This window comes from Sphaerisporangium melleum (assembly GCF_014646695.1).
Classification (GTDB): Bacteria; Actinomycetota; Actinomycetes; order Streptosporangiales; family Streptosporangiaceae; genus Sphaerisporangium; species Sphaerisporangium melleum.
This window is the reverse complement of record NZ_BMNT01000013.1, coordinates 60,755-118,151: the sequence shown is the minus strand read 5'-3', so window position 1 is coordinate 118,151 and position 57,397 is coordinate 60,755. Positions and strand designations below refer to the sequence as shown.

Sequence of the window (57,397 nt, the reverse complement as noted above, 5' to 3'; positions counted from 1 at the left end):
GCCGCGCAGGCCGCCGACGTGCGCCGCCGGGTGGCGCGCAAGCTGGTGCGCGAGCCAATCGAAGATCTCCGGATCGACTTCGAGGACGGGTACGGGACGCGTACCGGACGCGAGGAGGACCGGCACGCCGACAGCGCCGCCCGATCCATCGCGCTGATGGACCACCTCGGCACGCTGCCGCGCCGCTGGGGACCGCGGGTGAAGTCGTTCGCCGACGGGGACCCCGCGCGCAGCATCCGCACGCTCGACATGTTCCTCACCGGTGTGGTGCAGCGGCGCGGCCGTCTTCCGGACGGCTTCACCGTGACCTTCCCCAAGGTGCTGATGGAGGAGTACCTCGGCCAGTTCGCCTCGGTGCTCTCCTCGCTGGAGGAAGGGCTCGGCCTGGTCTCCGGGACGCTGCGGTTCGAGATGCAGGTCGAGGCGCCGCAGACCGTCATGTTCCTCACGCGTTCCGCGAACCTGGTCCCCTTGCTCGGCGGTCGCCTGGCCGCGGCGCACTTCGGGGTGTTCGACTACACCGCCGCCTGCGGCCTGCCGCCCGCCGAGCAGCGTCTGGACCACCCGGTGTGCGACCACGCCCGTGAGGTGATGCGGGTCGCGCTGGCCGGCACCGGAGTCGAGCTGTCCGACGGCTCGCTGGCAGCCTCCCCGGCGTCGGACGCCACCGCCGACGTGCACCGGTTGTGGCGGGCGCACGCGGCCATGGTGCGCCACTCGCTGCGCCACGGGTTCTACCAGGGCTGGGACATGCACCCCTCGCACCTGGCCGCGCGGTACGCCACCGTGTACGCCTTCCACCTCGCGACTCGGGACGCCTACGCCGAGCGTGTGCGGGCCTGGGAGGAACGGCGTGCGGCGGCCGGCGGCGTCATGGACGAGCCGGCCACCGTCAAGACCCTCTCGGCCGCCCTGCACCGCGCGGCTCTCGCCCTCGACGGAACCGAAGCCCTCTCGGCGGACGATCGCTGAACGCGGCGCGCGTACGACCTGGCCGCTGCGCGACGGCCTCGCCGTCCACCTTCCGCCGGCCCGGCGCCGGTGGGGAGCGGGGTATCACAAGGGCGGGACGTGCCCGCTCGAGCCGCGGGCCGGGGCCGGAGGAGCGGGGGCTCAGGCGCCGGGATCGGCGGGGCGGCCGGCGGCGAGCATGGCGGCGCGGCCGACGAGCTTGACCTGCTCGCCGCGGCCGAGCGAGGCCGCCAGGGCCGCCTCCGCGGCCTCGATGCGCAGCCAATCCTCGTAGGTCACCGGTCGCACGCCGCGCGCGGCCAGAATGTCGTCCAGCCGGGTGCGCGGCTCCGCGCGGCCGGGCCGGGCGGCGAGATCGGCCAGCAGCGTGCGGACGGTCTCGGCGGCGTCGGACTTGTTGGTGCCGATGACGCCGGTCGGCCCGCGCTTGAGCCAGCCCGCGACGTACTGCCCTTCGCCCACCCGTCCGGCGACGTTCGGCACGGTCATCGTCGCGGTGTCGAAGGGCACGCCGGGCAGCGGGACGCTCTGGTAGCCGACCGAGCGCAGCACCATGCCGGCCGGGATGGTCTCGTACTCGCCGGTGCCCACCACCCGGCCGTCTTCCAGGCGGGTGCGCTCCAGCAGCAGCCCCTCGGCCCGGCCGGAGCCGAGGATCTCCAGCGGCCGCAGCCAGAACCGCACGGTCAGGCGGCGCGGACGGCCCGCCGGGGCGCACAGCGCCCACGAGCGCAGCACCTCGACATTGCCCCTGACCTGCCGGGACACCTCGCCGAGCTCGCCGGACCCGGCCTCCTCGGGGAGCACGTGCACGTCGCAGCCGGTCAGCTCGCCGAGCTCGCGCAGCTCCTTGAGGGTGAACTTGGCGTGCTCGGGGCCGCGCCGTCCGATCATGTGGATGCGGGTCACCTGGCTCTTGGCCAGCCGGTCGAGCACCTCCTGGGGCACGTCGGTGGTGCGCAGCTCCTCGGCGGTCTTGGCGAGGATGCGCACGACGTCGACGGCGACGTTGCCGACGCCGATGACCGCCACGTCGGTGCTGTCCAGGGTGAAGGTCTCCGGCGGCATGTCGGGGTGGCCGCAGTACCAGTTGACGAAGTCGGTGGCGGCCACGCTGCCGGGCAGGTCCTCGCCGGGGATGCCGAGGCGGCGGTCCACCATGGCGCCGGTGCAGTAGACGACGGCGTCGTAGCTCGCGGCGAGGTCCTCGGCGAAGACCTCGCCGCCCAGCTCGACGCCGCCGAGGAAGCGCACCGAGGGCGACTCCAGGACCCTGCGCAGGTAGCCGGCGATCGACTTGATCGAGGTGTGGTCGGGCGCCACGCCGTACCGCACGAGCCCGTACGGCGTCGGCAGCCGGTCGAGGATGTCGACCTCGACGGGCTCGCCCGCCTGCTTGGTCAGGGCCTCGGCCGTGTAGATCCCGGCGGGACCGGATCCCACGATCGCCACGCGCAACGACATACGCCCTCCTTAGCGGACCGTACCGGCCCGACGGGTGTCATGCGCATTCTTGCCCAGCCCGGTCGCCGCGGCCAGCCACGCGCCGGTGCCGATGGCAATGATCCGCCGGTTCCCCGGGCGGAGGCCACCCGCCATCTCGCGCCCGTACGCCGGGCGGGCCGGGCGCCGTGGTAATGCGGGGCGGCGGCCTTCCCGGAGTCGATAGCCTGTATACCTGTCATTCCCCGCGACCGAGGAGTAGCCGTGCTGCTGCGTATGTCCACCCTGTTCCTGCGCACCCTGCGTGAGGATCCGGCGGACGCGGAAGTGCCGAGCCACAAGCTGCTCGTCCGCGCCGGTTACGTCCGTCGCGTCGCCCCGGGCATCTACTCGTGGCTGCCCCTCGGGAAGATCCTTCTGGAGAACGTCGGGCGGGTGGTCCGCGAGGAGATGAACGCCATCGGCGGGCAGGAGGTCCTGTTCCCCGCCCTGCTGCCCCGGGAGTACTACGAGGCGACCGGCCGCTGGACCGAGTACGGCGACACGCTGTTCCGGCTGAAGGACCGCAAGGGCGGCGACTACCTGCTCGGGCCCACGCACGAAGAGATGTTCACCGACATGGTCAAGGGGGAGTACTCCTCCTATAAGGACTATCCGGTCATCCTCTATCAAGTCCAGACGAAGTACCGCGACGAGGCGCGTCCCCGGGCGGGCATCCTGCGCGGGCGCGAGTTCGTCATGAAGGACTCCTACTCCTTCGACCTGGACGACGACGGCCTCAAGCGCTCCTACGAGCTGCACCGCGAGGCGTACATCAAGCTGTTCGACCGGCTCGGCATCAGCTACAAGATCGTCTTCGCGATGTCCGGAGCGATGGGCGGCTCGGCCTCCGAGGAGTTCCTCGCGCCCACCCCCACCGGTGAGGACACCTTCGTGGCCTGCCACAACTGCGGGTACGCCGCCAACGCCGAGGCCGTGGTCACTCCCGCGCCCTCCGCGGTGACCGCCGAGCACCCGGCCCTGGAGGTGCTGGACACCCCCGGCACCCCGACGATCGAGTCGCTGGTCGCCCTGATGAACGACCGGTACGGGCTCGGCGTGACCGCCGCAGGCACGCTCAAGAACGTCGTGGTCAAGGTGCGCACGCCCGGCTCCGACAAGGTCGAGACGCTGATCGTCGGCGTGCCCGGCGACCGCGAGGTCGACTTCAAGCGCCTTGAGGCCGCGCTGTCCCCCGGAGTGCCCGAGATCTTCGAGGCCGCCGACTTCGACCGGCACCCCGGCCTGGTGCGCGGTTACATCGGCCCGCAGATCCTCAAGGAGCTCGGCATCCGCTACCTGGTGGACCCGCGCGTCGTCGCGGGCTCCGCGTGGATCACCGGCGCCAACGAGCCCGGCAAGCACGCGGTGAACGTCGTCGCGGGCCGCGACTTCGAGCCCGACGGCACGATCGAGGCCGCCGAGGTGCGCGCGGGCGACGCCTGCCCGGTGTGCGGCCACCCGCTGTCCATCGACCGCGGCATCGAGATCGGGCACATCTTCCAGCTCGGCCGCAAGTACGCCGACGCCGCGGGTCTGGACGCCCTCGGCCCCGACGGCAAGCCCATCCGCATCACCATGGGCTCCTATGGCGTGGGCGTCTCGCGCGCCGTGGCCGTGCTGGCCGAGCAGCACCACGACGAGCTGGGCCTGGTGTGGCCGCGCGAGGTCGCGCCGGCCGACGTCCACATCGTCGGCACCGGCAAGGACGACCAGGTCGAGGTGGCGCTGCGGCTGGCGGGTGAGCTGGAGGCCGCGGGGCTGCGCGTGCTGGTCGACGACCGAGCCGGGGTCTCGCCGGGCGTGAAGTTCAAGGACGCCGAGCTGCTGGGCGTCCCGACCATTCTGATCATCGGCCGTGGCCTCGCCCAGGGCGTCGTGGAGCTGCGCGACCGCGCCTCCGGTGTCAAGGAGGAGATCCCGCTCGCCGAGGCCGTCTCGCGCGTGCTCGCCGCCGCCACGAACGCCTGACGCCCGGCCGGCGGTGCCGGCATGTTCAAGGGCCCGCCGCCTTCGGCCCTAGGCGGCGGGCCCCTCGCACGCGCCGCGTCAGAGTCGAACTGCACGACGCGCGGTTCCGTGTCCGGTCCCGGGGGCCCGGGCCGGTCCGATTCAGCGGCGGGCGCTTCCGAGCGTCTTGCGCCAGTGGAAGCCGCCGGGCAGGTTCACGGTGATGGTGCGCCGCCCGTCGGCGGTCTTGGTGACACGGAAGCCACGTCCGCCATAGCTGTGCCCGACACCGCTGCGCGACAGGTTGAGCCTGAACGGCCCCATCTTGATCGACTTACGGTAACTCCAGCCCATCTGTTTCCTCCGTGCGTTGCGATGGCCGGGCAACTACCCCAGAGCCGGATGGCAAACGTGGAGAAAAGGGAGAGAAACGTCTTACCGTGGATCACTGCGGGAGGGAGACCGGCGGCGTGCCGCTCGCCGTGGCCGTGGGGGAGGCGGCCGGCGCCGGCCTCGGGTGGCCGGGCAGGGCCGGGATCACCGGCTGCCAGCCGAACCCGCGCACCGTGCTCTCCTGCATGGCCAGCGCCGCCAGGCGGCGCAGCGCGGAGTCGGGCACGGCGGTGAGCTCCAGGTAGGCCGCCGTGACGCGGTCTTCGATCAGCGCGGCCAGGCGGGCGGCGTCGCCCGCCGTGGCGACCGGGAACGGGAGCTGGTAGGCCGCCATGGGCTCCGAGGGCGTGCCGCCCCGGGCGATGACCAGCCCGCGGATCTGGTCGCGCCGGGCCCGGTGGGCGTCGAACCCCGCTCGCGCGAAGGAGCGCCTGCCGCCGGAGAGGCGCGCCCCGATCACGCCATAGGCGTACACCGCGGCATGCTCGGCGTCGAGCACCTTGTTCAGCTCGCGGGCGGCGTCGGTCACGGCGACCCCGCCAGTGCCGCGGCGTGCGCGGCCTCGCACGCGCCGATGGAGGCGAGCAACTGGGCCAGCGGGGGCGAGACCGTGCCGATCTGGCGGGGACGGGCGGCCGCCGCCGCCCGCTCCATGTCGCGCAGCCTGCCGATGGTGACCTTGGCCCCGGGCGGGGAGGAGCCCGGCGTGGCGGACGTCGCGGGCGTGGCGGCGGGCGTGGCCGGGGACGGCAGACGGCGCCGCAGCTCGGCCAGGTGCGCCTCATGGCGTTGCTGGAAGGGACGCAGCGTGGCGGCGATCTTGGCGTTGGCGAGCGCGGCCTGCCGGTAGAGGGCCACCATGCGCTCCTTGTCGGCGATCACCCTGGTGAGCAGCACGGTCTCGGGGTCGGGTGGCCGGGCGGGCGCCGCGGGCGCAGGCCGGTCGTGCCCGGAGCAGCCGGTGGCGGGCACGGCGAGCGCCGCGGCCGCGGTGCCGCGCAGCACCGCGCGCCGGGTCAGGGCACACTGACGCACGGTGCGGCCTCCCTGTGAATGACGGCATTTCCTGGCTTGGCACATAGCATCGTACGGCGCGTCACCCGGTGGGTAACCGAGTGACGCTCTTTCCGTGCCCGGGTGTCGATAGGCTGGAGAAACCGTGGGCGAGACAGGCCCTCGGCCGTCCCTTGGGACGGCCGATGAAACAACTGGGAGGTCAGCATGGGCGCCGACGCTCGACGTGACCGCCTGATGAAGCTTCTTGAGCCCATCGCGGCCGCCGAGGGACTCGACCTTGAAGGTGTCACGGTCACCCAGGTGGGCAGGCGCAGGCTGCTGCGGATCATCGTGGACGGCGACGGCGGGGTGAGCCTGGACAAGGTCGCCGACGTGAGCCGGTCGGCGTCCAAGGCGCTGGACGAGAGCGACGTGATGGGCGGCGGCGCGTACGTTCTGGAGGTCTCCTCGCCCGGGGTCGACCGCCCGCTGACCGAGCCGCGCCACTGGCGGCGCAACAAGGGCAGGCTGGTGAAGGCCGTCCTGCGCGACGGCACCACCGTGGAGGGCCGCATCCTGTCCGTCGGCGACGCCGGCGTCGAGCTCTCGGTCGGGGAGACCGTGCGCCCGCTGGCGTGGGACCTGCTGGCCAAGGGGCGGGTGCAAGTGGAGTTCCGCCGGCTCGACGATGACGTGGCGGACGATGAATACGGCGCCGGCGACGACGGCGACGAGGGCTAGGGGGGAGCCTTGTGGACATTGACATGAGCGTCCTGCGGAGCCTGGAGCGCGAGAAGGACATCTCCTTCGACCTGGTCGTCAAGGCCATCGAGGACGCACTGCTGATCGCGTACTTCCGCACCGAGGGAGCGGCGCCCAAGGCGCGTGCCGAGCTCGACCGCACCTCGGGCCATGTGACGATCTTGGCTGCCGAGCTCGACGAGGAGGGGCAGGTCGTCCGCGAGTACGACGACACCCCGGGAAACTTCAGCCGCATCGCCGCGACCACGGCCAAGCAGGTCATTCTGCAGCAGCTCAGGGACGCGGAAGACGAGATCAACTTCGGCGAGTTCGCCAGCCGCGAGGGCGAGCTGGTGGCGGGGATCATCCAGCAGGGCAAGGACCCCCGCGTGGTGCTGGTGGACCTCGGCAAGATCGAGGCCATCCTGCCGCACAACGAACAGGTCCCCAGCGAGGACTACGTCCACGGTGAGCGGCTGCGCTGCTATGTCGTGCAGGTGAAGAAGGGGCACAAGGGCCCGTCGGTCACCCTGTCGCGCACGCACCCGAACCTCGTGAAGAAGCTCTTCGCGCTGGAGGTCCCCGAGATCGCCGACGGCACGGTGGAGATCGCCGCCATCGCGCGCGAGGCCGGCCACCGCACCAAGATCGCGGTGCGCTCCCGCCGGGGTGGGGTCAACGCCAAGGGGGCGTGCATCGGGCCCATGGGGTCGCGGGTGCGCAACGTCATGACGGAGCTGCACGGCGAGAAGATCGATATCATCGACTGGTCGGACGATCCGGCCGAGTTCGTCGGGAATGCCCTGTCACCGGCGCGGGTTTCACATGTCGAGGTGATCGACCTCGACGGTCGTGTCGCCCGGGTGACCGTCCCCGACTACCAGCTCTCGCTGGCGATCGGCAAAGAGGGGCAGAACGCCCGTCTCGCCGCTCGTCTCACCGGATGGCGTATTGACATCCGGCCCGATACCCAAGCGGCCGCTGCGGGGGATGCGGTCGGCCCCGCCGATGCTTCCACAAGGTAAGCTTGAGAACGGTGGCCAGGCGGCCCCGCTACGCACGTGTGTGGGCTGCCGGGTTCGCACGGTAAAGTCCGAGCTGCTCCGCCTGGTGGTGGTCGGGAGCGAGATCGTTCCCGACCAGCGAGGACGGCTGCAGGGCCGTGGTGCATACCTGCACCGGGCGCTGAGCTGCCTGGAGCTCGCCGAACGTCGCCGGGCGTTTCCGCGCTCGTTCCGTGTCGCGGGAGTGCTCGACCTGGCGTGTCTGCGAGCTCATCTCGTGGGGCTTGACGCCGAGTAGGACCGGGTGGATGGTTACCAACTGTCATGTAGGACGCCGAGTCGATGGGCGGGTCAGATAGCGATGAGCGCCTGATGAGCATGCGGCGATGAGTACGTCCAGGTAGAGACGGTCCGGCGGCACAGCCTCCCGGGCCGAGTTAGGGAGTGCAGTGGCGAAGGTCCGAGTCTACGAGCTCGCCAAGGAGTTCGGAGTAGAGAGCAAGGTCGTCATGGCCAAGCTCCAGGAAATGGGCGAGTTCGTGCGATCGGCGTCTTCTACGATAGAGGCGCCGGTGGTCCGCAAGCTTACGGAGGCCCTCAAGGGGTCCTCCGATTCCAGAGGTGGCGACAGGTCGTCCCGGGCGCCGAAGCCGGCCCCGCGGCCGGGTCCGCCTCCGTCCGGCAACGGCGCGCCCGCGCCGGGCCAGTCCGTTCCTCGTCCGGGTCCCGGTCCTCGTCCGGGTCCTGTTCCGCGTCCAGGGCCGGCGCCGGCGAACGTCACCCCGCGTCCGCCCGTTCCGATGCCCCACGTCAACCAGCCTCCCCAGGAGGCCCCCCGCCCGGCCGCGCCGCGCCCCGAGGCACCTCGCCCCGCCGCGCCGCGCCCTGAGATGCCGCGCTCCGAGGCCCCCAGGTTCGAGGCTCCTCGCTCCGACGCCGCGCGTCCGGCCGCTTCCGGCCCGCGTCCCGGCCCGGCGCCCAAGCCCGGTCCGCGTCCCGGTCCGGCCCCGCGTCCCAACCCGCCCGGTGGCGGTGGCTCCGGCGGCCCCTCGGGTCCGCGTTCCGGTGCTCCCGCGCCCGGTGGCGCTCCGCGTCCGGGTGCGCCCAAGCCGGGCCCGCGTGGCCCGCGTCCCGGCAACAACCCGTTCTCCTCGACCGCGAGCGGCATGGGCCAGCGCCCGCCGCGTCCGGGTCGTGAGGGCGGTGGCCCTCCCGGCCGCGACGGTGCTCCCCGTGAGGGCGGTCCCCGCGAGCCGCGCCGCGACGGCGCCGGTCCGCGCGAGCCGCGTCGTGAGGGTCCCCGCGACGGCGCCATGCCGCGTCCCCCGGGCGCGCGTTCCGGCGCGCCGGGTGCGGGCGGCCCGCGTCCGGGTCCCGGTGGCCCCGGCGGCCCGCGTCCCGGTCCGGGTGCAGGTGGCCCGCGTCCCGGCGGTCCGCGTCCGAACCCGATGATGATGCCCTCGCGCCCGGCCGGCCCCGGCCAGGGTGGCGGCGGTGGCCGTCCCGGTGGCGGTGGCGGCGGTGGCCGGCCTGGTGGCGGCGGTGGCCGTCCCGGTGGCGGCGGCGGTCCGCGTCCCGGTGGCGGCGGCGGCTTCGGCGGTCCCCGCACGGGCACCGGCGGCCGTCCCGGCGGTGCCGGCGCGGGCGGTGGCGGTGGTGGCGGCGGCTTCGCCGGTCGCCCCGGTGGCGGCGGCGGTCGTGGCCGCGGTGGCACGGCGGGTGCCTTCGGGCGTCCCGGCGGCCGTCCGACCCGTGGCCGCAAGTCCAAGCGCCAGAGGCGTCAAGAGTTCGACAACATGCAGGCCCCCTCGATCGGTGGCGTGCAGGTCCCCCGTGGCACGGGGCAGACCCTGCGGCTGCCGCGCGGAGCCTCGCTGTCCGACTTCGCCGACAAGATCGGTGCGAACCCCGCGTCGCTGGTGCAGATCATGCTGCACCTCGGCGAGATGGTGACCGCCACCCAGTCGGTGAACGAGGAGACCCTGCAGCTGCTGGGCGCCGAGCTCAACTACGCCATCCAGGTCGTCAGCCCGGAGGAGGAGGACCGCGAGCTTCTCGAGGCCTTCGACATCGAGTTCGGCGAGGACGAGGGCGACGAGAGCGACCTCGCGGCACGCCCGCCGGTCGTGACCGTCATGGGTCACGTCGACCACGGTAAGACCAAGCTGCTCGACGCCATCCGCAACACCAACGTGGTGGCGCGCGAGGCCGGTGGCATCACCCAGCACATCGGTGCCTACCAGGTCTCCACCGAGCACGAGGGCCAGGACCGCAAGATCACCTTCATCGACACCCCGGGTCACGAGGCGTTCACCGCCATGCGTGCTCGTGGTGCCCAGGCGACCGACATCGCCGTGCTGGTGGTCGCCGCCGACGACGGTGTGAAGCCGCAGACCATCGAGGCCCTCAACCACGCCCACGCGGCCGAGGTGCCGATCGTGGTCGCGGTCAACAAGATCGACAAGGAGGGCGCCGACCCGACGAAGGTGCGCGCCCAGCTCACCGAGTACGGTCTGGTGGCCGAGGAGTACGGCGGCTCGACGATGTTCGTCGACATCAGCGCCAAGCAGGGCCTCGGCATCGACGACCTGCTCGAGGCGATCCTGCTGACCGCCGACGCCGAGCTGGACCTCCGGGCCAACCCGACGATGGACGCCCAGGGCATCGCCATCGAGGCCCACCTTGACAAGGGCCGCGGCCCCGTGGCGACCGTGCTCGTGCAGCGCGGCACGCTCCGGGTCGGCGACTCGATCGTCTGTGGCGAGGCGTTCGGCCGCGTCCGGGCGATGCTGGACGACAACGGCGAGAACGTCACAGAGGCCGACCCGTCGCGTCCGGTCCTGGTGCTCGGCCTCACGGCCGTGCCGAGCGCCGGTGACAACTTCATCGTGGTCACCGACGACCGCATGGCCCGGCAGATCGCCCAGCAGCGGGCGGCCCGGCAGCGCATCGCCGACATGGCGAGGTCCAGCCGCCGCCGCACCCTCGAAGAGCTGTTCAGCGACCTGGAGAAGGGCAAGGTCGACGAGCTCAAGCTCATCATCAAGGGTGACGTCTCCGGTTCCGTGGAGGCCCTGGAGGACGCGCTGCTCAAGATCGACGTCGGCGACGAGGTGCGCCTGCGGGTGCTCCACCGTGCGGTCGGCGCGATCACCGAGTACGACGTCAACCTGGCGATCGCGGACGACAACGCCGTCATCATCGGCTTCAACGTGCGACCCGAGGTCCGGGCGCGCGACCTGGCCGAGCGCGAGGGCGTCGACATCCGCTACTACTCGGTCATCTACCAGGCGATCGAGGAGATCGAGGCGGCCCTGAAGGGCATGCTGAAGCCGGAGTTCGAGGAGATCCAGACCGGCACCGCCGAGGTCCGCGAGGTCTTCCGGGTCCCGCGCATCGGCAACGTGGCGGGCTGCCTGGTCCGCTCCGGCACGATCACCCGCAACAGCAAGGCCCGGCTCATCCGCGACGGCGTCGTCGTGGCCGACAACCTCACCGTCTCGTCGCTGCGTCGCTTCAAGGACGACGCGACCGAAGTCCGCGAGGGCTTCGAGTGCGGCATCGGTGTCGGCTACAACGACATCAAGCTCGACGACGTCATCGAGACGTTCGAGATGCGGGAGAAGCCGCGCGTCTGACGGCTGACAGGAGTACGACGGAGGGTGTCCGCGGGCCTGGCCCGCGGACACCCCCCGCTCTCCGTGGCCGTCCGGCCGTGGCGACAGCCATGTACATAGGTGCTCTCACTCTGGACATCCTGCTCGGCGACGTGCGTTCGCTGAAGCAGAAGCGTTCTGTGGTACGTCCTCTGATCGCCGAGGTGCGCCGCCGGTTCCCTGCGGTCGCGGTGGCCGAGACGGGCCACCTCGACCTGCACCGGCGCGCGCAGATCGGCGTCGCCGTGGTCTCCGCCTCCGCCGGCAACTGCAGTGAGGTGATCGAGGCCTGCGAGCGGCTCGTGGCGTTCCGCCCGGAAATCGAGCTGCTGTCCGCGAGGAGGCGGCTGTACAACGAGGACGAAGATTAGGGGCCCGCGGGGAAGTCAGGATTCCCGCGGGCCGTTAACGAGGAAAAGCGACAAAGAGGGGGAGCGCGATCGTGGACGCAGCACGCGCCCGTAAACTTGCGGACCGCATTCAGCAGGTCGTCGCCGAGATGCTGGAGCGGCGGATCAAGGATCCGCGCCTCGGCTTCGTGACGGTGACCGACGCCCGCATCACCGCCGACCTCCGCGACGCGACGGTCTTCTACACCGTGTTCGGCTCCGAGGCCGAGCGGGCCGACACCGCCGCCGCCCTGGAGAGCGCGAAGGGCATCATCCGCGCCGAGGTGGGACGGCAGACCGGTGTGCGGCACACGCCGACCCTCACCTTCAGCCATGACCCGCTTCCCGACAGCGCCCGCCACCTGGACGAACTGCTCGCCGAGGCCCGGGCGCGGGACGAGGAGATCGCCAAGCGCGCGGCAGGCGCCGTCCACGCCGGTGACGCCGATCCCTACCGCAAGCCCGGTGAGGAGAGCCCCGACGGCGAGGAGGCCCCCGAGGAGTTCGAGGCGGGGCCGGCCGACCGGGCGGGGCGTTCGGCGCAGTGATGCCCGGCACGCACACAGGCCCGCTCGCGCCCGCCGTGCGGGAGGAAGACTGGCGCCGCGCGGTCGAGCTGCTCAAGGACGCGCGGGAGGTGGCGCTGATCTGCCACGTCGCCCCGGACGGCGACGCCCTGGGCTCCATGCTCGGCCTCGGCATGGCGCTGCGGCGGGCGGGCAAGCGGGTGGCGGCGTCCTTCGGTGACCGCAGGTTCGCCGTGCCGCGCCTGCTGCGCTTCCTGCCCGGGCAGGACCTTCTGGTCGAGCCGGCGGCCTACCCCGCGGAGCCCGAGCTGATGGTCAGCTTCGACGTGCCGACGATCGACCGGCTCGGCCTGCTCGCCCCCAACGCGGGCAAGGCGGCCGAGCTGATCGTCATCGACCACCATCCGTCCAACACCGGGTTCGGCACGGTGCCGATCGTGGACCCGTACGCCGCCTCGACGTCGATGCTGGTGGAGGAGCTGATCAACCGGCTCGGCCACCAGATCGACCGCGACATCGCGACCTGCCTGTACACCGGCCTGGTCACCGACACCGGGTCGTTCAAGCACTCCTCCACCGGCCCCGCGGCGCACGAGATGGCGGCCCGGCTGGTGGCGACCGGGCTGCGCACCGACGAGATCGCCCGCGAGCTGTGGGACCGCTCCCCGTTCTGCTACCTGCAACTCCTGGCGACGGTCCTCGGCCGCGCCCGGCTCGATCCGGGGGCGGCGGGCGGCGCCGGCCTGGTGTGGACGTATGTGACCCGCGTCGACCGGGCCGCGCACTGCCTGCCGTATGAGGAGGTGGAGGGCGTCATCGACGTGATCCGCCGTACCGACGAGCCGGACGTCGCGGTCGTGCTCAAGGAGGACGACGAGGGGGCCTGGCAGGTCTCCACCCGCTCCAAGGGCCGGGTGGACGTCGGCCGGGCCTGCACCCTCATGGGCGGCGGCGGCCACGTTCGCGCGGCCGGCTTCACCTCGCACGATTTGCCCGAGGAGACCATCGCCACGTTCACCGCGCTCCTCGGCCACCCCGAGTGAGTCCCTTCGCCGGCCGCGACGACACCGTGAGGATGTGCCCATGAGTACGGCGGGCAGTGAGCCCGGCGCCCCCGCGCAGGCGGGGGACGCCACGCGCGCGAGGCGGCCCGCGCCGCCCAGCGGGCTGATCATCGTGGACAAGCCGGCCGGCTGGACGTCCCACGACGTCGTGGGACGGCTGCGCCGCCTGGCCGGCACCCGGCGGGTGGGCCACGCCGGCACCCTGGACCCGATGGCGACCGGCGTGCTGGTGGTCGGCGTGGAGAAGGCCACCCGGCTGCTCGGCCACCTGGCGCTCACCGAGAAGGTCTACGACGCGACGATCAGGCTCGGCGTGACCACCACCACCGACGACGCCGAGGGCGAGGTGATCGCGGAAGTCCCGGCCGGCGGGGTGACCGAGGAGGCCCTGCACGCCGGGGTGGGCGCGCTGACCGGTCCGATCGAGCAGGTGCCGCCGCAGGTCAGCGCGATCAAGGTGAACGGCGAGCGCGCCTACAAGCGGGCCAGGGCCGGCGAGGAGGTCGAGTTGCGGGCCCGCACGGTGACCGTCCACGCCTTCCAGGTCACCGATGTGCGCCGCGCCGGCGACGCGGTCGAGGTCGACGCCGTGGTGCGCTGCTCCAGCGGCACCTACATCCGGTCGCTGGCCCGCGATCTCGGCGCCGCGCTCGGTGTCGGTGGCCACCTGACCCGCCTGCGCCGCACCCGCGTCGGCCCCTACGACCTGTCGATGGCCCGCACCCTGGACGAGCTCGCGCACGATTGCGTGATCCTGCCGATGGCGACCGCGGTGGCGGCGGCCTTCCCCCGCATGGACGTCTCGGCGGAGGAGGCCAAACTGATCGGGCACGGCGGACGCCTGGCCTCGGCCGGGCTGGGCGGCGGGCCGATCGGGGTCTTCGGCCCCGATGGCGCCCTGCTCGCCCTGGTCGAGGAGCGCGGGCGCACGGTCAGACCCCTGGCCGTCTTCGTCCCATGACCCCTGATGCGGCCGGGGCCCGCGCCCGGCGGGCCGTCCGCTGAGCTACTCTCGTCCCCGTGCGGGGAAACGGTCCCCGCGTGGCAGGCTTGGATGAACGCGACCAACACCACAAGGAACGAGGTCGAGGTGCACGGCTGGCACGGACTCGACGACGTGCCCGGAGACTGGGGCAGGTCCGTCGTCACGATCGGGGTGTTCGACGGTGTGCACCGAGGTCATCAGCGCATGGTCGAACGCGCGGTCGCCATGGCCCGCGAGCTGGGCGTGGCCGCCGTTGTGATCACGTTCGACCCGCATCCTGACGAGGTGGTCAGGCCGGGCACCCACCCTCCACGGCTGAGCACCACCCGGCACCGCATGAGGCTGCTCGGCGACCTCGGCGTCGATGCGGTGTGCGTGCTGCCGTTCACGCTGGAGTTCTCGCAGATGACGCCGGACGAGTTCGTCCAGGCGGTGCTCGTCGACCGGCTGCACGCGGCCGGTGTCGTGGTGGGGGAGAACTTCCGCTTCGGCCACAAGGCGGCGGGCAACCTCGAGACGCTGCGTGAGCTCGGCGAGAAGTACGACTTCGTGGCCGAGGGGGTCCCGCTGGTGAGCGATGGCGAGGCGATCTCCTCCAGCCTGGTCCGCGACCTGCTGACCTCGGGCGACGTCGAGGGTGCGTCCGGGGCGCTCGGCCGCCCGCACCGCATCGAGGGCGTGGTCGTGCGCGGTCACCAGCGGGGCAGGGCCCTGCTGGGCTTTCCGACGGCCAACGTCGAGTCCCAGGCGTTCACGTGCATCCCGGCCGACGGGGTCTACGCCGGCTGGCTCGAGTGCGTCCAGTCGCCTTCGCCCTACGAGGGCGAGCGGTGGCCGGCGGCGATCTCCATCGGGACCAATCCGACGTTCGAGGGCGTCGAGCGCACCGTCGAGGCGTACGCCCTCGACCGTGACGATCTCGACCTCTACGGGGCGCATGTGGTGGTCGACTTCGTCGCGCGGCTGCGTGGCATGCTCAAGTTCGACTCGGTCGACGCGCTCATCGAGCAGATGCGCCGCGACGTGGACGAGGCGCGCCGCCTGCTCACGCAGGGCTGACCGCGCGCGTTGGCCGCACCGGCCCGCAGGCGATGGTAGCCTGACGTGTCGGCTGGGTGCGGCTTCAGGCTGCCCGCCGGCCTGTTACGGCGACTGTAGGCACACACGGTCGTGCGTAAATCACCATCTCTTGTGTGCCCGCAGACAAGAAGGAGTGCCGTGTCGCTCGACACCGCCGCCAAGAAGCAGATCATCGACGAGTACGGGACCGGAGACGGTGACACCGGCTCCCCCGAGGTGCAGATCGCGCTGCTGAGCAAGCGCATCAGCGAGCTCACCGAGCACCTCAAGACCCACAAGCACGACCACCACAGCCGCCGCGGGCTGCTGCTGCTGGTCGGCCGCCGCCGCCGCCTGCTCAAGTACCTCATGAGCAAGGACATCACGCGTTATCGCACCCTGATCGAGCGGCTCGGCCTGCGCCGATAGTCTAGGAGGGAGCGGCCTCGGTGCCGCTCCCTCTCTCATATCAGGGCAAAGGTCACCTGATATGGAGAAACGGGATCGGCGCGTCCCGTGCGGCGCGCCCCGTTTCGGAGCAGACTGGCCTTCGAGACAACTGAACAGCCGAGAAAGTGCCCCGCGTCCGCACAGCACAGCAACGCGCGTCCCGTGACGCCTGCGGGCCGGTCCTCGGTAGTGGCTTCCGGGTGCGGACGGCGAGTACGCCGCGCAGCCCGGGTGCTTCGATCGAAGACCGGCGCTGCACATGACGGGGAGCCGGCATAACGGAGCCAGGCACGAGCCCGCCGACCGCGACGAGATCCGGTCGGTCCGCGAGTGTCCGGTGAGTGCGACAAACAGCACGGACGCGGGCGACCGAAAAGGGAGGTCCCCCGTGGAGGGTGTCCACAGCACGGAAGCCGTGATCGACAACGGTTCCTTCGGCACGCGTACCGTCCGGTTCGAGACCGGCCGGCTCGCTCGCCAGGCGGCGGGAAGCGCCGTCGTCTACCTCGACGACGAGACGATGGTCCTGTCCGCCACCACAGCGTCCAAGCATCCCAAGGAGAGCCTGGACTTCTTCCCGCTCACCGTCGATGTCGAGGAGCGGATGTACGCCGCGGGCCGGATCCCCGGCTCGTTCTTCCGCCGGGAGGGCCGGCCGTCCGAGGACGCCATCCTCACCTGCCGCCTGATCGACCGCCCGCTGCGCCCGTCCTTCGTCAAGGGCCTGCGCAACGAGGTGCAGGTCGTGGCGACGATCATGGCGCTCAACCCCGACCACCTGTACGACGTGGTGGCCATCAACGCCGCCAGCCTGTCCACCCAGCTCGCCGGGCTGCCGTTCTCCGGCCCGATCGGCGGCGTCCGCGTCGCGCTGATCGACGGCCAGTGGGTGGCCTTCCCGACCCACACCGAGCTGGAGCGCGCGACCTTCGACATGGTCGTCGCCGGCCGGGTGCTCGAGGACGGCGACGTCGCGATCATGATGGTCGAGGCCGAGTCGACCCGCGACACCCTTAAGCTCGTCGCCGACGGCGCGGCCGCCCCCACCGAGGAGGCCGTCGCCGAGGGCCTGGACGCCGCCAAGCCGTTCATCAAGGTGCTGTGCGAGGCGCAGGCCAAGATCGCTCAGGTCGCCGCCAAGGAGACCGCCCAGTTCCCGATCTTCCTGGACTACCAGGAGGACGCCTACGACGCGGTCGCCGGCGCGGTCAAGAGCGAGCTGGCCTCGGCGCTCACCATCGCGGGCAAGAAGGAGCGCGAGACCGAGCTCGACCGGGTCAAGGCCCTGGCGCTGGAGAAGCTCGGCGGCGACTTCGAAGGCCGGGAGAAGGAGATCTCCGCGGCGTTCCGCTCGCTCACCAAGAAGCTCATGCGCGAGCGCGTGATCAGCGAGGGCGTGCGCATCGACGGCCGCGGCACCAAGGACATCCGGCAGCTCAGCGCCGAGGTCCACGTGATCCCGCGGGTGCACGGCTCGGCCCTGTTCGAGCGCGGCGAGACCCAGATCCTGGGCATCACCACGCTCAACATGCTGCGCATGGAGCAGATGATCGACACGCTCAACCCCGAGCGCACCAAGCGGTACATGCACAACTACAACTTCCCGCCCTACTCCACCGGTGAGACCGGCCGCGTGGGCTCGCCCAAGCGCCGCGAGATCGGCCACGGCGCGCTCGCCGAGCGGGCGCTGGTGCCGGTGCTGCCCACCCGTGAGGAGTTCCCCTACGCCATCCGCCAGGTGTCGGAGGCGCTGGGCTCCAACGGCTCGACCAGCATGGGCTCGGTCTGCGCCTCCACCATGGCCCTGCTGGACGCCGGCGTCCCGCTCAAGGAGATGGTCGCGGGCATCGCCATGGGCCTCATCGGCGAGGGCGACCAGTACGTCACGCTGACCGACATCCTCGGTGCCGAGGACGCCATGGGCGACATGGACTTCAAGGTCGCCGGCACCCGTGAGCTGATCACCGCCCTGCAGCTCGACACCAAGCTGGACGGCATCCCGGCGACGGTGCTGGCCGGCGCGCTCAAGCAGGCCAGGGCCGCGCGGCTGGCGATCCTCGACGTGATGCAGGAGGCGATCGACTCCCCGGCGGAGATGAACCCGACCGCGCCGCGCATCATCACGATCAAGGTCCCGGTCGACAAGATCGGCGAGGTCATCGGCCCCAAGGGCAAGATGATCAACCAGATCCAGGACGACACCGGCGCCGAGATCACCATCGAGGACGACGGCACGATCTACATCGGGGCGACCGACGGCCCGTCGGCCGAGGCCGCGCGCACGACGATCAACTCGATCGCCAATCCGCACATGCCCGAGATCGGCGAGCGCTACCTGGGCACGGTCGTCAAGATCGCCGCCTTTGGCGCGTTCGTCAGCCTGCTGCCCGGCAAGGACGGCCTGCTGCACGTCTCCCAGATCCGCAAGCTGCACGGCGGCAAGCGCATCGAGAACGTCGAGGACGTCATGAACGTCGGCGACAAGATCCAGGTGGAGATCGCCGAGATCGACTCGCGCGGCAAACTGTCCCTGGTGCCCGTCGAGGTCATCGAGAAGGAGGCCGCGGCCAAGGCCGAGAGCGGCGGCGACGACGCCTCTCCGGCGGCCGACGCCGAGCCGCGCGAGGAGCGGTCCGATCGGTCCGGCGGCGACCGGCCGCGCCGCACCCGCACCCGGTCCGGACGGGACGAGCGCAACTCGTGACGACCACCACTGTTCACCCCGGCAAGGACGGCGCCGGGGTGGTGCGGCGCACCGTCCTCCCCGGGGGGCTCCGCGTGGTGACCGAGACCATGCCGACCGTGCGTTCCGTCGCGGTCGGCATGTGGGTCGGCATCGGGTCGCGGGACGAGGCCCCCGAGCACACGGGGGCCACCCACTTCCTGGAACACCTGCTGTTCAAGGGCACGCCGACCCGTGACGCCCTGGAGATCTCCTCGGCGATCGAGGGCATCGGCGGCGAGATCAACGCGTTCACCGCCAAGGAGTACACCTGCTACTACGCGCGGGTGCTCGACGAGGATCTCCCGCTGGCCATCGACGTGCTGGCCGATGTCGTCACCTCCTCCCTGATCACCGCCGAGGACGTCGAGTCCGAGCGCGGAGTGATCCTGGAGGAGATCGCCATGCACGACGACGACCCCTCCGATGTCGTCCACGAGCAGTTCTCCGAGCAGCTGTACGGGGACACCCCCATCGGCCGGCCCATCCTCGGCTCGGTGGACTCCATCAACGCGCTCACCCGTGACCGCATCGCCGAGTACTACCAGCGCTACTATCTGCCGCCGCACACCGTGGTGTCGGTGTGCGGCAACGTCGCCCACGAGCGGGTGGTCGAGCTGGTCGCCACGGCCTACCAGCGGGCGGGCGCGCTCGGCGGCACCGAGCAGCCGGAGCCGCCGCGCCTGTCCGGCCCGGGGGCGGGGCCGCGGGCCGGCGTGCGCGTCATCGACCGGCCGACCGAGCAGGCCAACCTGGTGCTCGGCACCACCGCCTACTCCCGCACCGACGACCGCCGCTTCGCCCTGGGCGTGCTCAACGCCGCCCTCGGCGGGGGCATGTCCTCCCGGCTCTTCCAGGAGATCAGGGAGAAGCGAGGGCTGGCGTACTCCGCCTACAGCTACACCGCGCAGTACGCCGACACCGGCCAGTTCGGCGTCTACGTCGGCTGCCTCCCCGGCAAGATCGAGGACGTGCTGAAGATCTGCCGCGAGGAGCTCTCCCGGGTGGTCGCCGAAGGCCTGAGCGCGGACGAGATCATGCGCGGCAAGGGCCAGATGCGCGGCGGGCTCGTCCTCGGCCTGGAGGACACCGGCTCGCGCATGTCCCGCATCGGCAAGAGCGAGCTGGTGTACGACACGCTCATGTCGGTGGACGAGGTGCTGGAGCGCATCGAGGCGGTCACCCCCGACCAGGTGGACGCCGCGGCCAAGGAGATCCTCACCCAGCCCCTCACCCTCGCCGTCATCGGCCCCTACGGCGACAAGGACTTCAGCCCCTTCATCGCCTGACCCGCCATCCGCCCAGGGTGCCCGCGCCGTCTCCCGGCCCGGGCACCTTCGGCTTCTCCGGCCCTCCCTCCGGCGCCCCCCGGCCGGTGCCGTCCGCGGCTCTCCGACCGCCACTGCCGGCTTCGTTCAGCCCGGGAGAAAGCCGGTGGCGGCGACGCCTCCATCGGCAGGCGGCGCCGAGACGTACGGAGGCTCGGGCACGGAGCGGTGGCCGCACCGTCCCGCGGCGTGGTTGCCGGTACGCTTGGGGCTCGTGATCAGGGTTGGAGTTCTGGGCGCCAAGGGGCGCGTCGGCGTGGAAGTCTGCAAGGCCGTGCACGCGGCGGACGACATGGAGCTGGTCGCCGCGGTCGACGTGGGCGATCCCATCGAGTCGCTGTCGGGCGCCGAGGTGGTCGTCGACTTCACCCACCCCGACGTGGTGATGGACAACCTGAAGTGGTGCATCGAGCACGGAGTCCACCCGGTGGTCGGTACGACCGGGTTCGACGCCGGGCGCCTTGCCACCGTCCGGGGCTGGCTGGAGGCCAATCCCGGGGTCGGCGCGCTCATCGCCCCGAACTTCGGCATCGCCGCCGTGCTGATGATGCACTTCGCCCAGCAGGCCGCGCGCTACTTCGACTCGGTCGAGATCGTCGAGCTGCACCACCCCGGCAAGGCCGACGCCCCCTCGGGCACGGCGCGCCGCACGGCCGAGCTGGTCGCCGAGGCGCGCCGCGCGGCCGGCCTCGGCGCCATGCCGGACGCCACGACCGCCGAGCTCCCCGGGGCGCGCGGCGCGGACGTCGACGGCGTGCGGGTCCACGGTGTGCGCCTGGCGGGCCTGATCGCCCACCAGGAGGTCCTGCTCGGCGGGGACGGCGAGATCCTGACGATCCGCCACGACACCATGAGCCGCGCGTCGTTCACCCCGGGCGTCCTGCTCGGTGTCCGGCGCGTCCGCGACCTGCCCGGCCTCACCCTCGGCCTGGAGCACCTCCTCGACCTGTGAGCCCCGTGCGGGCCGCCACAGGGCCGTAGGAGGCCGTTCGCCCCGGAGCGCCGAGCCGCGGGCCGGGGCCGCGTACGCCGGAGCGCCTCAGGCGGGTGAGAGGGCGAGGCCGATCGTGAACAGCAGGCCGAAGACGAGCTGGAGGCGGCCGGTCTGCTGCAGCGTGGCGATCAGCGACGGCCCGGTCGCCCCCTGGCGTACCGTGACGGCCGGGCGGAGTGCGAGCGGCAGAGCGAGCACCGTGACCGCCGCGAACGGCTGGGCGAACGCCAGGGCCAGCGCGACGACGAACGGCACCAGCAGGCAGCACACGTACAGAGCGCGGGTGCGCGCGTCCCCGAGGACGACCGCGAGCGTCCGCTTGCCGGCCGGGCCGTCGGTGACGATGTCGCGCAGGTTGTTCACCACCAGCAGCGCGCAGGCCAGCAGCCCCACCGGCACGGCCGCCGCCACCGCCTGCCACGGCAGCCGTTCGAGCTGTACGTACGTCGTGCCCGCGACCGCGACCAGGCCGAAGAAGACGAACACCGAGACCTCGCCGAGCGCGCGGTAGCCGTACGGGCGCGCGCCGCCGGTGTAGAACCACGCGGCGGCGATCGCCAGCGCTCCAACGGCGAGCAGCCACCAGGCGCGGGTCACCACGACCAGCACCAGCCCGGCCACCGCCGCGGCCAGGAAGCAGGCGAAGGCCGCGATCAGCACCGAGCGGGGGGTGGCGACGCGGGAGCCGACCAGCCGCAGCGGGCCGACGCGCTGCTCGTCCGTGCCGCGCACTCCGTCGCTGTAGTCATTGGCGTAGTTCACGCCGATCTGGAGCAGCAGCGCCACGAACAGGGCGAGCAGGGCCCGCCACCACACCGCCCCGCCGTAGGAGATCGCGACGCCCGTGCCGACGGCGACGGGCACCACCGCCGCGGGGAGAGTGCGGGGCCGTGCCCCGGCCAGCCACTGAGCGGGTGTCGCCAACGTCGCCTCTTCCGTGAGTCCGGTCCCGGCACGGCCGCATGGCGCGAAGGGTGGGTTCGCCGCCGAGCCGCCCAGGAAAGTGCCTATGCAGGGTAGAGCATTCTCCATCCGCACCGGTTCCCGGGTCCGCGAGCCACCAGGAGGGCGCGGTCGCCACGGCATGGCGTCCAGCGCCGGGCCGCTGTGGGGTGGTCGTTGCCGGCCCTCCGTTCCTGAACGTGTCCCCGGCTGCTCCCTGGGATCCCCCCTTGACCAACAAGCAAATGCTCATCCTGAGGCGTTCACGGGAGCCGACGACCGGGCGGAACGGCATCCAAAGATCGCTTCCCGGACGGCCCTGCGTGTCAGGCATTCAGCGATCTCCGCACGGCGGCGTCCACCAGCTCATGGATCTCCTGCTCGGTGAAGATGTCGGGCAGTGTCAGCCGCTCCACGATGAGCCAGTTCAGGGCGAGGTAGAGGAGGACCGCCGAGGTCGAGTCGCCGGGCAGACCCGAGACGGCGTGGTGGCCGATGTTGGCGTCGATGTCCTCGCGGATGCGCTTGGTCAGCACGGCGCGCAGCTCAGGGCGGCGAGTGGACTCGAGCCGGAGCTCAAGCAGGGCCAGATAGCCGGAGTTGAAGGCGGAGACCCGATCCACCAGTTCATGCATGAGCTCGGCGTAGCGGGTCTGGTCCTGCACGCCCTCTCGGCTGCGGGCGATCGTGGCCTCGTCGGGCAGCAGCCGCTCATAGATGCGCCCGCCGACCTGGGTGAACAGGTCGTCGCGGTTGGCGAAGTAGTTGGAGGCCGTGCCCGGAGGCACGGTCGCCTCCGCATCCACGGCCCGGAAGGTCAGCCCTCGCGCACCTTCCTTGGCCAGCACCTCGATGGCCGCGTCGATCAGCGCCTGCCGCCGTTCGGGATTTCTCCGCACTTGACACCACTCCGACTGTAGTACTACGTTTTCACCACTACAATCAGAGTACTACATGGAGAGTTGTTCGATATGCGAAAACTCGTCTACTACGTCGCCGTCTCGCTCGACGGCTGCATCGCAGGCCCCAACGCCGAGTTCGACTTCTACCCCCTGTCGGACCAGATGGCCGCCTGGATCAACAGCGCTTACCCTGAGACGGTCCCCACGCACGTCCGCAAGCTTGCCGGCCTCGAGGGCGTGCCCAACAAGGTCTTCGACACCCTGGTGATGGGCCGCGGCACCTACGAGCCTGCGCTGGAGGTCGCCATCACCAGCCCGTACTCCCACCTGCGCCAGTACGTCGTCTCCAGCACGCTGACGATCGATGATCCCGGTGTGCGAGTGGAGACGGGCGACCCGATCGAGCTCGTGCGGCGGCTGAAGGCCGAGGACACCGGCATGGACATCTACCTGTGCGGCGGCGGCAGGCTCGCCGCCTCCCTGCTCCCGGAGATCGACGAGATCATCCTCAAGAGCTACCCCGTGGTGGCAGGAGCGGGCATCCCGATGTTCTCCGGGCGGTTCCGTCCCACCCTGTTCACCCCTACCAGGCGCGAGTCCTTCGACAACGGCGCCCAGGTCACCTGGCTCACCCGGGCTTAGCACCCCGAGGAGCGGTGTTGGGGAGTCGCCGGTCCGCGAGAGCGGCCTTGGACGGCCGGGAGGGGGAGTTCAGCGGATGTCGGTGGCCAGGCGGATCATGCGGACGCCGTGGTCCAGGTCGAGGATCCGCTCGGCCTCGTCCGGCGCCCAGCCGGCGGAGGCGAAGAAGTCGACCATGGCCTTGTCCTCGGCGAAGACCCAGGTGACCACCGTGGTGAAGCCGTCCTCGCGCAGGTGGTCCACGGTGGCGTTCAGCAGGCGGCTGCCGTGTCCGCGGCGGGTGTGGCCGGGATCGACCAGCAGCGTGAGCAACTCGGCGGTGGTCTCGGGATCGAGGTCGGCGTCCTCGGCGGGCCCGTGTGAGGCCAGGCCCACCACGCGCTGCCCGCCCGGCTCGCCGCCGTGCTCGGCCAGCGAGGTCAGCAGGTCCTCGGTCTCCACGGCGACCAGGAGGCGATGGCGCGGAGTGGGCGGGGCCACGACGGCCTCCTCCCACTGGCGGTGCCAGATCTCCTGGGCGGCCGGGCCGGTCATCTGCTCCAGCGGCTCCTCGGGCAGCACGTGCCGGTAGGCGGCCTTCCACGCCCTGATCTGAGTGGCCGTCACCGCCGGGACGTCCTCGCGCCGCGCCGCGCGCACCCCAACGTCAGCCATCGCCGCCACCCTTCTTCCGTCTCGCTCACACCGTATCGGGGTTCGAGCCTGAACCGATCGTCCGCCCCGTCGCCGTACCGGCGCACACGCTCACGCGGCCACGAAGCTCCTTGCCTTCGGTCATGCACACCTCATGTCGCAGGCGGGCGTGATCCCCGCGCACAGGACGAAACGAGAGCCTCCGCGCCGGCGGGGTCATGGTGGCACGCATCCCGGCTCGGCGTACGGCTCGCGGCCGGTCAGGAGGACAGAGGAGCCGGCCGGCGCCGGGCGCGGTAGGCGCGGGTCTTGGTGCGGTTGCCGCAGGTGCGCATCGAGCACCACGACCGCGAGCGGTTCTTGGAGGAGTCGATGAACGCCCACTGGCAGGTGTCCTCGGCGCAGACCTTCAGCCGCGGCCAGTCGCCGTCCGCGCGCGCTTCCAGGAGGGCGGCGGCGAGCAGCCCGATCCCACGGGCCGCTCCGGTGCCGAGCGGCTCGGTGATCGGGATCGAACCGGCCGCGAGGGTGACCCGCAGCGGCAGCGCGGTGAACGCGGCGTCCAGGCCGGCGGACGTCGCCCTCGCGGGGCCGTCCGCAGGATGGTCGTGACGCAGCGCCGATCGGAGCCCTTCGCGCAGGTTGACGGCCAGCACCAGGTCGTCGTCCGCCGCGCGGTCGGCTTCGGAGATCAGCCCGCGCTCGCGTAGCCACACGGCCAGCTCGGCGGGGGAGGCCAGCTCGTCGGTGTCCGCCTCGACGTCGTAGGTGTTCACGAAGTCACGGAGCAGTTCCGCCGGCCGATCCATGTCACAACTGTAGGGCAGCACCGCGAGCACGCCGGGAGCGCCGGCTCTTCACGTCCGGCCTCGGCGTGCGGTCAGGTGGGGCGGGAGGTGATCTGCTCGTCCAGCGCGGCGCCGAGGCGGCGTACTCCTTCGGACAGTTCCGAGACGTGGGTGGTCGCGATGTGCGTCACGCGGATGTGCGGCGACGGCGGCTCGGCGGAGTGGTAGATGGCCCCGGGGCTGACCAGCACGCCGGCACGCTGGGCCGTTTCCATGAGCGTCGTCTCGTCGACGTCGCCGGGCAGGCGCAGCCACAGGTGCAGTCCGCCGGGGGGAACGAACGGCACGCGTGCGGCGGGGAGGTGGCGGGCCAGGGCGGCCGCCAGCGCGTCGCGCCGTACGGTCAGCTCGGCGGTCACCGCGGCCTGGTGGCGCCGCCAGGCGGGGGAGCCGACGAACTCCAGCACCGTCTCCTGCAGCGGGCGGGCGACGAAGAACGACTCGACGAGCTGGGAGGCGCGCAGCCGCCGCGCCGCCGGGCCCCGGGCGATCAGCGCGGCGACCCGCATGCTGGGTGCGGTGACCTTGCTGAGCGAGTTGACGTGCACGACGGTGCCGTGGGTGTCCATGGTGATCAGCGACGGTGGTACGGGCGCCGTGGTGAGGTAGCGCGCGTAGTCGTCCTCGACCACGAACGCCCCCGCCGCTCTGGCCACGGCGAGCACCTGCTCGCGCCGCGCGGCCGGCAGCACTGCTCCGGTGGGGTTGTGCAAGGTCGGCTGGCAGTAGAAGACGCGGGCGCCGGTGACGGCGAACGCCTCGGCGAGCAGGTCGGGACGTACGCCGTCGTGGTCCACCGGTACGGCGACCGCGCGCAGCCCGGCGGCGCGGGCGGCGGCCAGGGCTCCCGGGTAGGTGGGGTTCTCCACCAGCATGGGGGCGCCCGGCGCCGACAGTGCACGGAACGCGTGGGTGAGCGCCGCCTGGCCGCCGCTCACGATCAGGACGTCGGACCGGGTGATGCCACCACCCACCTCGGCGGCGAACCAGCGCCGTAGCTCCGCCAGGCCGGTCAAGGGGGGTGGCGCCCAGGCGCCGGGGCGGCGCAGCGCGCGGGCCGCGGCACCGGCCAGAGCCCTGTCCGGGCGCAGCCCCGGGTGGAGGTAGCCGCCGGTCAGCGGGATGACGCCCTCCGGCGGCGGGGTGAGCAGCCCGGCCACCGCCGAGTCGTCGACCCACCGGTCCCCGAGCGCCACCGTCTGCCAGGACAGGTCCACCGTGTCGCCCGCCACGGCGGCGGACGAGGAGGCGGGCGCGACGAACGCGCCGCTGCCGGGGCGCACGATCACCCGTCCCTCCGCCGACAGTGTCGCGAGGGCCCGGGACACGGTGACCGGGCTCACGCCGTAGCGCCTGACCAGCTCGCGGCTCGACGGCAGCCGGTCACCAGGACGCAGCCCGGCCGCTTCCGAGCGCAGGGAGGCGGCCACTCGACCGATACTGCTATCGTCATTCATGAAAGATGACAGTAGCGCTATCGTCCGCCAAGCGATAGCGATCCCCCCGGCCGCCGATTCGATCACGAGCGTGGAAGTCCCGGCTGACGGCAGAGCCGGTCAGGATGGGCGGTGGGTGGGGACGGCGCTGGCCGCGCTGGGAGTGCTGGCCTTCTCCGGGACGTTCCCCGCGACGGCGTTCGCGCTGCGCGGCTTCGACCCCTACTTCGTGGCGGTCGGCCGGGCCGCCGTCGCCGCGTTCGCCGCAGGGGCCTGCCTGCTGGCCGCGCGAGCCCCGCTGCTGCCGCCCCGCGCGCACCTGCGGGCCTACATCGCGATCGCGCTGGGCGTGGTGTTCGGGTTCCCGCTGTTCAGCGGGCTGGCGCTGGCCGCGGGGGCGAGCGTCTCGCACGCGGCGGTCGTGGTCGGGCTGCTGCCGGCCGCCACCGCCGTCACCGCGGTGCTGCGCGCGGGGGAGCGCCCTCGTCCGCTGTTCTGGGTGGCGAGCGCCGCGGGCGCCGCGGCCGTCACCGCGTTCACGCTGGTCAGAGGAGGCGGGCGGCCATCGGCCGCGGACCTGCTGATGCTGGCCGCGCTGGTGTGCGCGGCGGTCGGCTACACCGAGGGCGGCCGCCTCGCCCGGCACACCCCGGGATGGCGGGTGATCTCCTACGCGCTGGTGATCGCCGCCCCGGTGACCGTTCCGCTGGCCGTGGTCCTCGGGTCGGTGGTTCCGCACCGGGTGACGGCGGACGCCCTGGCCGGGTTCGCGTACGTCTCGCTGGTGTCGATGTTCCTGGGATTCGTTCCGTGGTACGCGGGCCTGGCCCGGGGCGGCATCGCCCGCGCCGGCCAGACGCAGCTTCTGCAGCCGCTGCTGGCGCTGGTGCTCGCGTGGTGGCTGCTCGCCGAACGGCTCGACCTCATCACCCTGGCCGGCGCCCTCGCCGTCCTGGTCTGTGTCGCCCTGACGCAACGTGCCCGCTGATCGGCGGTCAGGCGCCCGGGGACACGGAGTAGACGAGGCGGAAGCGGTCGCCGGGGACGACGATGTCGCCGGTCTCGACCGGGTGGTCGCCCGCCCAGTGGGTGCGCTCGATGTGCAGGACGTGCACGCCGGTGGGCAGGTCGAGCAGGTCGCTCTCGGTGGGCTCGGGAATGCGGGTGTGGACGCTCTCGCGGATGTCGGTGACCTTGACGCCCGCGGCGGACAGGCGGGCCAGCAGGCTCTTGCGCCCGCCGGTGCCCTCTTCGGGGAAGGGATGGGCGCGGCCGAGCTCGGCGGGCTCGTAGGAGGTGGCGAGCTGCATGGGCTTGCCGTCGGCACGGAACACGTAGCGGGTGCGCGTCACCGGGTCGGCGGGGTCGAGCCGGAGGCGGCGGGCGATCTCGGGCCCGGCCTTGACCGGTTCGCTGCGCCAGTCCCAGGTGGCGCGGGCGCCGCCGGTCTGCGGGCCGGCGGTGAACGGGGCGTCGTGGTCGATGGCGCGGCAGCGCTGCAAAGGGTACAGAACGGACTTCTCGCGGACGTAGTGCCCTGATCCGACCTTGCCGATGATCAGCCCTTCGGCCGCCAGGACGCGCAGTGCGTGCCGGGCCGCCGTCTCGCCCACCCGGAAGCGCTGGGTGAGCTGCGCCCGGGAGGGGATCGGCGCACCCGGCGGAAGTGTGCCGTCGTTGATCTGCGTCCGCAGCTCTTCGACCACGCGGAGGTACACCGGGTCGTTGCCAGCCATGCGTCCATCCTCATGGATCTTGGAGAGATCGTTTCCCTATCTTGCCGTAATCAGAGGACGACTAGGAGTAATGGCGAACGGTTGGAGTCCCAACTTTACGAAACGTGATTCTGTGCTGACGGCTCGTGTGGAAGTGCGGGTCGTGGGGGTGCTCGGCGTGCCATGAGAGCGGCGGCCGGCTGCTCGGGTGCCCTCGGGAGACCGGCCGGTGGGCGGGGCCGTCCCCCTCGCAGGCCCCGCCCGGCCGGACGGTTCCGAAAATTCTTCTCAGAAGCGTGTAACGCCCGCGTAAGCGGACCCGATTGCACGGTAGAGGTCGTCGATGTGTGTACCCCCGAGCACATATCGACGGCCTCTTTCTTCGTCCCGGATCCAGGTCGCGCGGTGTCCGCCCATGTCGGGCGATCTCCCTCCAGGCCGGGTACGCGCCCGGCGGCGCCGGGAACCGGGGTGGCGGGGTCCACCGTCTCGGCGGATCCGGGTACCGTTCCGTCTATGGCATCGCCCACAGGAACCTCCGACGCGCCCTTCGGGCGCATGCTGACCGCGATGGTCACGCCGTTCACCGCCGACGGCGCCGTGGACACCGAGGGTGTCCAGCGTCTCGCCGCCTACCTCGTCGACGAGCAACGCAACGACGGCATCGTCGTCAGCGGGACGACAGGGGAGTCGGCCACCACCAGCGATGCCGAGAAAGAGCTGATCCTGCGCGCGGTGCTCGAGGCGGTCGGCGACCGGGCCACCGTCGTGGCCGGCGCGGGCACCTACGACACGCACCACTCGGCCGGGCTGGCCAGGGCCGCCGAGCGCGCCGGCGCCCACGGCCTGCTGGCGGTGACGCCGTACTACAACAAGCCGCCCCAGGAGGGCCTGTACCGCCACTTCAGCGCGATCGCCGACGCCACCGGCCTGCCGGTCATGCTGTACGACATCCCGGGCCGCACGGGTACGAAGATCGCCGAGGAGACGCTGCTGCGCCTGAGCGCCCACCCCCGCATCGCCGCGGTGAAGGACGCCACCGGTGACCTGTTCGCCGGCTCCCGGGTGATGGCCGCCACCGATCTGGTCTTCTACTCCGGCGACGACGCGCTCAACCTGCCCTGGCTGTCGGTCGGCGCCGCAGGCTTGGTCAGTGTGGTGGGCCACGTGGTGGGCGCCGACCTGGCCTCGATGATCCAGCTCTTCCAGTCGGGGCACGTCGAGGGCGCCCGCTCGGTCCACCAGCGCCTGTTGCCCATCGTGACCGGCATCATGACCAGGACCCAGGGTGCGATCATGGTGAAGGCCGCGCTCGGCCTGCTCGGCCGCCCCGCCGGTCCGGTGCGCCTGCCGCTGGTCGACGCCACCGCGGAGCAGATCGCCCTCCTCCGCGAAGACCTGGTGGCCGGCGGCGTGAAGGTGCGCGACTGACCCGAAACGCGCATCGGCCCGGCCGCCCTGTGGGGCCGCCGGGTCGGCGCGCGACAATTGTCTGGCTTGCCCGCCGCGTGACTACCGTGAGCGGCGGAAGGTCCCATCCGGACGAGTCGCCGCGGGTCGCCGCGGCAGGGAGGAAATGAGAGTTTGAGAGAGAGATACGACGATCTCGGCCGGCGCGGCCGCGGGCGGCTCGGCGAGGGAGCCGTACGCCGGTGGCCGGCCGTTGTCCACGGGGGTAGAGCATGAGTCATCCGCATCCCGAGCTCGGGCCTCCTCCGGCACTGCCGGAGCACGGCCTGCGCATCGTCGCGCTCGGCGGGCTCGGTGAGATCGGCCGCAACATGGCCGTCTTCGAGTTCGACGGCCGCCTGCTGCTGGTCGACTGCGGTGTGCTGTTCCCCGAGCCCGACCAGCCCGGCGTCGACCTGATCCTGCCCGATTTCGAGTACATCCGCGACCGCCTGGACGACATCGAGGCGCTCGTGCTCACCCACGCGCACGAGGACCACATCGGCGCCGTGCCGTACCTTCTGCGCGAGCGCCGCGACATCCCGCTGGTGGGCTCCCGGCTCACCCTCGGCATGATCGAGAGCAAGCTCGGCGAGCACCGCATCCAGCCGGTCAAGATCGAGGTGGTCGAGGGGGAGCGGCGCCGCCTCGGCCCGTTCGAGTGCGAGTTCTTCTCGGTCAACCACTCCATCCCCGACGCGCTCGCGGTCGCGATCAGGACGCCCGCCGGCATCGTGCTGCACACCGGCGACTTCAAGATGGACCAGCTCCCGCTCGACGGCCGGCTGACCGACCTCGGGGGTTTCGCCCGGCTCGGTACCGAGGGCGTCGACCTGCTGATGTCCGACTCCACCAACTCCGAGGTGTCCGGCTTCGTGCCGAGCGAGACCACCATCGGACCGGTGATCGACGAGGTGTTCCGCAGCGCGAGCAAGCGCATCATCGTGGCCTGCTTCGCCTCGCACGTCCACCGGGTGCAGCAGGTGTTCGACGCCGCGGAGCAGAACGGCCGCAAGGTCGCGCTCATCGGCCGTTCGATGGTCAGGAACATGGGCGTGGCCCGCGAGCTGGGCTACCTTCGCGTTCCGGCGGGCATCCTGGTGGACGCCCGCGAGATCGAGGAGTGGCCGCCGGAGGACGTCGTGCTGATCTGCACGGGGTCGCAGGGCGAGCCGATGGCCGCGCTGTCGCGCATGGCCAACCGCGACCACCCGATCAGGGTCGCCGAGGGTGACACCGTCGTGCTGGCGTCCTCGCTGGTGCCGGGCAACGAGACGGCGGTCAACAAGGTCATCAACGGGCTCACCCGCTGGGGCGCGCGCGTCGTGCACAAGGGCAACGCGCTGGTGCACGTCTCCGGCCACGCCGCCGCCGGCGAGCTGCTGTACGTGCTGAACGCCACCAAGCCGTCCAACTTCATGCCGGTGCACGGCGAGTGGCGCCACCTGCGCGCGCACGCCAAGCTCGCCGCGCTGACCGGTGTGCCCGATGACCACATCGTCATCGCCGAGGACGGCGTGGTGGTCGACCTGGTCGACGGCCGGGCGCGCATCGTGGGCGCGGTGCCGTGCGGCTATGTCTACGTGGACGGTTCCTCGGTCGGCGGGGTCACCGACGTGGCGCTGAAGGACCGCCGCATCCTCGGCGACGAGGGGTTCATCTCGGTGGTCGTGGTGGTCGACTCCACCACCGGCAAGGTCAGCGGCGGGCCCGAGGTGTACGCCCGCGGCTCGGGCATCGAGATCGACGCGTTCGACGCGGTGATCCCGCTGATCGAGAAGGCCCTGCAGGACGCCGCCGCGGACGGGGTCGCCGACATCCAGCAGATGCGCCGCCTGACCCGCCGCATCGTCGGGCGCTGGGTGAACGAGACCTACCGGCGCCGTCCGATGATCGTCCCGGTGATCGTCGAAGTGTGACCGCCTCGCGTCCCAGCGTGGGCGGGGACGCAAGGCGAAGCCGTCACGCCGCGCGGCGGCGTGACGGCTTCGCCGCCTCTCGTGGCCGTCCTGGGAAGGCCGGGCCCGCCGGGCGGGCCCGGGGACGACGGCGCACGAGGGCGGCCCGGGGCGCGAGACCGCGCGGCTCAGCGCAGCCGGCCGGCGCCCGCGAGGAGCGGGACGGTGACCGGCACCGCGACCGTGGGGTCCACGCGCGTGTGCAGGGTGGGCGTCCAGCCCACCTCGCCCGAGATGTCGGGGTCGTGGGTGGCGTTGTGCGCCGCGAGGATGTCCAGCGGGCGCACCCGGACGCCGGAGGCCACCAGCGTGCCCTGGGCGTGCAGGGTGGTGCCGCCCCAGTTGTAGATGATCTTCCCGGGGTCCACGCCCGCGCCCAGGCGGAAGAAGTTGTTCTCGGCGTAGATCCGCGACTCCACGCCCGCGCCCAGGCTGTACTCATAGCCGTCCGGCGAGGGGACGTCGTAGAAGTTGTTGTAGACGTGCACCTGGCCGAACCGCACGCGCGGCGCACGCTGCAAGATCGTGTCGAACACGTTGTGGTGGACGGTCACGTTCAGCTTGCCGCGGTCGCTCGCGGGGTTGTTGGTCGAGCCGATGAGCATGGTCTTGTCGTGGTCGGCGAAGCGGTTCCACGAGATGGTGACCAGGTCGGAGCCGGCGGTGACGTCCAGTTCGCCGTCGTGCACCTGGTAGGGCCGGCCGAAGTACAGCGGCTGGGCCGAGTCGGGGTTGTTCCCGTCGTCGAAGTCGTTGTGGTCCACCCACACGTGGGTCGATCCGGTGACCGAGATGTTGTCGTACAGCGAGTTCCAGTTGCCCTCGGCGCCGTCGGTCGGATCCCACTGGGGGAAGCAGTCGTGGGCGTCCTGGAAGTGGATGTTCCTGATGATGACGTTGTCGGCCTTGTCGACGTGCAGGTTCAACCCCTTGATCACGGCATCGCCCACGCCGATGATCGTGGTGTTGGAGCCGACCTTGGGCTTGATGTGCGCGGTCTGCGCCTTGGCCGAGGCCGCGCGGGCGTCCTCCATCGGGCCCGAGGGCTCGGTGTCGCGTCCCCATACGGCGGGGTCGTAGGCCGCGAGGTACCCCTGCCTGGTGTAGCCGCCGGTGGCGTAGTCGTCGCAGGTGAGGCGGGCGCCGGAGTCGTCGGTGTTGCCGTCGATGACCCCGCGGACATAGATGATCTTCGGGGCCGGGTCGCCGCCGGCCAGGGCCGCGATCAGCTCCCGGCGGTCGCGCACGGTGTGGACGTGGGCGTCGTCGGCCGCGGATCCGCCGGTGGTCCCGGTGGTCGCGGCGGCCCACCCGTCGCCCGCCGGCAGGGTCTGCCGGCCGAGCGGGACGCCGTGGCCGGTGGCGGCCGAGGCCGCGGGGGCCGCGGCCGGCACGATGGCGCACAGGGCGGCGGCCAGGACGGCCAGGCCCGTGGACGCGGCCTTCGATGGTGCTGGCAAGGGACTTCCTCCTGGGTCAGGGAGGCTTCCGCTCGGGGCCGAGGGGGCCTCCAGGGGGTAGGGGCCCGGGCGGGCGCCTCCCCGGTGCGGCGCCCGGCCGTTCACAGGCCGTCGACGATCTCCAGTGCGCGGTCGATCAACTCGGCCAGCCGTTTGATGTGCTCGGGCGCGGGTTCGCACAGAGGGGCGCGTACGGGCCCGACGTCCAGGCCGCGCAGCCGCACACCGGCCTTGACCAGCGAGACCGCGTACCCTGCGCCCTGGCGGCGCAGCTCGACCAGCGGCCGGTAGAACTCGTCGATGAGCCGGTCGGTCACCGGGTCGTCGCCGGCGAGCAGGGCCTTGTAGAACGCCATGGCCACCGTCGGGGCGAAGCAGAACACCGCCGAGGAGTAGCGGGTGACGCCGAGGCCGCGGTAGGCGAGCGCCGACATCTCGGCGGTGGGCAGGCCGTTGAAGAACGTCAGCCCGGTCGTGGCGGAGCGGACCGCGCTGATCGTCCGCTGCAGCAGGTCCAGGTCGCCGTGGCCGTCCTTGAGGCCGACGATGCGCGGGTGCCGGGCCAGGTCGACCACGGTCCGCGGCTCGAAGATCGCGTTGTCGCGCTGGTAGAGGATCACCGGCAGGCGGGTGCCGTCGGCGAGTGACCGGTAGTGGCGGCGCAGGCCCTCCTGGTCGGGCTGGACGAGGTAGGGCGGCAGTGCGAGCAGTCCGTCGGCGCCGGCCTCCTCGGCCGCGGCGACGAAGAGCGAGGCGAGCGCGGTGGCGTACCCGGTGCCGGCGATGACGGGCACCCGACCGGCGGTCTCCTCCACGGCGGCGGCGACGCAGGCCGCGTAGTCCGAAGGGCTCAGCGAGGGGAACTCACCCGTGCCGCAGCAGGCGAACACCGCGCCGCATCCCGCGGCCACGCCGTCGCGGACGTGCTCGCGGAAGGCGTCGAGGTCGAGCCGCTCCCGGTCGTCGCAGGGCGTGACGGGAAAGAAGAGCGGCCCGTCGAGCCGATCCACCAGCGAATTCATACGGTCCTCTCTCGTACACATGCCAGGACTGTATTCACGTATATGAACAGAAGGAACGTATGGCGACCGACCGCCGCCAGTCAAGGGAGCGGGCGGAGCCGGCGGGCGTCCCGCCGAAATGCGTGAGCGGCCAAGGGTTGACAGTGTGCGTGCGTCGTTCCTACGTTGACGGCGCGTCCACAAGTGTGAACCTTGTTCAGAAATGTGTCACCCATCACGACCGACCGAACGGAGCGCGAGGTGGCGTCAACCGGAACAGCGGTGGCGGGGGGACGTCCCCGGGCCCTGCGCTGGGCCCCGTACCTGCTGATCTCACCGACGGTCCTGCTGATCGCGGTGTTCCTCGTCTACCCGATCGGCAGCGTCCTGTACTACAGCCTCCAGCACTACAACCTGACCAAGCCCTGGGCCAACGGGTTCGCGGGCCTGGCCAACTTCCGGGAGATGCTCTTCGAGGACCCGCTGTTCTGGACCAGCCTGGGCTTCACCGCGAAATGGGTCGTCGCGGAGATCGGGTTGCAGCTCGTCCTCGGGCTCGCGCTGGCGTTGATCGTCAATGAAAGTTTCATCGGCCGCGGCCTCGCCCGGGCGATGGTGTTCTCCCCGTGGGCGGTCTCCGGAGTGCTCACCACCGGCATCTGGATCCTGCTCTACAACCCCACCACCGGCATCGTGCGCTACCTCGGCGCGCCGGAGGCCGCGGTGCTCGGCAACCCCGACACCGTCTTCGGCGCGCTGGTCCTCACCGAGCTGTGGCGCGGCGTGCCGTTCTTCGCGATTCTGCTGCTCGCCGGCCTGCAGGGCATCCCCGGCGAGCTGTACGAGGCGGCCGCGGTGGACGGCGCCGGGCGCACCCGGCGCTTCCTGCACGTCACCCTGCCCCACCTGCGCGACGCCATCGTGCTGGCCACGCTGCTGCGCTCGGTGTGGGAGTTCAACAACGTCGACCTGATCTACACGCTCACCGGCGGCGGCCCGGCCCAGGTCACCACCACGCTGCCGCTGTACGTGGCCCAGCGGGCGATCGACTCCAAGGACTTCGGATACGGCTCGGCGCTCACCACGGCCGGGTTCGTGATTCTGCTGTTCTGCTCGCTGCTGTACCTGCGGCTGAGCCGGTTCGGCGCGGACCACAAGGGATGAGGGGCGCTTCCATGGCAACCGAGACCATCGCGCGGCGCCCGGAGCGGGTGCGGGTCCAGGCCGCCCCCGGACGCCGGCCCCGCCGGGACGCGGGCCGGGTGCTCCGGCTGTACGTCCCGCTCGCGCTGTACCTGATCTTCACGCTCGTGCCGTTCTACTGGATGATCGTCTTCGCGCTCCGGCCCACCGGGTCCACCGCGCCGGTGCCGTGGCCGATCACCTTCGAGCACTTCGCGACCGTCTGGAACGACATCGGCTACGCGACCTTCTTCGTCAACAGCGCGATCGTCGGAGCGTTGACGCTCCTGTTCACCTCGGTGATCGCGCTCATGGGCGGGTACGCGCTGGCGCGGTTCCGGTTCCGCGGCCGCACGCTGTTCATGGTGGCCCTGCTGTGCACGCAGTTCATCCCGGGCGCCATGATGCTCATCCCGCTCTTCTCGATCTTCCGCGGCCTCGGCCTGATCAACTCGCTGTGGAGCCTGGTGATCGCCGACACGGTGTTCGGCCTGCCGCTGTCGATCATCCTGATGAGCGGCTTCGTCGCCGCCGTCCCCTTCCAGGTGGAGGAGGCGGCGATGGTGGACGGCTGCACCCGCACCCGGGCGTTCTTCGCGGTCGTGCTGCCGCAGCTGCGGCCGGGGCTCATCGCGGTCGGCTCGTTCGCCTTCATCCACGCCTGGAACAACTTCCTGTTCGCGCTGATGTTCATCAGCAGGCAGGACAACTTCACCATCCCCGTCGGCCTGAGCTACACGATCGGGGAGTACAGCGCCGACTTCGGGGCCCTGGCGGCGGGCGGCGTGGTGGCGGCCGTCCCTGTCGTCTGCGTCTTCGCAGTGATTCAGCGCTACCTCGTGCACGGCATCAGCGCCGGTGCCGTCAAGGGGTAGCACCCCCCGACCGGAGGACAACCACACATGAGAAGCATCACCAAGGTCTGCACGGCCGCCGTCGCCGTCCTCGCCCTGTCGGTCACCGCCGCGGCCTGCGGGTCGGACTCCGGCGGCGCCGGCCAGGAGTCCGGCGGCAAGACGACGATCACCTTCTGGGACAACAACGGCGGCGTCCGCACCCCGATCTACCAGGAGCTGATCAAGCGGTTCGAGGCGGCCAACCCGACCATCAAGGTCGAGTACGTGGGCATCCCGATCGCCTCGGTCCAGCAGAAGTACGACACCGCGATCGCCGGCGGCGCGACCCCGGACGTCGGTGGCGTGACCACGAGCTACCTGGCCAACCTGACCGGGCAGCAGGCGCTGGAGCCGGCCGACGACTGGCTGGCCAAGAGCCCGGTGAACGGCAGGCTGCTGGACAGCATGCTCGCCTCGGTCAAGGCGACCACCCCCGACGGCAAGCTGTACATGGCGCCGGCCACCTCCAACCTCGACGTGGTCTGGTACCAGAAGGACAAGCTGTCGGCCGCGGGCGTCGAGGCGCCGAAGACCTGGGACGAGTTCTTCACCGCCGTCGGCAAGCTGACCAAGGCCCCCGACCAGTACGGCTGGACCATCCGCGGCGGCGCCGGGTCGATCTTCCAGCTCCTGGCCGAGGCCTACGCCTACTCGGGCGTCCCCGAGTTCTTCGACGCCTCCGGCAAGAGCACGGTCAACGATCCCAAGAACGTCGAGCTGGTCGGCAAGATCGCCGCGCTGTACAAGAAGGACACCCCCGAGGCCGACGTCACCAACGACTTCCCGAAGATGGTGGCGCAGTTCACCAGCGGCAAGGTCGCGATGATGCACCACAACCTCGGCTCCTACAACGACCACGTCAAGGCGTTCGGCGCCGACAAGATCGACGCCTTCCCGATGCCGGTCGGCGCCACGGGCAAGCGCACCATCGTGGCCAACCCGGTCGACGGCTTCGCGGTCTTCAAGAACAGCGAGCACAAGGAGGCGGCCTGGAAGTTCGTCGAGTTCCTGCTGTCCAAGGAGAGCAACAGCTACTGGAACCAGCAGACCGGCCAGATCCCGGCGAACAAGGACGCCCAGGGCGACGCGTGGCTGAACGAGCGGCCGTACCTGAAGAACGCGGTGAGCGTGCTCGCCGACCCGCAGACGGCCGTGGTGTCCCCGCCTTACTACCTGCCGCAGTTCTCCTCGATCACCAAGGCCGACACCGAGCCGCTGTTCCAGAAGGTCCTCCTCGGCCAGATGAAGCCGCAGGAGTTCCTCGACACCATGGCCCAGAAGCTGACCGAGGCGCAGGCCGAGTGGAAGCAGGCCCACTCCTAGCAGGCCCCGGGGCCGGCGCCCGTCACCTGACCGCGGTCGCCGGTCCCGGCTCCACCCCCCGCATGGCGGGGCCGTACGGCGGGCGTTCCAGCAGCGCGTTCCAGTAGTGAGGAGAGGCGATGGCCGTCATCGAGCGGGTCGGCGTCACGGTGTTCGCGACGATCACCAAGTCCGTGGTGGACGGGCACGGCCACCGGCATCCCGGGCCGCCCCGGGAGGTCAATGAGGCGCTGCTGGAGATCACCGACAGCGACGGCGCCACGGGGTACTGCCTCGGAGCGCCCGAGACCCTGCGGGAGAGCATGATCAATGCGCACGTGCGCCCGGTGCTGACCGGCCAGGACTCCCTGGAGCGCGAGCGGCTGTGGCACGCCCTCGCCCGGCGCCAGCGCGGCGCCCACGGCCACCTCACCGACCGGCTGCTCAGCACGGTCGACCAGGCGCTGTGGGACCTCGCGGGCCGCAAGCTCGGCCTGCCGGTCTGGAAGCTCCTCGGCGGCGCCCGCGCGAAGATCCCGGCGTACGCGAGCACGATGTGCGGGGACGACCTCCCCGGAGGCCTGGCCACCTTCGACGACTACGCGGCCTTCGCCAAGGAGCTGGTGGCGCGCGGCTACCGGGGCATCAAGCTGCACACCTGGATGCCGCCGATGCCGCACGGCGTGGACCTGGACATCAAGGCGTGCCAGGCCGTACGCGAGGCGGTCGGGCCGGACATCGCTCTGATGCTCGACAGCAACCACTGGTACAGCCGGACCGAGGCGCTGCGGCTCGGCCGGGCGCTGGACGAGCTGGACTTCGCCTGGTACGAGGAGCCGATGGAGGAGGCGTCGGTGCAGTCCTACCGGTGGCTGGCCGACCAGATCGCCACTCCGGTGCTCGGCCCGGAGACCTCCTGGGGCAAGCACATGGCGCGGGCCGAGTGGGTCGCCGCGGGCGCGTGCGACATCCTGCGCGTGGGCGTCGTCGGCTCCGGCGGCATCGTCCCGGCGCTGAAGGCCGTGCACACCGCCGAGTCCTTCAACATGGGCTGCGAGATCCACGGCAACGGGTCCGGGGCGCTCGCCGTCATCGGGGCCACGCTGTGCGGCGAGTGGTACGAGCGCGGCCTGCTGCACCCGCACTCCGACTACGACACCCCGCCGCCGCACCTGCGGTCGATCGTCGACCCGCTGGACGAGGCGGGCGAGGTCACGCTGCCCTCCCGCCCAGGACTTGGTGACGATCTTGACGTGGACCACATCGCCGCCCATACGGTGGCCACATGGTGAACAACGTTCTCGTGACCGGCGCCGCGGGCCGCATCGGCTCCTGCCTGACCTCGGGTCTTCCGGCCCACGGCCACACGCTGCGGCTGCTGGACCGCACTCCCATCGACCATCCCGCATTCGAGACGATCCGCGGCGACATCACCGACCCCGCGGTGGTCGAACGGGCCATGAAGGGGGTGTCCGCGGTCGTCCACCTCGCGGGCGTGCCCTCCACCGGCGCGAGCTTCGAGGAGGTGCTGCGCGCCAACATCGAGGGCACCTACCACGTCATCGAGGCGGCCCGTCAGGCCGGCGTCGAGCGGTTCGTCTACGCCAGCAGCAACCACGCGGCCGGGTTCACCCCGCGCCAGGAGCTCGTGCCCGCCGACACCCCGGTGGCGCCCGACTCGCACTACGGGGTGTCCAAGGCGTACGGCGAGGCGCTCGGCCGCTACTACGCCGACCGGTACGGCATGCGGGTGGCCGCCTTGCGCATCGGCACGTTCGAGGAACGCCCCCCGGGCCCGCGCGCGCTGTCCACCTGGATCAGCCCGGGGGACATGGTGCGGCTGGTCCACGCCTGCCTCACCGCGCCCGGCCTGACCTACGCCGAGGTGTGGGGTGTGTCGGCCAACACCCGCTGCTGGTGGGACCAGTCCGCGGGACGGGCCCTCGGGTACCACCCGGTGGACGACGCCGAACAGTACGCGGCCGGGATGCCCGAACTGGACCCGGCCGACCCCGAGTACGCCTGGCTGGGCGGTCGCGTCGTCGAGTCGTGACCGGGTCACAATGGAGGTAACGTGCGGCAGGGAGGACGCGAATGACGCAGCAGGAGATCGGCGTGCCGCAGCCGGATGGACCCGCCGTGCCGCACGTCAAGTCCGCCGTGCGGACCGTCGAGCTGCTCGACTTCTTCGCGCAGTATCCAGGCCTGCACAGCCTCTCCGACCTGCAGGGCAAGCTCGGCTACCCCAAGAGCAGCCTGCACGCCCTGCTGCGCACGCTGGTCGGGCTGGGGTGGATCGAGACCGATGTCACCGGCACGCTCTACCGCATCGGCATGCGGGCGCTGCTGGTGGGCGCCACCTACATCGACGGCGACCCGGTGGTCCAGATCGCGCGCGAGGCGCTCGACTGGCTCGCCGAGGTCACGGGCGAGACCGTCCACATGGCGCGGCTGGACCACTTCGACGTGGTCTACCTCGCCACGCGGGCGTCCCGCCACTACCTGCGGCCCTTCGCCAGGGTCGGCAGGCGGCTGCCCGCCAGCACCACCTCGCTCGGCAAGGCCATCCTCGCCACCAGGGACGACGCCGAGGTGGCGCGCATGCTCCCGGCCGAGCTGCCCCGGCTCACCAGGAACACCATCACCGACCAGGCCCAGCTCATGGCCGACCTGCGGCGCATCCGCAAGCGGGGGTACGCCGTCGACCGCGAGGAGAACACCGAGGGCCTGCGCTGCTTCGGCGTGGCGCTCGACATCGCCTACCCGCCGCGCGACGCGGTGAGCGTCTCGGTCCCGGTGCCGCGGCTGACGGCGGGCCGCGACCGCGAGATCGCCGCGTGCCTGCTGGAGGCGCGCGACCGCATCGAGGTGGCCGCCCGCGGCGTCCGCCGCACGTACTGACACCTGCTGAACCGGCCGACCCGCAAGACGCGGCCGCCTCGCACGTCCAGATGCGTTCTGTACAGCGATATGTCATTCCATGTAGCGAAAGAGGAGGCGTGGTGGAGGTACGGTACGCGACGGCACCGGACCAGGTGCCGGGCATGACGACCGACCGGCTCAGAGACCGCTTCCTCGCCGAGGACCTGTTCGTCCCCGGCGAGGTGCGGCTGGTGTACTCCCTGGAAGACCGCATGGTGATCGGGGGAGCGGTGCCCGGTGAGGCGCCGCTGCGCCTTCCGTGCCCCGAGCAGCTCCGCGCGGAGTACTTCCTGGAGCGCCGCGAGCTCGGCGTGGTCAACGTCGGCGGCCCCGGCACCGTCACCGTCGACGGCGCCGAGCACCCGCTCGCCGCCAGGGAGTGCCTGTACGTCGGCATGGGCGCGCGCGAGGTGTCGTTCAGCGGTGGGGTGTTCTACCTGGTGTCCACCTCCGCCCACGCCGCGCACCCCACGGTGCGGGCGACCCTGGAGGACGCCGAGCCGGTGCGGCTCGGCTCCCAGGAGGGCTCCAACGACCGCACGATCTACAAGTACATCCACGCCAAGGGCATCCAGAGCTGCCAGCTCGTCCTCGGCGTCACCGTCCTGGCGCCCGGCAGCATGTGGAACACCATGCCGTGCCACACGCACGAGCGGCGCACGGAGGTCTACCTCTACTTCGACCTGGCGCAGGACGCACGGGTCGTCCACCTGATGGGCAGGCCGGACGAGACCCGCAACCTGATGGTCGCCGACCGGCAGGCCGTCATCTCGCCGCCCTGGTCGGTGCACTGCGGCTTCGGCACCCGCAACTACGCCTTCGTCTGGGCGATGGGCGGTGAGAACCAGGCGTACGACGACGTCGAGCAGGTCGCCATCGAGGAGATGCGGTGATGGGCGGCCGGCCCGGTGAGCGGCGGATGGAACGTGCCGTCCGATGGCTGTTAGTAGGCTCGGTGCGTGGTCAGGGAAGGCAGCTCCATCGACAAGGCGCTGGCGGTGCTCGAGGCGATCGCCGAGCACCACCGCGTCACCGACATCGCCGCGGCGACCGGCGTCTCCAAGTCGACCGTCCACCGCATTCTGCAGTCACTCGTCGAATGGGGCTTCGCGCGGGCCGACGGCGCCGGCGGCTACGAGCCGGGGCCGCGCATCCTCACCCTGGCCGGGCGGGTCATGACCAGGTTCGATCCCTCCAGGCAGGCGTCGGCGTCGCTGCGCGCCCTGCACGAGCACACCGGGTACACCACGCACTTCGCCATCCGCAGCGGCGACGAGGCGGTCTACGTGGACAAGCTGGAAGGGCGCAGGCCCTACCAGATGCCCTCGCGCGTGGGCATGAGCCTGCGCCTGCACAGCACGGCCATCGGCAAGGCGATCCTGGCCGAGCTGGGCGAGGAGGAGGTCAGGGGCGTCGCCGCGCGCACCGGGCTGGCCCGGCTCACCCCGGCGACCCTGACCGGCGTGGAGGAGCTGCTCGTGCACCTGGAGAGCGTGCGCGCCCGGGGGTACGCCGTGGACGACGAGGAGAACGAGCCGGGCGTCCGCTGCGTCGGGGCGCCCGTCTTCGACCACACCGGGCGGGTGCTGGGCGGCATCTCCATCTCCACCCTCGCCATGGACATGGACCGTGCCCGGCTGGAGGAGCTTGCCCCGGCGGTCACCGCGGCCGCGCGCGAGGTCTCCCAGGCGCTGGGCGCTCCGGCGGTCACTCCCGCCCGCTGACGGGACGGGATGGGCGAGCGGCCGGTCCTTTGGTGCGTGTAACGGAATCTGATTTCATGTAGTGCAACACACGGAACCGGAGGGCGTCATGCCGAACATCACTGTGGAACTGCTGTCGGGTCGCACGATGGACCAGCGCCGTGAGTTCGTGGCGGCGGTGACCGACGCGGCCGTGGACATCCTGAAGGCACGGCGCGAGGCGGTGCGCATCGTGTTCACCGAGATCGAGAAGTCCGACGTCGCCAACGGCGGCACTCTGGAGTCGGACAAGTAGCGCCTGTGCGGGCGGGGGAGGCTACCTCCCCCGCCCGCCGTCGTTCCTCCTGGCCCTACGTCCCGACGCGCTCGGGCGTACCGCTCCCTGCTTCGGTGTCCAGCGAGTCGACCAGCGCGTCGCGGGCGGGGGTGCGCTCGGGGCGCAGCAGGCCGATGAGGACGTAGAGGACCAGCGACGTCACCAGCGGCGCGGCCACGACCAGTGTCTGGTCGGCCGAGGCGACCACCCACTTCACCACCGCCCACACCCCGAGGCCCGCCGCCCAGGAGACGATGGCCGCCGTGGGGCCGCTGCGCCGGAACCAGGGGAGCAGGCCGAGCATCAGCGGGATGGAGATCGGGCCCATGGTGGCCGCCACGATGTCCACGACGATCTTCAGCACCACGCCCTGGCCCTGGGTGGTGATCGCGATGGCCATGCTGACCGCCACGAAGACGAACGTGGTCGCGCGGGCGAGCCGCAGGGCACTCGCGGGCGAGAGGTCGCGCACCCGGCGGACGAACACCGGCAGGATGTCGCGGGTGATCACCGCGGAGATCACGTTGGCGTCCGAGGAGACCATCGCCATGGTGTGCGAGAAGAACCCGGCGAGGACCAGGCCGATGAGGCCGGTGGGCAGCAGCTCCTGCGCGAGCCGTACGTAGGACTGGTCGGAGTTGGCAAGGCCCGGGACGATGAGCGGCGCGGCGAACATCGGGATGAACAGGACCAGTGGCCAGATCAGCCACAGGGCGCTCGACAGCAGCGCGGCCCGCTTGGCCTGGGAGCCGGAGGGCGCGCCCATGTAGCGCTGCGCCAGGTTCCACATGCCGCCGTTGTACTCGAACGTCTTGATCAGCAGGAACGCGAAGAAGTACGTCGTGGTGTAGGGCCCGGTGAGCGGGTCGCCGTGGCCCTCGGGCAGGTCGCCCCACATGGTCCACAGGGCCGAGACGCCGCCGAGGTGGCCGAGGACGGCGGCGAACATCGCGACGCCGGCCACCGCCTGGATGACGAACTGCCCGAAGTCGGTGAGCACGTCGGCCCACAGGCCGCCGACCGTCACGTAGACCACGGTGACCGCGCCGGTGATGGCGATGCCGTACTGGATGGGGATGCCGGCGAAGCCCTTGAGCAGCACCGCGATGGCGACCCACTTGGCGGCGATGTCGACGACCTTCAGCAGGGCGCCGCTGTAGGCCATCACCTGCTGGGTGGGCAGATTGTAGCGGCGGGTGAGGTACTCCAGCGGCGAGACCACCCCGTGCTTGGACCGCAGCCGGTTCCACCGGGCGGCGAACAAGAAGGCGCCGATGCCCACGCCGATGCCGATCGTCATCGCCCACCAGACGTAGACGGTGAGGCCGTAGTCGTAGGCCACGGCGGCGAAGGCGACGAACATGACGGCGCTGTAGCCCGACATGTGGTGCGAGATCCCCGACAGCCACCAGGGGATCTTCCCTCCGGCCGTGAAGTAGTCGATGACGGTCCTGATGCGGTTCTTCGACCACACGCCGATGGCGATCATCACGGCGAAGTAGGCGCCCAGCACGGTCCAGTCGAGTGCGGACATCACTTCTCCCTCCAACGTCCTGTTGGCTGGAGGTTCCATTACATGGAACATGATGTCAATGTATGGAACGATGCCGATGTTCAAACCGTAGGAAGCGCCACGGATCATGACGATCGGCGAGGTTTCGGCGCGCCTCCCGCCGCCGCCGGCATCCCATGCGTACCCTCGGTACCATGGCCACCCGTACGTCGAAAGGCAGCCCGAAGGGGTCGGCGAAGCGGTCCACCTCGTCACGCCCGTCCGCCGCCCGGCGGCCCGGCGGCGCGCGGACTCCCGCGCGCGGGGGCTCCCGCCCGGCCGCCCGCCGCCCGGCGGCCCAGCAGCCCGATCCGATCGGCTGGGTCTTCCTGGCCATCGGCAGGCTGTTCATCGGCGTGTGGCTGCTGCTCGCGGGCGCCATCGGCACCGCCGCGCGTGCCTTCGGGCAGCAGGCCCGTGAACTCGACCCCGCCCACCGCCGCGACGGCCTCGGCCTCGCCGTGCTGGGCGGCGCGATCGTCCTGGCCGCCATGACCTGGCGGCAGGCCAAGGGGACGGTCGCCACCGTCGTCGACGCCGTGCTGCGCGGCGCAGTCGGCTCCCTTGCCTGGTCGGTGCCCATCCTGCTGGCACTGGTGGCCTGGCGCCTGCTGCGCCACCCCGACCAGAACGCCGACACCGGCCGCATGATGATCGGCTGGACCGCTCTGCTGGCCGGGCTGCTCGGCATCATCCACGTCGCCAACGCCGTGCCCTACCCCTCGGGCCCGGCCGCGACCGACGGCATGGACAAGGTGTCGGCCGCGGGGGGCATGGTCGGCTTCATCGTCTCCGCGCCGCCGGCCAGCATCCTCCCGGCGTTCATCACGATCCCGCTGCTGCTCATGCTGTCCGGGTTCGGCGTCCTGGTGATCACCGCGACACCGGTGCACCGGGTGCCCGAACGCCTGGCCGAGATCAGGCACATGCTCTTCCAGCAGGGCGAGAGCGCGCGGCCGGCCGCCGGCGAGCGTTCCCGCGCTCCGCGCAAGCCCCGGGCGCGGCCCGCCGGCGCCAAGGGCGCCAAGGGCGACGGGGAGGAGGCCGAGCTCGGCGAGCACCTCAAGCCGTACGACACCCCGGTCATCGCCGACGCGCCCGGCAAGGCGGCCGACCACTCACCCGAGATCGTCCCCGGACTGGTGGACGAGGAGCCGCCCGAGCCGCCGCGCCTGCCCGAGCCGCCGCAGCCCACCCCGCCCCCGCGCAAGGTCGAGCAACTGGTCCTGTCGCCGCAGGCCGGCCCGTACGCCCTGCCCGACCTGCAGCTCCTGCGGGCCGGCACCGCGCCCAAGCCGCAGACCAAGGCCAACACCACCGTGGTCAACGCGCTCACCAGCGTGCTCGAGCAGTTCTCCATCGACGCCCAGGTCATCGGGTTCACCCGCGGGCCGACGGTCACCCGCTACGAGATCGAGCTCGGGCCGGCGGTCAAGGTCGAGAAGGTCACCGCGCTCACCAAGAACATCGCCTACGCCGTCAAGTCGGCGGACGTGCGCATCCTGTCCCCGATCCCCGGCAAGTCGGCGATCGGCGTCGAGATCCCCAACACCGACAAAGACCTGGTCAGCCTCGGTGACGTGCTGCGCTCGCAGGTCGCCCAGGCCGACCACCATCCGATGATCGTCGGGCTGGGCAAGGACGTCGAGGGCCGCACGATAGTGGCCAACCTCGCCAAGATGCCCCACCTGCTCATCGCTGGCGCCACCGGCGCGGGCAAGTCGGTCTGCGTCAACGGGCTGATCTCCTCGGTGCTCATGCGCGCCACGCCCGACGAGGTGCGCATGGTGCTGGTCGACCCCAAGCGGGTCGAGCTGAACACCTACGAGGGCATCCCCCACCTGATCACGCCGATCATCACCAACCCGAAGAAGGCCGCAGAGGCCCTCGAATGGGTGGTCGGCGAGATGGACCGCCGCTACGACGACCTGGCCGCGAGTGGCTTCCGGCATGTCGACGAGTTCAACAAGGCCGTGCGGGCCGGCAAGCTCGTGCCCCCGCCCGGCAGCGAGCGGGTCTACCAGCCCTACCCCTACCTGCTGGTGATCATCGACGAGCTCGCCGACCTGATGATGGTCGCACCGCGCGACGTCGAGGACTCCATCGTCCGCATCACCCAGCTCGCCCGCGCCGCCGGCATCCACCTGGTCATCGCCACCCAGCGTCCCTCGGTGGACGTCGTCACCGGCCTGATCAAGGCCAACGTGCCCTCCCGGCTGGCGTTCGCCACCTCCTCGCTCGCCGACTCCCGGGTCATCCTCGACCAGCCGGGCGCCGAGAAGCTCGTCGGCCAGGGCGACGCGCTGTTCCTGCCGATGGGCGCCAGCAAGCCCATGCGCCTGCAGAACGCCTTCCTCTCCGAGAAGGAGATCAACGAGATCGTCGCGCACTGCAAGGCGCAGATGCAGGTGGAGTACCGCGACGACGTGGCCGCCGTCGCGACCGCCAAGCGCGAGATCGACGAGGAGATCGGCGACGACCTCGACCTGCTGGTCCAGGCGGCGGAGCTGATCGTCACCACCCAGTTCGGCTCCACCTCCATGCTCCAGCGCAAGCTGCGCGTGGGCTTCGCCAAGGCGGGCCGCCTGATGGACCTGCTCGAGAGCAGGAACGTCGTCGGGCCGAGCGAGGGCTCCAAGGCCCGCGAGGTGCTCGTCAAACCCGACGAACTACCCGGTCTGCTCGCCGACTTGCGGGGACAGTGACCCCTCCGCGACCGATCCCCTCGGTTACTGGTTGAATGTGAATGGCTACGCATCGTCGGATTACGGGCGCGTAGCTCAGGTGCACGGCGAGGGGGAGCTATGAGCATCGGAGTGACGCTGGCCGCGGCACGGGACGCGGCGGGAATGACGGTCGCTCAGCTGAGCGGCCGCACGCGGATAAGAGAGACGGTCATCTACGCCATCGAGCGGGACGACTTCTCGCTCTGCGGAGGCGACTTCTACGCCAGAGGTCACGTCCGCAACATCGCCAAGACGCTCGGGCTCGATCCCGACGCCATCGTGCACCAATACGACGACGAGCACGGCGGCGCCCCCGCCCCGGTCCGCGCCGCGGCGGTCTTCCAGGCCGAGAGCCCGATCAAGCTGCGGGAGCGCCGCAGCCCGAACTGGTCCACCGCGATGGCCATCGCCCTGGCGATCGTCGCCGTCTTCGGGGTCGCCCGGGTGATGAGCAGGCCGGGCGAGAACGTCGCCACCGGCCCGGAGCTGAAAGCCAACCCCGGCCTGCCGCGACCCGCGGCCACCACCACGGCCTCCGGTCACCCCAAGGCCGCCGCCAAGCCGGCGAGCGACCTGGTCACCCTGCGGATCAAGGCGAACAAACCCGCCTGGGTGGAGGTCGCCGACGACAAGGGCAAGGCGCTGTACCGCGGCACGATGCGCAAGGGGGACGACTCCACCTGGAAGGCCCGCAAGCAACTCAAGCTCACCGTCGGCAACGCCGGGGGCGTGGACCTGGAGGTCAACGGCAGGCACCGTGGTGTTCCCGGCAAAGTCGGACAGCTCATGCGCATGTCGTTCGGGCCGGAGGAGGCCCGTTCGAAGTGACGGCACGCGCCGCGGGAGAGTGCGCCCCGGGCCGGGCCCGGGGCGCCGCCCGGGAGGGCCGGGCGGGGAAGTAAGGGGGGAGTGCGTCACGTGGTGGCCAACTCCCGATACCGTAGAGCCCATCATGTCTTCCCGCCGAACCGCATCGCTGATCACACTGGGTTGCGCGCGCAACGAGGTCGACTCCGAGGAGCTCGCCGCGCGCATGGAGGCTGCCGGTTGGCGGCTCGACGACGCCGACCCCGACGTCGTCGTCGTCAACACCTGCGGCTTCATCGACTCGGCGAAGAAGGACTCCATCGACACGCTGCTCGCCGCGGCCGACTCCGGGGCCAAGGTGGTCGCCGCCGGCTGCATGGCCGAGCGGTACGGCAAAGAGCTGGCCGAGGCGCTGCCCGAGGCGGCCGCCGTCATCTCCTTCGACGACTACACCGACATCGGCGCCCGCCTGGACGACGTGCTGGCCGACCGGCCCCTGGTGCCGCACAGCCCCCGCGACCGGCGCACGCTGCTGCCGATCAGCCCGGTCGAGCGGTCCGCGGGCGGGCACGCCCACGTTCCGGGGCACGGCGAGCTGCCCGAGGGCGTCGGCCCGGCCAGCGGCCCGCGCGCGCTGCGCAAGCGGCTGTCCGGTGGCCCGGTGGCCTCGCTCAAGCTCGCCTCCGGGTGCGACCGGCGGTGCACCTTCTGCGCCATCCCCGCCTTCCGCGGCGCCTACGTCTCCCGCCGGCCCGAGGAGATCCTGGCCGAGGCGGCCTGGCTCGCCGGGCAGGGCGTCAAGGAGCTCGTGCTCGTCAGCGAGAACTCCACCTCCTACGGCAAGGACCTCGGCGACCTGCGGGCCCTGGAGAAGCTCCTCCCGGCGCTGGCGGCCACCGAGGGCGTCGAGCGGGTGCGGGTGAGCTACCTCCAGCCCGCCGAGCTGCGCCCGGGGCTGCTGGAGGTCATCGCGGGCACCGAGGGTGTCGCGCCGTACTACGACCTGTCCTTCCAGCACGCCAGCGGGCCGGTGCTGCGCCGCATGCGCCGCTTCGGCGACCCCGCGCGCTTTCTGGACCTGCTCTCGGCCATCCGCGAGCAGGCGCCGGAGGCCGGCGTGCGGTCCAACTTCATCGTCGGCTTCCCCGGCGAGACCGAGGCGGAGTTCGCGGAGCTGACCGGCTTCCTGGAGCGGGCCCGGCTCGACGTCATCGGCGTGTTCGGCTACTCCGACGAGGAGGGCACCGAGGCGGCCCGGCTCGGCGGCAAGCTCGACCAGGACGTCATCGACGAGCGGGTGGCCATCCTCAGCGAGCTGGCCGAGGAGCTCACCGCCCAGCGCGCCGAAGACCGCATCGGCACCGAGATCGAAGTGCTCATCGAGGAGGACCTCGGCGACGGCGGGTACGAAGGGCGCGCCGCCCACCAGGGGCCGGAGGTGGACGGCTCGGTGACCGTCCAGGGCATCGGCCTGCTACCCGGCCAGATCGTCCGCGCGACCGTCGTCGATGCCGAGGGGGTCGATCTGATCGCCCGCATCAAGGCCGGGCCATGACGAACCCGCCGGAGACCGGGACGGGCGCGATGACCACGCCGGTCGTCGGGCCGGTCAGCCCGTGGAACATCGCCAACGTGCTCACCGTCCTCCGGCTGGTGGTCGTCCCGTTCTTCGTCGTATGCATGCTGATCGACGGTTCGGGCTGGCGGACGGCCGCGCTGGCCGTGTTCCTGCTGGCCTCGCTGACCGACCAGCTCGACGGGTGGCTGGCCCGGCGGTACGGGCTGGTCACCGACTTCGGCAAGATCGCCGACCCGATCGCCGACAAGGCGCTGATCGGCGCGGCGCTGGTCACCCTGTCCTGGCTGGGCGAGCTGTCCTGGTGGGTGACCGGAGTGATCCTCGGCCGTGAGCTCGGCGTCACGGCTCTGCGCATGGCGGTGATCCGGCACGGCGTGATCCCGGCGAGCTATGGCGGCAAGGTCAAGACCGTGCTGCAGATCGCGGCGATCGCGCTGTACATCCTGCCCGGGGTGCCCCAGCCGCTCCGGTGGATTCTGATCGGGCTCGCGCTGGCCGTGACCGTGGTCACCGGGGCCGACTACGTCATCCGCGCCGTGCGGCTGCGCAAGGTGGCCGAGAAGGCGCGCGGGGGATGAGCGGGGACGCCGCCGCCGAAGTGCTGGCCCTGCTGGTGCGCCGCGGGGCCACCGTGGCGGTGGCCGAGTCGCTGACCGCCGGGCTGATCGGCGCGACCCTCACCGGGCCGGCCGGGGCGTCCGCCGCGTTCCGCGGCGGGGTGATCGTGTACGCCACCGATCTGAAGGCCCGGCTGCTCGGCGTCCCCGAGGGCCTGCTCGACCGCGAGGGCGCCGTGCACCCGGAGGTCGCCGCCGCCATGGCGGCCGGGGTGCGGCGGGTGACCGGCTCGACGTTCGGGCTGGCCGTGACCGGGGTCGCGGGTCCCGATCCGCAGGACGGCAAGCCCGTAGGCACCGTGCACATCGCGGTCGCGGGCCCCGACTCTGAGATATGGCACCGCGATGTTCTTTTGAGTGGATCGCGGGAACACATCCGGAAAAGTACCGTGACTATGGGTTTGGAGCTCCTACGAGGTGTGCTGGAGGCACAAGTGGGGGAACAATCGGGATGATTACCGCGTTACGTCACCAGCGAACATGCTCCCCACGGTCTGCCGCCCCATTGGCCTATGCAGGTACGGTGGAGCTGTGAGTGAGGTTCGTGACCCATCGGTGAGGAGCAGGTCCGGCGTACGCCCGGCGAAGGGGCCGAGCGAACCAAAGATGACGGCGAGGAGTATGTACGAAGGGCACCCGAAGAACGGGCGATACGAACCGACCGCGCGGAGCGTCGTGAAGACGAGCCCCGCGCCTGGGAGGGAGCGACAGATGGTCCTGCTGCGTCAGCTGCTCGGTGACGTACTGCGGCGGCTGCGGGTGCGGCAGGCGCGCACCCTGCGTGAGGTCTCCACGCTGGCACGTGTCTCCCTTGGCTACCTGTCCGAGGTTGAGCGTGGCCAGAAGGAGGCGTCGTCGGAGCTGCTCGCCTCGATCTGCGGCGCCCTGGGCGTGCCGCTGTCACAGGTGCTCCGTGAGGTCTCCGACCAGTTCGCGCTGGCCGAGCTTCAGCATGCACCCGTGCTGGCAGATGCGCCCGAGCACGAGCGCCTGCCCATGGCCGAGACCGTGTCCAGCACGATCTCCGGTCCCGAGTTCGACGGTTTCCCCGAAGTCAAGGACATGGTCGCCGCGTAGCTCACGGCCTCCGCGTTCGGCACTTGTCGTCAGGCCGTCATCACGCCGTCGTGTGATGGCCGGTGTTCACCGCGCTGTCCGCTGACCGCGCCGCCTAGCGGGGCTGGCATGCGGGGCAGTAGAAGATCACCCTTTCGTACGGTCGCGCCCCGAGTTCACCGCCGATCATCGTGGCGCCGCACCGCAGGCAGGGCCGCCCGGCCCGGCCGTACGCCCACATGCGCCGTCCGGGGCGCCTGTCCCCTGTGGTGACCGGACCGCCCGATTCTTCCTTTCCCGCGTCCATCAGCCGGTGGGCCAGCCACATCAGCCCCTTCAGGTCTTCCACCTCTCCGGCCGGCCGGAAGGGCGAGACCCCGGAGAGAAACAGCGTTTCGGCCCGCCAGATCGTGCCGATGCCCGCCACGTTGCGCTGGTCGAGCAGCGCCTCCCCGATGGTCGTCCCGGGCCGGGCCGCGATGCCGGCCGCCGCCCGCGCCGCCATCGCGTCATCCCAGTGCGGGTCGAGCAGGTCGGGTCCCAGGTGGCCGACCACCCGGTCCTCCTGTTCGGTGCGCAGCAGGTCCACCACGCCCAGCCTGATCCCGGCGGCCTGCCATCGCTCGTTGGCGAGGATCAACCGGATCAGGTGCCCGGCCCTCAGCGGCGCGCCCGCCCGTTCGACGCGCCAGCTTCCGTCCATGCGCAGGTGGGTGTGGACGGTGAGCCCGCCCTCCACCCGGGTCAGCAGGTGCTTGCCCCGGGTGGCCGTGGTGAGGACGGCGCGGCCGGTCAGGTCGGCCGTCGCGTGCCGGGGGACCCGGAAGTCCGAGCGGGTGAGCACGCGCCCGTCGAGGGCGGCGCGCAGCCTGGCCCCGGCCCGGTAGACGGCGTCCCCCTCGGGCATGGCGGGGTCAGTCCCAGGCGGCGGGGTCGGCGGCGAGCTCCATCACCCGCTCGGGCAGGGTGTCGGCGGCGATCTGGTCGAGGGTGACCTCTTCCAGGATGGCGCGCTCGCTCGCGCGCAGGGCGATCCACACCTGCTGGAGCGAGCGGGCGGCCCCGCGATAGCCGACGTGCTCGGGTCGCTCGCCCCGGACGTTGGCCAGCGGGCCGTCCACGGCGCGGATCACGTCGGCCAGGGAGATCTCGCTCGCGGGGCGGGCGAGGACGTACCCGCCTTCCGGCCCCCGCTGGCCGCGGACCAGCCCCGCCCTGCGCATCTGCAGCAGGATGTTCTCCAGGTACTTCGGGGGCATTTCCTGTTCCTTGGCCAGCTCGCCCACGGTGGTGGGGCCGCTGCCGGCGGCGGCGAGTTCGGCGGCGGCGCGAAGGGCGTAGTCGACACGGGCGGAAAGACGCATGTTGTCGATTATCCCGCCTGCTTAACCCCAGTTACGCGCGGCGGGGCCCTGGAGGATAAGACGATCTTCGAATCCGGCCTCGCCGGCGATCCGGGACGGGCTCGCCGGACCCGGGGGCAGGCGGAGCCGGGTGGACGTGAGGGGTCCTCGTGAATCGATCGAGAAAGATGCGGCCCACAGGCGCTGTGGGAGGGCGGCCTTTCGCCGCCGGGACCTGCCGCTAAACTGGCAGGAAGATTTACTGAAGCACTGGTTGTGTCACGCGCGCGCGTGTTTTGTGACGGGGCCAACGGGGACCGACGACAAAGAAAGCCTCAGATGGAGCGACGTCCTGGCGTGCCCAGGTTGCTACGGGAGATCAACGACCGGGCCGCGCTGGAGCTGCTGCTCGCCTCCGGCCCGCTGACCAGGGGCCAGATCGGTGAGATGACCGGTCTGTCGAAGGTCACCGCCTCCCAGACCCTGGCCCGGCTGGAGGAGCGCGGCCTGGTCGAGGTGGTCGGCGAGCAGGCCGGGAACCGGGGGCCCAATGCCGCCCTTTACGGGGTGATTCCCTCGTCGGCGTATGTCGCCGGCCTGGACGTCGGCCCGGAAAGCGTGACCACCTCCATCGCCGATATCAATGGCGAAATCGTGGCCGAGGTCAGCCTTTCCACCAATGGTCACGATGATCCCGTCGCGCTCGTTCACAACGCCGTGGTGAAGGCCTGCCGCTCGGGCAAGGTCGCCCTCTCCCGCCTGCGGGCCATCGTGATCGGCACCCCGGGCGTGGTCGACCCGCGCACCGGCGACGTGCGCTTCTCCTTCGACCTGCCCGGCTGGCACGAGGGCAGCCACGAGGCTCTGGCCCGTGACCTGCGGCGTCCGGTCTCCATCGAGAACGACGTGAACCTCGCCGCGATCGCCGAACGGGCCGAAGGCGCCGCCAAGGGGGTGGACGACTTCGTGCTGCTGTGGGTCGAGCGCGGCGTCGGCCTGGCCGTGATGCTCGGCGGCCGGTTGCACCGCGGCCGCTCCGGCAGCGCCGGCGAGATCGGCTACCTGCCGGTTCCCGGCGTGCCGCTGGCCCAGGACGTCAAGGCCGTCCCCGGCCGGATGCCGGCGCTGGCCGGCGGTCTGCAGACCCTGATCAGCGCGGAGGCCGTGACCGAGCTGGCCGGCCCGCACGGCTTCGCGGGCGGGTCGGCGGCCGACTCCGTGCGCGCCGCCGTCGAGGCGGGGGACTCCGGTGCGCCGTTCCTTTCCGAACTGGCCCGCCGGCTGGCCCTCGGGGTCGCCTCGGTGTGCGTCGTGCTCGACCCGACCCTCGTCGTGCTCAACGGCGAGATCGGCCGGGCCGGCGGTGCGGCGCTGAGCCACCGCGTCGAGGAGGCCGTGGCGCGCATCTGCCCGATCAGGCCCGAGGTGGTGGCCGGTGAGGTGAAGGGCCGCCCGGTGCTGCGGGGCGCCGTCCTGGCCGCCCTCGACCAGGCCCGCGAGGAGATCTTCGTCTCCTGACGGTGCCGATGGGGGCGGACGCCTCCCGCGGGCCGCCCCTATCCTCTGTGGCCGGCCGGCCCTCCCCTCGGTGTCCGCCGGTTGAATTCCCGGTGAACTGATCACCCACGTCCGGCCGATCCCGCCGACGCCTCGGGAGAATTGAACCGGTTTGTTGGGGGAGGAGGGGGTCGGTGGCCGCCGTACTCGACGGGCTGGCACGCGTGGTCGCCTTCCTCGGCGGCACGGGCCCGGTGCTGTTGTCGATCGTCCTGCTCGTGGCCGCCCCCTTCGTCGATCGCCTGCTGGTCCGCCGCAAGCGCGTGGTCTACCGGATCCTGTACAACTCCAAGATCGGCATCGGGCCGGAGACCCTGGGAGACGGCGCCGACCCGGTCCCGCCGCAACTGCGTCAGGTGGCCCGGCTCCTCGACCGCATGAGCATGGTCGTGGTCCGCATCCGCAACGGCGGCAGCTACGACATCGAGCCGGACGACTTCGAGCACCCGCTGACCTTCGTCTTCGGCGAGCGCCTGGTGTGGAACGCCAGGATCTCCGAGGCGAGCACCCCTGAGCTGCGCAAGGAGCTCAGGGCCGGCATGCGCTTCTTCCGCACCGAGGACAACGGCCAGCCCGCGCGGGACAACCTCAGCACGGTGCGGCAGTGGCTCAAGGAGCGCGTGACCGGCCTGGTCGTCCCGCAGCCGGGCCAGCAGCAGGTGGCGGAGCCGGGCTGGCACGGGGTGCGCCTCGACGGGCTGTCACTGAAGCGGGGCCAGAAGGCCAAGCTCGTCGTCGTCCTGCGCGAGCCCGACCTCACCGAGGGGGAGATCACCAAGACGGTCCGGATCACCGGCAAGATGCGCGACACCGGCCTGATCAAGGACGAGGGCCGGGCGCGCGCGATCACCCTCCCCCGGGTGAGCGGCATGCTCGCCGGGCTGCTCACCATCGTGCTGGTGCTCGGCCTGGTCTCCCGGCCGGCGGACGGCACCGTCGCGTGCGCGTCCGGGGAGTTGCGCATCGAGGGCTCCAGCGCGTTCATGCCGGCCATCGAGGCCGTCGTGGCCGAGTACCACGCGGCGTGCGGGGACGACGCGCGGATCACCACCGAGGCCACCGGCTCGGTGAAAGGCGTGCGCAACCTGATCAACGCCGACCCGGCGGCCGCGTCCGGGCTGATCGTCGTCTCGGACGGGCGCGGCGACGACAAGGGCCTGCTCCGGTCGGACAAGATCGCCATAGTGGTGTACCACGTGGTCGTGAACGGCCGCGTCGGGCTGACCTCACTGCGGCGCGCCGACCTGCAAAAGATCTACGACGGCACCTACACCGACTGGAAGCAGGTCCCCGGCGCCGGTACGGCCGCACTGCCGATCCGCATCGTCGGGCGAGGGGAGAGCTCGGGCACGCGGCTGCTGTTCGAGCACGAGGTGCTCGGGCCGGGCACCGGCGAGGGCCTGCTGTCGTCCGGCTCCTGCCTGACCAAGGACCGCTACCCGGCCGCGCCGGTCATCCGCTGCGAGCGCGAGGACAACGCCGAGATCGTCCGGATCATCAGCACGGTCGACGGGGCGATCGGCTACGCCGACGAACTGTCGCTCAACGAGGCCCGTGGTACGGGCGACGTCACCGCGCTGACCCTGGACGGCCAGGCCTTCGCCCCCTCGACGGCCGGCAAGCCCGGCGAGGGGTACCCCTTCTGGACCGCCGAGTACCTCTACTACAAGGGCGCGCCGGCGCCGGGTTCGCTGAAGGCGTCCTTCCTTTCGTTCGTCCGTGCCCACGTGCGGGCCCAGGCCCGGATCAGCGCGGCGGGCTTCGAGCCCTGCGCGGCCTCGCCGGTCACCCGCCGGCTCTGCGACCTGCGCTGACTCCTTCCGGGGGCGCGGGCCAGACGGCGCCCCCGGAAGGAGGCTAGGCGGTCAGCAGTTCGGCCGCGGCCTGGGCGTTCGCGCGGGCCGCCCCGTACGTGGCGATATAGCCCGCCGCCGAAGGGCGCCAGATGGGCAGCCCCATCTCGACCACGATCGCGTCCGCCCGCCCGGCCAGCAGCGCCGAGACGAACTCCTGGCTCACGCGGTGCCGATGGGCGTCCTTGACCACGATGACCAGCGACCGGCCGCGGGCACGTTCGAGCAGGCCGGCCGGGTCGGCGGCCTCGGGCTTCACCCGGGCGATCTCGGCGTCCGGCAGCCAGGGCGCGAAACCCCACGGGACGTCGCCGACCGCGATCGTCGGCGGGGTGTCCACCTCGACGACGAACGGCTCGACCAGCGGGCCGGCCGTACCCGACAGCCGTACCGCCCGGCGCGCGGCGGTCAGGCCGATCACGTTGCCGTCTCTGGGCTCCTCGCGCGGCGCGCCGAACCAGCCGCGCAGCCGGGCCACGCGCTCCGCGGCCTCCTCCAGGCGGGCGAGCGGCAGCCGGCCGTCGCGCACGGCCGCGACGATCTCGTCCTTGATGCCCTCGATCTGCTCCCGGGTCGGCAGCGGCCCCAGGCACAGCAGGTCGGAGCCGGCCGCCAGCGAGAGCACGGCGCCGCCGCCCAGCCCGACGCTCTCGGTGATCGCGTGCATGTCGAGGGCGTCGGAGATGACGACGCCGGTGAAACCGAGCTCGCCCCTGAGCAGCTCGGTCAGCGCCGGCGCCGAGAGCGTGGCGGGCGCGTCGCCGGTCAGGTACGGGACCCGCACGTGCGCGGTCATGATCGACTTGGTGCCGGCCGCGATGGCGGCCCGGAACGGCACGAGCTCGCGCTCCCACAGCACCTCGCGGGAGACGTCCACGACCGGGATCTCCAGGTGGGAGTCCTGCCGGGTGGCGCCGTGCCCGGGGAAGTGCTTGACGCACGCCGCCACCCCGGCCTCCTGCAGTCCGGCCACGGCGGCCACGGTGTGCCGCGCCACCAGGGCGGCGTCGGAGCCGAACGCGCGGGTGCCGATGACCGGGTTGTCGTCGGCGGTGTTCACGTCGGCGTCCGGCGCCATGTCGAGGTTGACCCCGCAGCGCGCGAGGTCGCCGCCGATCGACCGGTACACGCCGCGGGTGAGCTCCACGTCGTCCACCGCGCCGAGAGCGGCGTTGCCCGGGTAGGGGCTGCCCACGTGGTAGGCGAGCCGGGTGACGTCCCCGCCCTCCTCGTCCAGGCTGATGACCGGTTCGCCCGCCTCGTGCAGCCGCGCCGTCAGCTCCGCGAGCTGCTCGGCCGCCGCGACGTTGAAGCCGAAGAGCGTCACCCCGCCCAGGCCGTTCTCCAGGTCGCGGAGGATCCAGTCGGGGGCGGCGGTCCCGGGGAAGGCGGCCAGGAGCGTGCCGGCCGCCAGGCGGCGCAGCCCCCGGTCACCACCGCCCACGGGTGACTCGCCCAGGGACGCGCCCGCGGAGAACTCAGACATGGCTGTACTCGACTCCTTCGTTTGACGAGGTGGGCAGGCCGCGGCGGCCGGCCTCAGCCTTTCACGGCGCCGGCGACCAGGCCGGAGACCATGCGCCGCTGCACCAGCAGGAAGAACACGATGACGGGGATCGTCATCAGCGTCGAGGCGGCCATGATGCCGCCCCAGTCCGTCGAGCGCTGACTGGTGAAGAACCCCAGCGCCACGGGCATCGTGTAGCCGCCCTGGTCGTTGATCAGCGTCAGCGCGAAGACGAACTCGTTCCAGGCGGTGATGAACGAGAAGATGCTCGTCGCCACCAGACCGGGTGCCACCAGAGGGAACAGCACCCGCCAGAACGTGACCAAGCGCCCCGCGCCGTCGATGGCCGCGGCCTCCTCCAGCTCCTTGGGCACCGCCGCCACGAACGTCCGCAGCATCCAGATCGCGAACGGCAGCGTGAACCCCACGTTGACGACCACCAGCCCGAGCAACTGGTCGTACAGGCCGAGCCGCCGGACCATCAGGAACAGCGGGATCAGCAGCGCCTCGGCCGGGATCATCTGCACGATCAGCAGCAGGATCAGGAAGGTGGTGCGGAACCGGAAGCGGAAGCGCGCCACGGCGGTCGCCGCCAGCAGCGCGACGACCGAGCCGGCGAGCACGGTGCCGAGTGCGACCACGGCGCTGTTGAGAAGGTACCGCCAGACGGAGTGCCCGGCGATGCCCCTGGTCAGCACCCGGGACACGTGTTCCATGGTAGGCGCGAGCGGGAAGGGGATGAACCGCGTGGTGAAGATCTCGTCGTTGGGTTTGAACGCGG

General features: G+C 71.6%; 53 protein-coding genes (1 of these 53 only partly in view). 36 read left to right on the top strand and 17 right to left on the bottom strand.

What is annotated here, in order from left to right; translation table 11 throughout:
* Positions 1-972 carry the 3' portion of a DUF6986 family protein gene (locus IEY93_RS13530; protein WP_189163376.1) on the top strand. The gene continues 243 nt to the left of window position 1, outside the view, so only the last 972 of its 1,215 coding nucleotides appear in the window; its start codon lies beyond the left edge, outside the window; its stop codon occupies positions 970-972.
* Between the two features lie 141 nt (positions 973-1,113).
* On the opposite strand, the gene IEY93_RS13525 is transcribed toward IEY93_RS13530, so the two are convergent.
* Positions 1,114-2,436, bottom strand: a complete 1,323-nt coding sequence (locus IEY93_RS13525) for an FAD-dependent oxidoreductase (protein WP_189163375.1) — start codon at positions 2,434-2,436, stop codon at positions 1,114-1,116.
* A 243-nt stretch (positions 2,437-2,679) separates the two neighbouring features.
* Between IEY93_RS13525 and IEY93_RS13520 the strand changes: the two genes are divergently transcribed.
* Positions 2,680-4,425, top strand: a complete 1,746-nt coding sequence (locus IEY93_RS13520; RefSeq protein WP_189163374.1) for a proline--tRNA ligase — start codon at positions 2,680-2,682, stop codon at positions 4,423-4,425.
* 141 nt (positions 4,426-4,566) lie between these two features.
* On the opposite strand, the gene IEY93_RS13515 is transcribed toward IEY93_RS13520, so the two are convergent.
* The 3 genes from IEY93_RS13515 to IEY93_RS13505 all read right to left on the bottom strand — a co-directional run bounded on the left by IEY93_RS13515 (position 4,567) and on the right by IEY93_RS13505 (position 5,832).
* Positions 4,567-4,758, bottom strand: a complete 192-nt coding sequence (locus tag IEY93_RS13515) for a DUF4236 domain-containing protein (RefSeq protein ID WP_189163373.1) — start codon at positions 4,756-4,758, stop codon at positions 4,567-4,569.
* Between the two features lie 91 nt (positions 4,759-4,849).
* Positions 4,850-5,326: a ferritin-like domain-containing protein gene (locus IEY93_RS13510; protein WP_189163372.1), complete on the bottom strand. Its 477-nt coding sequence runs from the start codon at positions 5,324-5,326 to the stop codon at positions 4,850-4,852.
* On the bottom strand, positions 5,323-5,832 hold the full coding sequence (locus IEY93_RS13505) for a hypothetical protein (RefSeq protein ID WP_189163371.1): 510 nt from the start codon (positions 5,830-5,832) through the stop codon (positions 5,323-5,325). Before IEY93_RS13505 ends, IEY93_RS13510 begins: the two co-directional genes overlap by 4 nt.
* Before the next feature lie 186 nt (positions 5,833-6,018).
* On the opposite strand from IEY93_RS13505, the gene rimP reads away from it, so the two are divergent.
* The 13 genes from rimP (at position 6,019) to dapB (ending at position 20,670) form a co-directional block, all read left to right on the top strand.
* A complete protein-coding gene (rimP, locus tag IEY93_RS13500) occupies positions 6,019-6,534 on the top strand; it encodes a ribosome maturation factor RimP (RefSeq protein ID WP_189163370.1) in 516 nt (171 codons plus the stop codon).
* A 23-nt stretch (positions 6,535-6,557) separates the two neighbouring features.
* Entirely contained in the window at positions 6,558-7,559 is a 1,002-nt protein-coding gene (nusA, locus tag IEY93_RS13495) for a transcription termination factor NusA (protein WP_203968046.1), read from the top strand.
* Positions 7,525-7,836, top strand: a complete 312-nt coding sequence (locus tag IEY93_RS13490) for a YlxR family protein (protein ID WP_307837551.1) — start codon at positions 7,525-7,527, stop codon at positions 7,834-7,836. The genes nusA and IEY93_RS13490 overlap by 35 nt, the downstream gene beginning before the upstream one ends.
* A 151-nt stretch (positions 7,837-7,987) precedes the next feature.
* Positions 7,988-11,176: a translation initiation factor IF-2 gene (gene infB / locus IEY93_RS13485; RefSeq protein WP_189163367.1), complete on the top strand. Its 3,189-nt coding sequence runs from the start codon at positions 7,988-7,990 to the stop codon at positions 11,174-11,176.
* A gap of 89 nt (positions 11,177-11,265) precedes the next feature.
* Entirely contained in the window at positions 11,266-11,565 is a 300-nt protein-coding gene (locus IEY93_RS13480) for a DUF503 domain-containing protein (protein WP_189163366.1), read from the top strand.
* Positions 11,566-11,633: 68 nt separating this feature from the next.
* Positions 11,634-12,131: a 30S ribosome-binding factor RbfA gene (rbfA, locus tag IEY93_RS13475; protein WP_189163441.1), complete on the top strand. Its 498-nt coding sequence runs from the start codon at positions 11,634-11,636 to the stop codon at positions 12,129-12,131.
* Positions 12,131-13,153: a DHH family phosphoesterase gene (locus IEY93_RS13470; protein WP_189163365.1), complete on the top strand. Its 1,023-nt coding sequence runs from the start codon at positions 12,131-12,133 to the stop codon at positions 13,151-13,153. The genes rbfA and IEY93_RS13470 overlap by 1 nt, the downstream gene beginning before the upstream one ends.
* 40 nt (positions 13,154-13,193) lie before the next feature.
* Positions 13,194-14,135 (top strand): tRNA pseudouridine(55) synthase TruB, encoded by a 942-nt coding sequence (gene truB, locus IEY93_RS13465; protein WP_189163364.1) that lies wholly within the window; start codon positions 13,194-13,196, stop codon positions 14,133-14,135.
* 93 nt (positions 14,136-14,228) lie between these two features.
* Positions 14,229-15,218, top strand: a complete 990-nt coding sequence (locus IEY93_RS13460) for a bifunctional riboflavin kinase/FAD synthetase (RefSeq protein ID WP_372444430.1) — start codon at positions 14,229-14,231, stop codon at positions 15,216-15,218.
* Between the two features lie 159 nt (positions 15,219-15,377).
* Complete coding sequence (gene rpsO / locus IEY93_RS13455; RefSeq protein WP_189163363.1) at positions 15,378-15,647, top strand: 30S ribosomal protein S15; 270 nt, start codon at positions 15,378-15,380, stop codon at positions 15,645-15,647.
* A 409-nt stretch (positions 15,648-16,056) separates the two neighbouring features.
* Entirely contained in the window at positions 16,057-18,372 is a 2,316-nt protein-coding gene (locus IEY93_RS13450; protein WP_189163362.1) for a polyribonucleotide nucleotidyltransferase, read from the top strand.
* Positions 18,369-19,679, top strand: coding sequence for a M16 family metallopeptidase (locus IEY93_RS13445; protein WP_189163361.1), 1,311 nt, complete (start codon positions 18,369-18,371; stop codon positions 19,677-19,679). Before IEY93_RS13450 ends, IEY93_RS13445 begins: the two co-directional genes overlap by 4 nt.
* 253 nt (positions 19,680-19,932) lie before the next feature.
* A complete protein-coding gene (gene dapB / locus IEY93_RS13440) occupies positions 19,933-20,670 on the top strand; it encodes a 4-hydroxy-tetrahydrodipicolinate reductase (RefSeq protein ID WP_189163360.1) in 738 nt (245 codons plus the stop codon).
* An 87-nt stretch (positions 20,671-20,757) separates the two neighbouring features.
* On the opposite strand, the gene IEY93_RS13435 is transcribed toward dapB, so the two are convergent.
* Complete coding sequence (locus tag IEY93_RS13435; protein ID WP_189163359.1) at positions 20,758-21,636, bottom strand: 1,4-dihydroxy-2-naphthoate polyprenyltransferase; 879 nt, start codon at positions 21,634-21,636, stop codon at positions 20,758-20,760.
* A gap of 344 nt (positions 21,637-21,980) precedes the next feature.
* The gene (locus IEY93_RS13430) at positions 21,981-22,553 is read right to left on the bottom strand and encodes a TetR/AcrR family transcriptional regulator (RefSeq protein ID WP_189163358.1); all 573 of its coding nucleotides are present in this window, start codon (positions 22,551-22,553) and stop codon (positions 21,981-21,983) included.
* Positions 22,554-22,625: 72 nt separating this feature from the next.
* On the opposite strand from IEY93_RS13430, the gene IEY93_RS13425 reads away from it, so the two are divergent.
* Positions 22,626-23,198, top strand: a complete 573-nt coding sequence (locus tag IEY93_RS13425; protein WP_189163357.1) for a dihydrofolate reductase family protein — start codon at positions 22,626-22,628, stop codon at positions 23,196-23,198.
* 69 nt (positions 23,199-23,267) lie between these two features.
* Here the strand turns inward: IEY93_RS13425 and IEY93_RS13420 are convergent, their stop codons facing one another.
* From IEY93_RS13420 to IEY93_RS13410, 3 genes are all read right to left on the bottom strand, one after another.
* Positions 23,268-23,852: a GNAT family N-acetyltransferase gene (locus IEY93_RS13420; RefSeq protein WP_189163356.1), complete on the bottom strand. Its 585-nt coding sequence runs from the start codon at positions 23,850-23,852 to the stop codon at positions 23,268-23,270.
* A gap of 239 nt (positions 23,853-24,091) precedes the next feature.
* On the bottom strand, positions 24,092-24,640 hold the full coding sequence (locus IEY93_RS13415; protein ID WP_189163355.1) for a CGNR zinc finger domain-containing protein: 549 nt from the start codon (positions 24,638-24,640) through the stop codon (positions 24,092-24,094).
* A 71-nt stretch (positions 24,641-24,711) separates the two neighbouring features.
* Entirely contained in the window at positions 24,712-26,118 is a 1,407-nt protein-coding gene (locus IEY93_RS13410) for an aminotransferase-like domain-containing protein (protein WP_229691111.1), read from the bottom strand.
* A 133-nt stretch (positions 26,119-26,251) separates the two neighbouring features.
* On the opposite strand from IEY93_RS13410, the gene IEY93_RS13405 reads away from it, so the two are divergent.
* Positions 26,252-27,103, top strand: a complete 852-nt coding sequence (locus tag IEY93_RS13405) for a DMT family transporter (RefSeq protein ID WP_229691103.1) — start codon at positions 26,252-26,254, stop codon at positions 27,101-27,103.
* Positions 27,104-27,110: 7 nt separating this feature from the next.
* On the opposite strand, the gene IEY93_RS13400 is transcribed toward IEY93_RS13405, so the two are convergent.
* A complete protein-coding gene (locus IEY93_RS13400; RefSeq protein ID WP_189163352.1) occupies positions 27,111-27,851 on the bottom strand; it encodes a GntR family transcriptional regulator in 741 nt (246 codons plus the stop codon).
* Between the two features lie 495 nt (positions 27,852-28,346).
* On the opposite strand from IEY93_RS13400, the gene dapA reads away from it, so the two are divergent.
* Positions 28,347-29,261, top strand: a complete 915-nt coding sequence (gene dapA / locus IEY93_RS13395; protein ID WP_189163351.1) for a 4-hydroxy-tetrahydrodipicolinate synthase — start codon at positions 28,347-28,349, stop codon at positions 29,259-29,261.
* Between the two features lie 251 nt (positions 29,262-29,512).
* Positions 29,513-31,198: a ribonuclease J gene (locus IEY93_RS13390; protein ID WP_189163350.1), complete on the top strand. Its 1,686-nt coding sequence runs from the start codon at positions 29,513-29,515 to the stop codon at positions 31,196-31,198.
* 167 nt (positions 31,199-31,365) lie between these two features.
* Here the strand turns inward: IEY93_RS13390 and IEY93_RS13385 are convergent, their stop codons facing one another.
* On the bottom strand, positions 31,366-32,697 hold the full coding sequence (locus IEY93_RS13385; protein WP_229691102.1) for a pectate lyase family protein: 1,332 nt from the start codon (positions 32,695-32,697) through the stop codon (positions 31,366-31,368).
* 101 nt (positions 32,698-32,798) lie between these two features.
* Positions 32,799-33,719 carry a 5-dehydro-4-deoxyglucarate dehydratase gene (locus tag IEY93_RS13380; RefSeq protein WP_189163349.1) on the bottom strand — a complete coding sequence of 307 codons (921 nt, stop codon included), beginning with the start codon at positions 33,717-33,719 and terminating at the stop codon, positions 32,799-32,801.
* A 240-nt stretch (positions 33,720-33,959) separates the two neighbouring features.
* Here IEY93_RS13380 and IEY93_RS13375 point away from each other — a divergent pair, with 240 nt between their 5' ends.
* From IEY93_RS13375 to IEY93_RS13335, 9 genes are all read left to right on the top strand, one after another.
* Positions 33,960-34,862 carry a carbohydrate ABC transporter permease gene (locus IEY93_RS13375; protein ID WP_203968044.1) on the top strand — a complete coding sequence of 301 codons (903 nt, stop codon included), beginning with the start codon at positions 33,960-33,962 and terminating at the stop codon, positions 34,860-34,862.
* Positions 34,863-34,873: 11 nt separating this feature from the next.
* Positions 34,874-35,755 (top strand): carbohydrate ABC transporter permease, encoded by an 882-nt coding sequence (locus IEY93_RS13370; protein WP_189163348.1) that lies wholly within the window; start codon positions 34,874-34,876, stop codon positions 35,753-35,755.
* A 27-nt stretch (positions 35,756-35,782) separates the two neighbouring features.
* Positions 35,783-37,099: an ABC transporter substrate-binding protein gene (locus IEY93_RS13365; RefSeq protein WP_189163347.1), complete on the top strand. Its 1,317-nt coding sequence runs from the start codon at positions 35,783-35,785 to the stop codon at positions 37,097-37,099.
* A gap of 119 nt (positions 37,100-37,218) precedes the next feature.
* Positions 37,219-38,370, top strand: coding sequence for an enolase C-terminal domain-like protein (locus tag IEY93_RS13360; protein WP_189163346.1), 1,152 nt, complete (start codon positions 37,219-37,221; stop codon positions 38,368-38,370).
* Entirely contained in the window at positions 38,364-39,131 is a 768-nt protein-coding gene (locus tag IEY93_RS13355; RefSeq protein ID WP_189163345.1) for an NAD-dependent epimerase/dehydratase family protein, read from the top strand. Before IEY93_RS13360 ends, IEY93_RS13355 begins: the two co-directional genes overlap by 7 nt.
* 41 nt (positions 39,132-39,172) lie before the next feature.
* Positions 39,173-39,979 (top strand): IclR family transcriptional regulator, encoded by an 807-nt coding sequence (locus tag IEY93_RS13350; RefSeq protein ID WP_189163344.1) that lies wholly within the window; start codon positions 39,173-39,175, stop codon positions 39,977-39,979.
* Positions 39,980-40,077: 98 nt separating this feature from the next.
* Positions 40,078-40,893 (top strand): 5-dehydro-4-deoxy-D-glucuronate isomerase, encoded by an 816-nt coding sequence (gene kduI, locus IEY93_RS13345; RefSeq protein WP_229691101.1) that lies wholly within the window; start codon positions 40,078-40,080, stop codon positions 40,891-40,893.
* Between the two features lie 66 nt (positions 40,894-40,959).
* Positions 40,960-41,724, top strand: coding sequence for an IclR family transcriptional regulator (locus IEY93_RS13340; protein ID WP_189163342.1), 765 nt, complete (start codon positions 40,960-40,962; stop codon positions 41,722-41,724).
* Positions 41,725-41,812: 88 nt separating this feature from the next.
* Positions 41,813-41,998, top strand: coding sequence for a tautomerase family protein (locus IEY93_RS13335; protein WP_189163341.1), 186 nt, complete (start codon positions 41,813-41,815; stop codon positions 41,996-41,998).
* 55 nt (positions 41,999-42,053) lie between these two features.
* Here the strand turns inward: IEY93_RS13335 and IEY93_RS13330 are convergent, their stop codons facing one another.
* Positions 42,054-43,553, bottom strand: a complete 1,500-nt coding sequence (locus IEY93_RS13330) for a sodium:solute symporter family protein (protein WP_189163340.1) — start codon at positions 43,551-43,553, stop codon at positions 42,054-42,056.
* Between the two features lie 173 nt (positions 43,554-43,726).
* Between IEY93_RS13330 and IEY93_RS13325 the strand changes: the two genes are divergently transcribed.
* The 6 genes from IEY93_RS13325 (at position 43,727) to IEY93_RS13300 (ending at position 50,377) form a co-directional block, all read left to right on the top strand.
* A complete protein-coding gene (locus IEY93_RS13325; RefSeq protein ID WP_189163339.1) occupies positions 43,727-46,276 on the top strand; it encodes an FtsK/SpoIIIE family DNA translocase in 2,550 nt (849 codons plus the stop codon).
* 99 nt (positions 46,277-46,375) lie between these two features.
* Complete coding sequence (locus tag IEY93_RS13320; RefSeq protein ID WP_189163338.1) at positions 46,376-47,125, top strand: helix-turn-helix domain-containing protein; 750 nt, start codon at positions 46,376-46,378, stop codon at positions 47,123-47,125.
* Between the two features lie 124 nt (positions 47,126-47,249).
* Positions 47,250-48,659, top strand: a complete 1,410-nt coding sequence (rimO, locus tag IEY93_RS13315; RefSeq protein ID WP_189163337.1) for a 30S ribosomal protein S12 methylthiotransferase RimO — start codon at positions 47,250-47,252, stop codon at positions 48,657-48,659.
* On the top strand, positions 48,656-49,261 hold the full coding sequence (gene pgsA / locus IEY93_RS13310) for a CDP-diacylglycerol--glycerol-3-phosphate 3-phosphatidyltransferase (protein WP_189163336.1): 606 nt from the start codon (positions 48,656-48,658) through the stop codon (positions 49,259-49,261). Before rimO ends, pgsA begins: the two co-directional genes overlap by 4 nt.
* Positions 49,258-49,755: a CinA family protein gene (locus IEY93_RS13305; RefSeq protein WP_189163335.1), complete on the top strand. Its 498-nt coding sequence runs from the start codon at positions 49,258-49,260 to the stop codon at positions 49,753-49,755. Before pgsA ends, IEY93_RS13305 begins: the two co-directional genes overlap by 4 nt.
* A 256-nt stretch (positions 49,756-50,011) precedes the next feature.
* The gene (locus tag IEY93_RS13300; protein ID WP_189163334.1) at positions 50,012-50,377 is read left to right on the top strand and encodes a helix-turn-helix domain-containing protein; all 366 of its coding nucleotides are present in this window, start codon (positions 50,012-50,014) and stop codon (positions 50,375-50,377) included.
* Between the two features lie 94 nt (positions 50,378-50,471).
* On the opposite strand, the gene IEY93_RS13295 is transcribed toward IEY93_RS13300, so the two are convergent.
* Together IEY93_RS13295 and IEY93_RS13290 are read right to left on the bottom strand one after the other, a co-directional pair.
* Positions 50,472-51,263: a DNA-formamidopyrimidine glycosylase family protein gene (locus IEY93_RS13295; RefSeq protein ID WP_189163333.1), complete on the bottom strand. Its 792-nt coding sequence runs from the start codon at positions 51,261-51,263 to the stop codon at positions 50,472-50,474.
* A 7-nt stretch (positions 51,264-51,270) separates the two neighbouring features.
* Positions 51,271-51,720 (bottom strand): RrF2 family transcriptional regulator, encoded by a 450-nt coding sequence (locus tag IEY93_RS13290; RefSeq protein WP_189163332.1) that lies wholly within the window; start codon positions 51,718-51,720, stop codon positions 51,271-51,273.
* Positions 51,721-52,038: 318 nt separating this feature from the next.
* Between IEY93_RS13290 and IEY93_RS13285 the strand changes: the two genes are divergently transcribed.
* The gene (locus IEY93_RS13285; protein WP_189163331.1) at positions 52,039-53,217 is read left to right on the top strand and encodes an ROK family transcriptional regulator; all 1,179 of its coding nucleotides are present in this window, start codon (positions 52,039-52,041) and stop codon (positions 53,215-53,217) included.
* A 173-nt stretch (positions 53,218-53,390) separates the two neighbouring features.
* Positions 53,391-55,070 (top strand): PstS family phosphate ABC transporter substrate-binding protein, encoded by a 1,680-nt coding sequence (locus IEY93_RS13280; RefSeq protein WP_203968039.1) that lies wholly within the window; start codon positions 53,391-53,393, stop codon positions 55,068-55,070.
* A gap of 43 nt (positions 55,071-55,113) precedes the next feature.
* On the opposite strand, the gene IEY93_RS13275 is transcribed toward IEY93_RS13280, so the two are convergent.
* Positions 55,114-56,595, bottom strand: a complete 1,482-nt coding sequence (locus IEY93_RS13275) for a glycoside hydrolase family 3 protein (protein ID WP_189163330.1) — start codon at positions 56,593-56,595, stop codon at positions 55,114-55,116.
* Between the two features lie 53 nt (positions 56,596-56,648).
* The coding region (locus tag IEY93_RS13270; RefSeq protein ID WP_229691100.1) for a carbohydrate ABC transporter permease at positions 56,649-57,397 on the bottom strand (749 nt) is incomplete at its 5' end.

Coding starts and splice junctions, on each gene's coding strand:
- IEY93_RS13325 (WP_189163339.1), top strand. CDS start 43,727: ATGGCCACCCGTACGTCGAAAGGCAGCCCGAAGGGGTCGGCGAAGCGG.
- IEY93_RS13275 (WP_189163330.1), bottom strand. CDS start 56,595: ATGTCTGAGTTCTCCGCGGGCGCGTCCCTGGGCGAGTCACCCGTGGGC.
- IEY93_RS13525 (WP_189163375.1), bottom strand. CDS start 2,436: ATGTCGTTGCGCGTGGCGATCGTGGGATCCGGTCCCGCCGGGATCTAC.
- IEY93_RS13380 (WP_189163349.1), bottom strand. CDS start 33,719: ATGAATTCGCTGGTGGATCGGCTCGACGGGCCGCTCTTCTTTCCCGTC.
- IEY93_RS13360 (WP_189163346.1), top strand. CDS start 37,219: ATGGCCGTCATCGAGCGGGTCGGCGTCACGGTGTTCGCGACGATCACC.
- nusA (WP_203968046.1), top strand. CDS start 6,558: ATGAGCGTCCTGCGGAGCCTGGAGCGCGAGAAGGACATCTCCTTCGAC.
- IEY93_RS13515 (WP_189163373.1), bottom strand. CDS start 4,758: ATGGGCTGGAGTTACCGTAAGTCGATCAAGATGGGGCCGTTCAGGCTC.
- dapA (WP_189163351.1), top strand. CDS start 28,347: ATGGCATCGCCCACAGGAACCTCCGACGCGCCCTTCGGGCGCATGCTG.
- IEY93_RS13305 (WP_189163335.1), top strand. CDS start 49,258: ATGAGCGGGGACGCCGCCGCCGAAGTGCTGGCCCTGCTGGTGCGCCGC.
- IEY93_RS13480 (WP_189163366.1), top strand. CDS start 11,266: ATGTACATAGGTGCTCTCACTCTGGACATCCTGCTCGGCGACGTGCGT.
- IEY93_RS13300 (WP_189163334.1), top strand. CDS start 50,012: ATGGTCCTGCTGCGTCAGCTGCTCGGTGACGTACTGCGGCGGCTGCGG.
- IEY93_RS13420 (WP_189163356.1), bottom strand. CDS start 23,852: ATGGCTGACGTTGGGGTGCGCGCGGCGCGGCGCGAGGACGTCCCGGCG.
- IEY93_RS13335 (WP_189163341.1), top strand. CDS start 41,813: ATGCCGAACATCACTGTGGAACTGCTGTCGGGTCGCACGATGGACCAG.
- IEY93_RS13355 (WP_189163345.1), top strand. CDS start 38,364: ATGGTGAACAACGTTCTCGTGACCGGCGCCGCGGGCCGCATCGGCTCC.
- IEY93_RS13365 (WP_189163347.1), top strand. CDS start 35,783: ATGAGAAGCATCACCAAGGTCTGCACGGCCGCCGTCGCCGTCCTCGCC.
- IEY93_RS13390 (WP_189163350.1), top strand. CDS start 29,513: ATGAGTCATCCGCATCCCGAGCTCGGGCCTCCTCCGGCACTGCCGGAG.
- IEY93_RS13330 (WP_189163340.1), bottom strand. CDS start 43,553: ATGTCCGCACTCGACTGGACCGTGCTGGGCGCCTACTTCGCCGTGATG.
- IEY93_RS13285 (WP_189163331.1), top strand. CDS start 52,039: ATGGAGCGACGTCCTGGCGTGCCCAGGTTGCTACGGGAGATCAACGAC.
- IEY93_RS13415 (WP_189163355.1), bottom strand. CDS start 24,640: ATGGATCGGCCGGCGGAACTGCTCCGTGACTTCGTGAACACCTACGAC.
- IEY93_RS13470 (WP_189163365.1), top strand. CDS start 12,131: ATGCCCGGCACGCACACAGGCCCGCTCGCGCCCGCCGTGCGGGAGGAA.
- IEY93_RS13290 (WP_189163332.1), bottom strand. CDS start 51,720: ATGCGTCTTTCCGCCCGTGTCGACTACGCCCTTCGCGCCGCCGCCGAA.
- IEY93_RS13400 (WP_189163352.1), bottom strand. CDS start 27,851: ATGGCTGGCAACGACCCGGTGTACCTCCGCGTGGTCGAAGAGCTGCGG.
- rimP (WP_189163370.1), top strand. CDS start 6,019: ATGGGCGCCGACGCTCGACGTGACCGCCTGATGAAGCTTCTTGAGCCC.
- rimO (WP_189163337.1), top strand. CDS start 47,250: ATGTCTTCCCGCCGAACCGCATCGCTGATCACACTGGGTTGCGCGCGC.
- IEY93_RS13370 (WP_189163348.1), top strand. CDS start 34,874: ATGGCAACCGAGACCATCGCGCGGCGCCCGGAGCGGGTGCGGGTCCAG.
- pgsA (WP_189163336.1), top strand. CDS start 48,656: ATGACGAACCCGCCGGAGACCGGGACGGGCGCGATGACCACGCCGGTC.
- IEY93_RS13425 (WP_189163357.1), top strand. CDS start 22,626: ATGCGAAAACTCGTCTACTACGTCGCCGTCTCGCTCGACGGCTGCATC.
- IEY93_RS13490 (WP_307837551.1), top strand. CDS start 7,525: ATGCGGTCGGCCCCGCCGATGCTTCCACAAGGTAAGCTTGAGAACGGT.
- IEY93_RS13460 (WP_372444430.1), top strand. CDS start 14,229: ATGAACGCGACCAACACCACAAGGAACGAGGTCGAGGTGCACGGCTGG.
- IEY93_RS13295 (WP_189163333.1), bottom strand. CDS start 51,263: ATGCCCGAGGGGGACGCCGTCTACCGGGCCGGGGCCAGGCTGCGCGCC.
- truB (WP_189163364.1), top strand. CDS start 13,194: ATGAGTACGGCGGGCAGTGAGCCCGGCGCCCCCGCGCAGGCGGGGGAC.
- IEY93_RS13320 (WP_189163338.1), top strand. CDS start 46,376: ATGAGCATCGGAGTGACGCTGGCCGCGGCACGGGACGCGGCGGGAATG.
- IEY93_RS13350 (WP_189163344.1), top strand. CDS start 39,173: ATGACGCAGCAGGAGATCGGCGTGCCGCAGCCGGATGGACCCGCCGTG.